Annotated in this window: 28 protein-coding genes and 1 pseudogene; 16 read left to right on the forward strand and 13 right to left on the reverse strand. The window is 64.5% G+C overall.

Annotated elements, in window-relative coordinates; all coding sequences use genetic code 11:
- Window positions 1-164: 164 nt before the first annotated feature.
- From LOC60_RS15815 to LOC60_RS15830, 4 genes are all read right to left on the reverse strand, one after another.
- A complete protein-coding gene (locus LOC60_RS15815) occupies window positions 165-782 on the reverse strand; it encodes a hypothetical protein (protein ID WP_230026649.1) in 618 nt (205 codons plus the stop codon).
- A gap of 163 nt (window positions 783-945) precedes the next feature.
- Complete coding sequence (locus tag LOC60_RS15820; protein WP_230026650.1) at window positions 946-1,947, reverse strand: sugar phosphate isomerase/epimerase family protein; 1,002 nt, start codon at window positions 1,945-1,947, stop codon at window positions 946-948.
- Between the two features lie 31 nt (window positions 1,948-1,978).
- The gene (locus LOC60_RS15825; protein ID WP_230026651.1) at window positions 1,979-3,172 is read right to left on the reverse strand and encodes a Gfo/Idh/MocA family protein; all 1,194 of its coding nucleotides are present in this window, start codon (window positions 3,170-3,172) and stop codon (window positions 1,979-1,981) included.
- A gap of 81 nt (window positions 3,173-3,253) precedes the next feature.
- Window positions 3,254-4,294 (reverse strand): substrate-binding domain-containing protein, encoded by a 1,041-nt coding sequence (locus LOC60_RS15830; RefSeq protein ID WP_230026652.1) that lies wholly within the window; start codon window positions 4,292-4,294, stop codon window positions 3,254-3,256.
- 159 nt (window positions 4,295-4,453) lie between these two features.
- Between LOC60_RS15830 and LOC60_RS15835 the strand changes: the two genes are divergently transcribed.
- The 3 genes from LOC60_RS15835 (at window position 4,454) to LOC60_RS15845 (ending at window position 8,299) form a co-directional block, all read left to right on the forward strand.
- Window positions 4,454-5,986 (forward strand): sugar ABC transporter ATP-binding protein, encoded by a 1,533-nt coding sequence (locus LOC60_RS15835; protein WP_230026654.1) that lies wholly within the window; start codon window positions 4,454-4,456, stop codon window positions 5,984-5,986.
- Window positions 5,983-7,038, forward strand: coding sequence for an ABC transporter permease (locus LOC60_RS15840; RefSeq protein WP_442860428.1), 1,056 nt, complete (start codon window positions 5,983-5,985; stop codon window positions 7,036-7,038). Before LOC60_RS15835 ends, LOC60_RS15840 begins: the two co-directional genes overlap by 4 nt.
- Window positions 7,039-7,114: 76 nt before the next feature.
- Window positions 7,115-8,299, forward strand: coding sequence for an ROK family transcriptional regulator (locus tag LOC60_RS15845; protein WP_230026686.1), 1,185 nt, complete (start codon window positions 7,115-7,117; stop codon window positions 8,297-8,299).
- Here LOC60_RS15845 and LOC60_RS15850 read toward each other — a convergent pair.
- Complete coding sequence (locus LOC60_RS15850) at window positions 8,296-9,207, reverse strand: LysR family transcriptional regulator (protein WP_230026655.1); 912 nt, start codon at window positions 9,205-9,207, stop codon at window positions 8,296-8,298. The genes LOC60_RS15845 and LOC60_RS15850 overlap by 4 nt on opposite strands.
- 149 nt (window positions 9,208-9,356) lie before the next feature.
- On the opposite strand from LOC60_RS15850, the gene LOC60_RS15855 reads away from it, so the two are divergent.
- The 8 genes from LOC60_RS15855 (at window position 9,357) to LOC60_RS15890 (ending at window position 17,127) form a co-directional block, all read left to right on the forward strand.
- Window positions 9,357-10,616, forward strand: a complete 1,260-nt coding sequence (locus tag LOC60_RS15855) for an FAD-dependent oxidoreductase (RefSeq protein ID WP_230026656.1) — start codon at window positions 9,357-9,359, stop codon at window positions 10,614-10,616.
- On the forward strand, window positions 10,613-11,458 hold the full coding sequence (locus LOC60_RS15860; RefSeq protein ID WP_230026657.1) for an NAD-dependent epimerase/dehydratase family protein: 846 nt from the start codon (window positions 10,613-10,615) through the stop codon (window positions 11,456-11,458). Before LOC60_RS15855 ends, LOC60_RS15860 begins: the two co-directional genes overlap by 4 nt.
- A gap of 14 nt (window positions 11,459-11,472) precedes the next feature.
- Window positions 11,473-12,267 carry an ABC transporter ATP-binding protein gene (locus LOC60_RS15865; protein ID WP_230026658.1) on the forward strand — a complete coding sequence of 265 codons (795 nt, stop codon included), beginning with the start codon at window positions 11,473-11,475 and terminating at the stop codon, window positions 12,265-12,267.
- The gene (locus LOC60_RS15870) at window positions 12,267-13,133 is read left to right on the forward strand and encodes an ABC transporter permease (RefSeq protein ID WP_230026659.1); all 867 of its coding nucleotides are present in this window, start codon (window positions 12,267-12,269) and stop codon (window positions 13,131-13,133) included. The genes LOC60_RS15865 and LOC60_RS15870 overlap by 1 nt, the downstream gene beginning before the upstream one ends.
- The gene (locus tag LOC60_RS15875; RefSeq protein WP_230026661.1) at window positions 13,130-14,146 is read left to right on the forward strand and encodes an ABC transporter substrate-binding protein; all 1,017 of its coding nucleotides are present in this window, start codon (window positions 13,130-13,132) and stop codon (window positions 14,144-14,146) included. Before LOC60_RS15870 ends, LOC60_RS15875 begins: the two co-directional genes overlap by 4 nt.
- A 123-nt stretch (window positions 14,147-14,269) precedes the next feature.
- A complete protein-coding gene (locus LOC60_RS15880; RefSeq protein ID WP_230026662.1) occupies window positions 14,270-15,418 on the forward strand; it encodes a GDSL-type esterase/lipase family protein in 1,149 nt (382 codons plus the stop codon).
- 222 nt (window positions 15,419-15,640) lie between these two features.
- Window positions 15,641-16,792 (forward strand): ATP/GTP-binding protein, encoded by a 1,152-nt coding sequence (locus LOC60_RS15885; RefSeq protein WP_230026663.1) that lies wholly within the window; start codon window positions 15,641-15,643, stop codon window positions 16,790-16,792.
- Entirely contained in the window at window positions 16,789-17,127 is a 339-nt protein-coding gene (locus tag LOC60_RS15890; protein WP_230026664.1) for a hypothetical protein, read from the forward strand. The genes LOC60_RS15885 and LOC60_RS15890 overlap by 4 nt, the downstream gene beginning before the upstream one ends.
- A gap of 30 nt (window positions 17,128-17,157) precedes the next feature.
- Here the strand turns inward: LOC60_RS15890 and LOC60_RS15895 are convergent, their stop codons facing one another.
- From LOC60_RS15895 to LOC60_RS15905, 3 genes are all read right to left on the reverse strand, one after another.
- Entirely contained in the window at window positions 17,158-18,717 is a 1,560-nt protein-coding gene (locus tag LOC60_RS15895) for an SIR2 family NAD-dependent protein deacylase (RefSeq protein WP_230026665.1), read from the reverse strand.
- A gap of 68 nt (window positions 18,718-18,785) precedes the next feature.
- Window positions 18,786-20,270, reverse strand: a complete 1,485-nt coding sequence (locus LOC60_RS15900) for an ADP-ribosylglycohydrolase family protein (RefSeq protein ID WP_230026666.1) — start codon at window positions 20,268-20,270, stop codon at window positions 18,786-18,788.
- The gene (locus LOC60_RS15905; protein ID WP_230026668.1) at window positions 20,267-21,211 is read right to left on the reverse strand and encodes an ARPP-1 family domain-containing protein; all 945 of its coding nucleotides are present in this window, start codon (window positions 21,209-21,211) and stop codon (window positions 20,267-20,269) included. The genes LOC60_RS15900 and LOC60_RS15905 overlap by 4 nt, the downstream gene beginning before the upstream one ends.
- Window positions 21,212-21,303: 92 nt before the next feature.
- On the opposite strand from LOC60_RS15905, the gene LOC60_RS15910 reads away from it, so the two are divergent.
- Window positions 21,304-21,966 carry an NUDIX hydrolase gene (locus LOC60_RS15910; protein ID WP_230026669.1) on the forward strand — a complete coding sequence of 221 codons (663 nt, stop codon included), beginning with the start codon at window positions 21,304-21,306 and terminating at the stop codon, window positions 21,964-21,966.
- A gap of 14 nt (window positions 21,967-21,980) precedes the next feature.
- On the opposite strand, the gene LOC60_RS15915 is transcribed toward LOC60_RS15910, so the two are convergent.
- The 5 genes from LOC60_RS15915 to LOC60_RS15935 all read right to left on the reverse strand — a co-directional run bounded on the left by LOC60_RS15915 (window position 21,981) and on the right by LOC60_RS15935 (window position 32,088).
- Window positions 21,981-23,678: an NERD domain-containing protein gene (locus LOC60_RS15915; protein WP_230026670.1), complete on the reverse strand. Its 1,698-nt coding sequence runs from the start codon at window positions 23,676-23,678 to the stop codon at window positions 21,981-21,983.
- Window positions 23,679-23,833: 155 nt separating this feature from the next.
- Window positions 23,834-27,145, reverse strand: a complete 3,312-nt coding sequence (locus tag LOC60_RS15920) for a UvrD-helicase domain-containing protein (protein WP_230026671.1) — start codon at window positions 27,143-27,145, stop codon at window positions 23,834-23,836.
- Window positions 27,142-30,009, reverse strand: coding sequence for a PD-(D/E)XK nuclease family protein (locus LOC60_RS15925; RefSeq protein ID WP_230026672.1), 2,868 nt, complete (start codon window positions 30,007-30,009; stop codon window positions 27,142-27,144). The genes LOC60_RS15920 and LOC60_RS15925 overlap by 4 nt, the downstream gene beginning before the upstream one ends.
- Window positions 30,010-30,188: 179 nt before the next feature.
- On the reverse strand, window positions 30,189-31,352 hold the full coding sequence (locus LOC60_RS15930; RefSeq protein ID WP_230026673.1) for a sigma factor-like helix-turn-helix DNA-binding protein: 1,164 nt from the start codon (window positions 31,350-31,352) through the stop codon (window positions 30,189-30,191).
- 37 nt (window positions 31,353-31,389) lie between these two features.
- Window positions 31,390-32,088 carry a ribonuclease HI gene (locus LOC60_RS15935; protein ID WP_230026676.1) on the reverse strand — a complete coding sequence of 233 codons (699 nt, stop codon included), beginning with the start codon at window positions 32,086-32,088 and terminating at the stop codon, window positions 31,390-31,392.
- A 515-nt stretch (window positions 32,089-32,603) separates the two neighbouring features.
- Here LOC60_RS15935 and LOC60_RS15940 point away from each other — a divergent pair.
- The 4 genes and pseudogenes from LOC60_RS15940 to LOC60_RS15955 all read left to right on the forward strand — a co-directional run.
- Complete coding sequence (locus tag LOC60_RS15940) at window positions 32,604-34,952, forward strand: HelD family protein (RefSeq protein WP_230026678.1); 2,349 nt, start codon at window positions 32,604-32,606, stop codon at window positions 34,950-34,952.
- A 26-nt stretch (window positions 34,953-34,978) separates the two neighbouring features.
- Complete coding sequence (locus LOC60_RS15945; protein WP_269440228.1) at window positions 34,979-38,092, forward strand: DUF3427 domain-containing protein; 3,114 nt, start codon at window positions 34,979-34,981, stop codon at window positions 38,090-38,092.
- Window positions 38,093-38,615: 523 nt separating this feature from the next.
- Window positions 38,616-38,801, forward strand: a pseudogene (locus LOC60_RS15950) (helicase-related protein); the annotation flags it as partial.
- A gap of 63 nt (window positions 38,802-38,864) precedes the next feature.
- Window positions 38,865-40,589 (forward strand): site-specific DNA-methyltransferase (locus LOC60_RS15955; protein WP_230026682.1); only part of this gene is annotated, 1,725 nt, incomplete at its 3' end.

Here is a 40,589-nt window from a genome sequence, read left to right on the forward strand (position 1 = left end):
CCCCCCCCCCCCCCCCCCCCCCCCCCCCCCCCCCCCGCCCCCCCCCCCCCCCCCCCCCCCCCCAACGAAAAACGGAGCCGCCTGGGTTTATCCCGGTGGCTCCGTTATTTCACTAAGTTCCTAGGTGACCATGCCCGCCACTTACTCGGGCAGTCGGTTGGTCATTACTTGGCGTCGTATTCCCATTCCCACCCCGTGCCGCCACCCTGCGTGTGAACCAATGTACCGGAGACATCCGGAACATCGAGGACCACCTTGCCGGCGACCTTTTCGGCTGCTCCCATCGAGGACGGAATGCGCTCCGCCGATCCCAGGCATGAGAATGACGCCGTCGACATCACGTTGTTGACCGTCGTTCCGTTGGAGGCGATGGCCTTCCACCCACCGAAGTGGACTCCGCCGAGCACCTCGGAGAACTCCGGTTCAGCCACGGTTGCTGCTTCCAGGCTAACCACTACGAAATGCCCGTTCTCGGCAGGCACGGCTTGCGGTGAGGTGCACCCCGGATCCACCTGAATATCCGTAACCGTGAAGTTCAGGGCCCAGTCTTTGCTGCCTTCTTCGATGAGGACGAGCGCGGGCTCACCAACCTTCTTGATGAGATTTCCCCGCGGACTGCGGGGAGCCGGGGTGGCAGTAGCGGCGGCCGGGCTGCTGCTGCTTGCGGTTGCCGGATCAACAGGCGCCCCGGTGAGCTTGGGTTCATCAGGGGAATTACCGCATCCGCTTGTTGCAATGACTGTAGTGATAACGGCAGCAGTGATCAGTATGTTCTTTTTCAAGGTGGTCTTTCGAGATGCGGCTAAATCGGCCGGGGTAATTCTGGGGAATCACCAGATTATCGGTTTTGCGGGGCCCGATGAACGCCGTCCGCGCAGGATCAGAAATACCGGTTGGCCTGGAGGCGTATCCACCACCCAGCAGCACTAGGCAACCAGCCGCGGCCTACCGCGAGGAAAACGCGGCGTCGAACGCGGCGTCGGGGGGATCCATCGCCAGCGAACGGACGAACCCCAGCGCCTCCGGTGCCCCGACCAGCCGGTCCATTCCGGCGTCCTCCCACTCCACCGAAATGGGGCCGTCATAGCCGATGCTGTTGAGCATCCGGAAGGCGTCCTCCCAGGGAACGTCGCCGTGCCCGGTGGACACAAAGTCCCAGCCGCGGCGCGGATCGGCCCAGGGCAGGTGCGAGCCCAGCCGGCCGTTGCGGCCGTTGCTCATCCGCTTCTTCGTGTCCTTGCAGTCCACGTGGTAGATCCGGTCCTGAAAATCCCAGAGGAACGCAACCGGATCCAGATCCTGCCAGACAAAATGGCTCGGGTCCCAGTTCAGGCCGAAGGCAGGCCGGTTTCCGACGGCTTCCATGGCCCGGACGGTGGTCCAGTAGTCGTACGCAATCTCGCTGGGATGGACCTCGTGGGCGAACCGCACGCCGACCTCATCGAAGACGTCCAGGATGGGATTCCACCGGTCGGCAAAGTCCTGGTAGCCGGCGTCGATGGCCTCCGCGGAGACCGGCGGGAACATGGCCACGTATTTCCAGATGGACGAGCCGGTAAAGCCGATCACGGTATTCACCCCGAGGGCTGCCGCGAGCCGGGCGGTGTGCTTCATTTCCTCTGCGGCGCGGCGCCGGACCCCCTCCGGATCGCCGTCGCCCCAGACCTGGTCGGAAACCATGTCGCGGTGCCGCTGGTCTATCGGGTCGTCGCAGACCGCCTGCCCCTTGAGATGGTTGGAAATGGCGAACACCTTCAGGCGGTACTTCTCCAGGATGTCGCGGCGGCTCTGCACGTACTCCTCGTCATCCCACCGCCAGGGATCCAGATGGTCGCCCCAGCAGGCGATTTCCAGCCCGTCATACCCCCAGCCGGAGGCAAGCCGGGCCACTTCTTCGAGGGGCAGATCCGCCCACTGGCCGGTAAACAACGTGACTGGTCGGGACATGGCAGGCTCCTTTGCCTAGGTGTTGCGGGGGTCAGCGCACGGGCAACCATACGCTGGACTTGGCGGCGCTGCGGGACACGGCAGCGAGTACTTCCTGGACCTGCAGGCCGTCAGCGAACGACGGTGCGGGGGCGGTTCCGGCGGCGATGGCCTCCACGAAGTCCTTCGCCTGGTGCACGAAGCCGTGTTCATAGCCGAGCGAATGGCCGGCCGGCCACCACGCGGACAGATAGGGATGCTCCGGTTCGGTCACCATGATGCGGGTGAAGCCCTGCCGGTCCGGCGGAAGCGTGTAATCCATAAAGCCCAGGAAATTCAGGTCCTCCAGGTCGAAGCTGATGGCCCCGAGGCTGCCGGAGATTTCCAGCCGAAACGCATTCTTGCGGCCGGTGGCCATCCGGCTGGCTTCGAAGGAGCCGAGCACGCCGTCCTCGAAGCGGCCCAGGAACAGCGCGACGTCGTCGACGGTCACCGGACCGCGGGTGCCGGACGCTCCCGTGCCCGATCCGCCGCCGCCGCCCAGACCCGTGCTCCGCCGGTCCGCTTCGGGTACCGGCCGGGTCGGGACCAAGGTGGCCAGGGTGCCGCTGACCTCGGCCAGCTGCACCCCGGTAATGTACTGGGCCAGGTCGATGGCGTGTGCGCCCAGGTCGCCGAGGGCACCGGACCCGGCTTCGTCCTGCTGAAGCCGCCAGGTCAGCGGGGAGTCCTTGTCCACCAGCCAGTCCTGCAGGTACACGGCCCGCACCTGCCGCACTTCGCCGATCGCCCCGGCGGCCACGAGGTTCCGGGCATGCGTGGTGGCGGGAAGCCGCCGGTAGGTGAAGCCCACCATCGCCTGGACGCCCCGGGCCGCGGCGCGGGCGGCGGCGTCGGCCATCGCCTGCGCCTCCTCCACCGTGTTGGCGAGGGGCTTTTCGCAGAGCACGTGCTTGCCGGCGTCGAGCGCTGCAATGGCAATCTCGGCATGGGAGGCGCCGGGCGTCACGATGTCCACGACGTCGATGTCCTCCCGGGCGACCGCCTCCCGCCAGTCGGTGGCGGACCCGGCCCAGCCCCATTTCCGGGCGGCGGCGGCGGCCCGCTCCGCATCCCGGCCCACCAGCAGGTCCATCCGCGGCTGCAGGGGCAGATCGAAGAACCGGGGAGCCACCCGCCAGGCCTGCGAGTGGGCCGCCCCCATAAAGCCGTGGCCCACCAGTGCCACCCTCAGCGGCTTATCCATGTTTTCTCCTTAGTGCTGTGCTGCTGTTTCAGGCAGCCGTGCTGCGGGAAGACCGGCCGCTCTGGCTGGAAGATCCGCCCGTCAGGATTCGAAGGCGGTGGGCAGGTATTCCCCGACGTTCTCGCTGGTGACCACCGGGGCGTTGAGCACCACGCGGTTGGGCACCTCAATTTCGACCAGGTCGCTCATCGCCTTGTCCTGAGCCAGCAGCCGGGCCAGCCGGATTCCGTCCGCGGCCTGGGTGTGCGGGTAAATGATGGTGGCCTGCAGGACGCTGTCCCCGGACTCGATTTCCCGCATGGCGTTCGCCGAGCCGGCACCGCCCACCATAATGAACTCGTCCCGGCCGGCGGCGTCGATGGCGGCCAGCACGCCGATGCCCTGATCATCGTCGTGGTTCCAGAGCGCATCGATTTCCGGTGCCGCGGAGAGCAGCTGCCCGGCAGCCGCTTCGCCGCCCTGGACGGTGAAGTCCGCCGCCACCCGGTTGGTGACCTCGAGCCCGCACGCCTCCAGGGCGTCCTTGAAGCCTTCGCTGCGGTCCTGGGTGAGCGGCAGGGCGTCGACGCCGGCGATCTCGGCCACGACGGCGTCGGGCTGGTCGCCCACCTGCTCGCAGATGTAGGTGCCGGCGCTGACGCCCATGCCGTAGTTGTCCCCGAGCACAGTGGCGCGGGCAGCGAACGGGCTGGAGAACTCCCGGTCCACGTTGATCACGGGGACGCCGGCTTCCATGGCGCGGATGGCGACGTCGGTGAGTGCGGCGCCGTCGGTGGGCAGCAGCACAATGGCATCCACCTGGTCGTTGATGAACTGCTCCACCTGGCTGATCTGCAGGTTCGCGTCATTGGTACCCTCGGCCACCCGCAGGTCGATGTCCGGGTATTTCTCGGCCTCGGCGAGGGCGGCGTCGTTGATGGCCTTCAGCCAGCCGTGGTCCGCGGCGGGGCCGGAGAAGCCGATGACCACGGTCTCACCCTCGGACTGGTTGCCCTCAACGGAGTTGTTGGTTGGTTCGGCATTGGTGTCCTCGCCTGCGGTGCAGCCGGTGAGGGCAAGCCCGCCGACGGCGAACAACGCCCCGGCGGTGATGATCTTCCCGCGCATGCGTAGTGCGTGCATGGTTCTCTCCTCTGTAAGTGGCGGCGCTGAGGCCATCCCGCACCCCATCGGAATTCAGCGCTCTGCACGTCGTCGTGACATGCGTCACAGTAACAGAAGTCCGGCGATAAAGCGCCAACATACTACTGGTGATCGACATAAGTGTGTAAGCTCCGTGCCATGACCGCATCGGGAGCCACCGCCGCCCCTCCGCCGCCGCTGCTGGAGGTCCGGAATCTGAGCAAGAGTTTCGCCGGTGTCCGCGCCCTGCGCGGCGTCGACCTGGAAGTCCTTCCCGGCGAAGTGCACTGCGTCCTGGGCCAGAACGGCGCGGGCAAGTCCACCCTGATCAAGGCACTCTCCGGGGTGTACGCACCCGACGGCGGGGAGATCCGCTGGAACGGGGAGCCGGTGCAGCTGGCCCGGCCGGCCGACGCCCTGGGCCTGGGGATTGCCACCATGTACCAGGAACTGGATGTGGTGGACGGGCTGAGCGTCGCCGAGAACATCTTCCTGGGCCATGAGGACGCCCGCGGGGGAGTGCTCCGGGTCCGGGACGCGCGCCGTCGGGCCCGGGCGCTGCTGGGCCGGCTGGGCCACGAGGACCTGTCCGCCGCCGCGGAAGTGGGCAGCCTGTCCGCCGCCGGCAAGCAGATTGTCAGCATGGCCCGCGCCCTGTCCCGCAATGCCCGGCTGCTCATTATGGACGAACCCAGTGCCATCCTCGACTCCGGCGAGGTCGCCAACCTGTTCCGGGTGATCCGGGAGCTGACCGGCCAGGGCATCGCGATTGTCTACATCTCCCACCGGCTGGAGGAGATCCGGCAGATCGGCAACCGGATCACCGTGCTCAAGGACGGCCACAGCACGGCGTCCTCGCTGCCGGTCGCGGAGACTCCCCGCGCGGAGCTGGTCCGGCTGATGACCGGCCGGGAGGTGGCGAACGTGTTCCCGCCGCGGAAGCCGCCGTCGTCGGACGCCCCGGTGGCGCTGCAGGTAGAGGAACTCGCGCTCGCCGGCACGTTCCGGGACGTCAGCTTCGAGGTCCGGGCCGGGGAAATCTTCGGCCTGGCCGGCCTGGTGGGCTCCGGCCGCTCGGAAATCCTGGAGACCATTTACGGTGCCCGCCGGGCGACGTCGGGCACCGTCACTGTGGAGGGCAGGACGCTGCGGCCCGGCTCGGTGCGGGCGGCGGTCAACGCCGGGCTCGGCCTGTCCCCGGAGGAGCGCAAGAGCCAGGGGCTGCTGCTGGAGGAACCCATCTACCGCAACATCACCCTGTCCACCTTCACGCGGTTCGCCCGGCACGGATGGCTGAACGAACGCGCCGAGAAGGCCGCCGCCCGCAAGCAGGCCGAAGCGCTGCAGCTGAATCCGCCCGATCCGGACCGGCAGGCCCGCACCCTCTCCGGCGGCAACCAGCAGAAGGTGCTGCTGGCCCGCTGGCTGATCCACGGCACCCGGGTGCTGCTGCTGGACGAGCCGACCCGCGGCGTCGACGTCGGCGCCAAGACCGAGATTTACGCGCTGATCCGCAGCCTCGCGGCTCAAGGCGTGGCGATTGTGGTGGTGTCCAGCGAGATCGAGGAAGTCCTCGGCCTTGCGGACCGGATCCTGGTGCTCGATGCCGGGCGCGTCCTGGCTACCGGCAACGCAGACGAGATGGACGAGCACGCCGTGCTTGACCTGGTGCTGAAAGGAAGTGCGCAGTGAGCGAATCAACGACGGCGGCGCTGCAGCCGCCTCCCAGTGGAGGGACGGCTGCGGTGCCCCGCGCCAATCCGCTGGGGAAATTCCTGGGTGGCTCCGTTGGGCGAAGCATCGGGTTGGTGGTGGCGCTGGCGCTGCTGTTTATTGTCGGGGCGGTGACCAGCGGGGAGCGGTTCCTGAACCTGGACAACATGCTGACCATCCTGCGGTACGCCTCCATTGTCGGGGTGATCAGCATCGGCGCGACGTTTGTGATCACCGCCGGCGGCATTGACCTCTCGGTCGGGTCCGTGATGGGGCTGAGCACGGTGCTGGCCAGCCTCACCGCAGTGCAGCTGGCCGCCACGAACAGCAGCTGGCTGCTGATGGTGGTGGTGGCGCTGGCGGTCGCGGTGGGGGCGGGACTGATCAACGGAATGATCATCGCGTACGGGAACGTGGTGGCGTTTATTGCCACCCTCGCCATGCTGGTGGGTGCGCGCGGCGTCGCGGAGCTGATCTCGGGCCGCAGCACGCAGATTGTCACCAACCGGGATTTCCTCTCCGTGATGCGCTCGAATTTCCTGGGCGTGCCGCTGCTGATCTGGATCTTCCTCCTGGTGGCCGCCGCGGGCTGGTTCCTGCTCAACCGCACCACCTTCGGCCGCCGGACCGTGGCGATTGGCGGGAACCTGGAGGCCGCGCGGCTGGCGGGCATCAAGGTGAAGCGGCACATCGTCTGGCTGTATGTGCTCTCCGGAGTCACCGCCGGCATCGCCGGGATCATGATGATGGGCCGCACCACCGCCGGTACCTCAACGCACGGGCTGCTGTACGAGCTGGACGTGATTGCCGCCGTCGTCGTCGGTGGAACGCTGCTGATCGGCGGGCGCGGCACCATTGTCGGCACCGTGCTGGGCGTGCTGCTGTTCAGCACGCTCACCAACGTTTTCACGCAGAACAACCTGGACACCTCGGTGCAGGCCGTGGCCCGTGGCGCGATCATCGTGGTGGCCGTGCTGCTGCAGCAGCGGTTCGCCGTGCGGGGGACCGGGCGAAGGAAGGGGGCGTTATGAGGTTCTTCGCCTGCGTCTCTTCCCGGGGCCGACGCCGTAGCGTCGATCACTATGCTTCAATTGCCCAGTGGTCGATATAAGGAATAACCCCACCGCTCCCGGGGCCAGCGAACTTTTCCAGCTCCTGCGGGACGGACAGCCCCGCACCCGCAGCGAGCTGGCCGATCTGGTGGGGGTGGCCCGCTCCACGATTGCGCTGCGGCTCGAGCTGCTGATGGACCTCGGGCTGGTGGCACCCATCGAAGATGCGGTCTCCACCGGCGGGCGGCCGTCCTCCCGGTTCGCGCTGCAGACCGGTGCGCGCGTGGTGCTGGGGGTCGACGTCGGCGCCAGCCACCTGCGCGTGGGCCTCACCGACCTGGCCGGCACCGCCCTGGCCGATGCCACCCGAGACCTGCTGGTCAGCGAAGGGCCGTTTGCCGTGCTGGACACCGTGGTCGAGCTCGGCTCGCTCCTGCTGGAAGAGACCGGCAGGTCCGCCGCCGAGCTGCTCGCTGTCGGCGTCGGTCTGCCCGGGCCCGTGGAGCACCGCTCCGGCCGGCCGATCAATCCGCCCATCATGCCCGGGTGGCACGGCTTCGATGTGCCCGGCTACCTGCAGGAATCTTTCCACGTGCCGGTGCTGGTGGATAACGACGTCAATGTGATGTCCATGGGGGAGCGCGAAGCCGCGTGGCCCGACGTCGAGAACCTGGTGTTCGTGAAGGTTGCCACCGGCATCGGCGCCGGGATCATCTGCAACGGCAGCCTGCTGCGCGGTGCCGACGGGGTGGCCGGGGACATCGGGCACATCCGCGTCCCGTCCGGCGAGGACCTGCTCTGCCGGTGCGGGAACCGCGGCTGCCTGGAGGCGCTGGCTTCCGGGCCGGCGGTGGCCGCCCGGCTGCGGGACGCGGGGCTGGAAGCGGAGGACGGGCGCGACGTCGTCGCCCTGGTCCACTCCGGCAACCACGAGGCCGTGCATGCAGTGCGGCAGGCCGGCCGCGAGGTGGGCGAGGTGCTCTCCGCCTGCCTGAGCATGCTCAACCCCGAGGTCATTGTGTTCGGCGGCTCGATGGCGCTGACCGGCGAGCACTTCATTGCCGGGGTGCGCGAAGTGGTCTACTCCCGGACCATGCCGCTGGCCACCCAGCACCTGCGGATTGTGCAGTCCGCGTCCGGGCTCGACGCCGGGATGCTCGGCGCGTCCCAGCTGGCCATCCAGCATGCGCTGTCCGCGGAGAGTGTGGAGCGGATGCTCGCGGGGCGGGTGGGGGTCTAAGGTTCCGGCCCGTCCAGGACCCGCACCGGCGTCGACCGGAACAGGTCGGCGACTTTCCGGACCTCCGGTGACGCCGCAGCGTTCCACGCCGCCCACGTCTCGACCTGCAGCGAGTGCCCGCCCGCATCCCGTGCAGCCAGCGGCACCCACTTCCACCCGGGAAAGTTGAGCCCCGCGGAGGCCTCGGTGGTGAGCGCCGCATCGGCGTCGGCCAGGTCGGCAATCAGCAGGCTGTGGTGGCTGAACCGCCGGAACACCCAGTGCGTACGCACGCCCTCGGCCTCGGCGGCGCTGCGCAGCTTGACCTCCTGGATGCGGATTTCTCCGGCAGCGTGTGCCATCACGGTGAGGCCGTCCAGGTCAAAGAGGCCCAGGACCTTCCGGGTGCTGAGCGGCGACGTCGGCCGGACGGCTGCCCCGAGCGGCTGGGTGAGCAGGTGCTGCCGGTTGATGCCCTCCGGGGGTTCCGTATGCAGGAGGGCCAGGTCGATCTGGCCGGCCCGCAGCAAACGGCTTTGTTCATCACTGCTGGCCTCGTAGAGCGAAAAGCGCACCGTCAGGCCGGCGGATTCCACGTTCTGCACAGCCGAGCGGAACCAGTCATGCGGCAATCCCGGAGGGGCACCGAGCCGGATCAGTGAGCGGCCGCCCGCCGCCAGCCGGACCAGCTCCGGGGTGCGGTCCACCTGGGCGAGGATGGTGTCCGCGTGGGTTTTGATGACGTGCCCCAGGGCCGTCAGCGTCACGCCGCGCGGGTTCCGCTGCAGCAGGGCACCCCCGAGTTCCTTCTCCAGTTCGGCGAGTTGCCGGCTCAGCGCCGGCTGCGTCATATGCAGTTCGACGGCGGCCCCGCTGATGCTGCCGGTCTCCGCCGTGCGGACAAAGTATTTCAACTGCCGGATTTCCATGTTCCCGCCCCCTGCGACCTGAAATACCCGAAAGGCATACCCACAGGCACTTTTAGGCATTTGATTTATACGTACAAGTGGACCATGGTTCTTATGTGCTTGGTGTGACTCAGTTCACGCCGTGATTCACCTGCAATCTAAGGATCTTGATGACTTCCCTTTCCACCACCGCAACCTACGACGTCGTCGTTGTGGGTGGCGGGGCCGCCGGTGTGGCGGCAGCTGTCAGCGCTGCCCGCACCGGAGCCAGCGTCTGCCTCATTGAGCAATACGGATTCCTCGGGGGAGCGGCAACCAACAGCTCGGTCCTGGCCTACTGCGGCTTCTTTGACCAGACCAGGGAACAGGTGGTGCGCGGCATCGGGCAGGATTTCCTGGACGAGCTGGAACGCCAGGAACTCCTGCACTTCGAGACCTCGCCCGCCACCGGAAACACCATCGTGGTCCTCGATCTGGAAACCACTAAGTCGGTGCTGGACCAACTGGTCCGCGCCGCCGGCGTCGACGTCCTGTTCCACAGCACCCTCATAGCCGCGGATACCGACGCCGGCGGAATCAGTGCCGTGCACGCGGTGCACCGCGGCGGCAACCTGCATCTTTCCGGCAGTGCCTTTGTGGACTGCAGCGGCGACGGCGCGCTGCTGCAGGCCGCCGGCGCCGAGTTCCAGCTTTCGCCGACCGAACGCCGCCAGGCCAGCACCCTGGTGATGCGGGTCGGCGGCGTCGGCGAAGACGCGGACCTGTCCACCGCGGCCATGGATGACGCCTTCGCCGCCTACGGCAAAACCACCGGGGAAATCCTCACCCGGAGCAACGGCACCTGCGTACGGATGCCCCGTTCACGCGAGCTGATGCTCCTGCTCGCGGACGAATACGTGGACGTCCTGGACGTGCACGAAATCTCCCGCGCCGAACAGGACGGCAGAGCCAAGGCCCGGCACTACCTCGAGGCGCTGAAGGCGGGCATGCGCGGCTGGTCCGGCGCGTACCTGGCCTCCACCGGTCCGCAGATCGGCATCCGCGAAGCCCGTCGGATGCAGGGCCGCGAAAGCGTAACCGCCGAGGACGTCCTGACCGCCCGGCGTCGTCCGACCGACGGGATTGCGCGGTGCGGCTGGCCGATGGAGGACCATGCAACTCCCGGCGCCACCACCTACAGCGCCATCAAGGACCGCAAGTGGTACGACATCCCTTACGGGGCCGTGACCAGCGCCAATATCCCCAACCTCTGGGGCGCCGGCCGGCTCACCAGCAGTGACAGCCGCTCGTTTGCCTCGCTGCGGGTGATGGGCACCTCGTTCGCCACCGGGCATGCGGCCGGCCTGGCTGCATCACTCCATAGTTCCACCGGCAGCGTGGACGTTTCCAAGCTGCGCGGACTGCTTCAAGACCAGGGGGCCCTGCTGTGAGTATCAATTCGGACACCAAACGGATCGCCGTCACCGGTGCCGCCGGCAGCCTGGCCCGGGACATCATTCCCCGGCTGGCCGACGCCGGCTACTCCATGGTCTGCGTGGACCGGGTACCGCCGGCCGAATCCTTCGGACAGGACTGGGTGCTCACCGAGGTGGCCGACACCGGGACGCTCGTGGAGGCGTTCCGCGGATGCGGCGCCGTCATCCATCTGGCGGGGATTCCGCTGGAAGATGACTGGGACCGGATCCTGGCCGCGAATATCGACGGCACCCATTCCGTTCTGGAGGCCGCCCACATGGCCGGGGTGCCGCGGGTGATCCTCGCCAGCTCCATCCATGCCGCCGGGTTCACCCCGGTGCCTCCGGCCGGGGACTTCGTTCCGGACGACACCCCGGTGCGGCCGAACACTCTGTACGGCGTCTCGAAGGCGGCGGTGGAAGCGCTGGGCAGCTACTATTCCGACCGCTTCGGCATGGACGTAGTCTGCCTGCGCATCGCGTCCCGGTTTGACCGGCCGAAGGACGTCCGGATGTTGAGCACCTGGCTGTCGCCCGACGACGCCGCCCGCCTCTTTGCCGCAGCCCTGACGGATTCAGGGAAAGGATTCCGGATTGTGTGGGGGGTTTCAGCCAACACGCGAAGCTATCTTTCGCCGGACGCCGGGGCCGCCCTCGGTTACGTCCCCCAGGACGACGCGGAACGTTACGCCGGGGACCTGACCGGCCCGGCTGCACCGGCTTCCGCCGCAGAGTCCGACTGGGACCGTCAGTTCATCGGCGGCGTCTTCTGCTCGCCGCGTCCTCCCCGCCAGCCCAGCATGCATCCCTCCACCTGATGAGGAATTTCGAAATGACACAAGCTCCCCCCGAGGTCCGCTACGCGTTCGAGGTCGACTCGGTCCACAAGGTCTTCACCGGATCGCAGAACGTGCACGCCCTTGATGACATCAACCTCCAGCTGAAAGAGGGCTCCTTCACCTGCATCGTCGGCCCGTCCGGCTGCGGGAAGTCCACCCTGCTCCGGATCCTGGGGGAACTGGAAACGGCTACCACCGGAACGGTCACCCGGAACGTGTCCGCGGAGAAGGTGCCGGCGTCGGCCTTCGTCTTCCAGGAACACGGGGTATTCCCGTGGTTCAACGTCCTGCAGAACGTGGCCTTCGGCGAGCACATGGCCGGCGTCGGCAAGCGTGAACGCCTCGAACACGCCCGGCACTGGATTGCGGAAGCCGGCCTCACCGGTTTCGAGGAAAGCTATCCGCACCAGCTCTCGGGCGGCATGCGCCAGCGCATCGCCATTGCCCGGGCCTTTGCCACCGGATCCCCGGCACTGCTCATGGACGAGCCGCTCGGAGCCCTGGACGCGCAGACCCGCATGCTGATGCAGGAACAACTGGTCCGGCTGTGGGAACTGGAACGCAAGACCGTTGTCCTGGTGACGCACTCCATCGACGAGGCCCTCCTGCTCGGCGACCAGATTGTGATGATGTCCGCCCGCCCGGGCCGCGTCAAGGAGATCATCGACGTGCCCTTCGGACGTCCCCGCAGCATGGAAATCGAGGGCACCAGCGAATTCGGCTCCATGAAGCAGGACATCTGGGACTCCCTCCGCGACGAGGTACAAGCATCTTTGAGGTTCTCCTAATGACTAACACTGCAACTGCCCCCAAGACCACGGACTCCTCCGAGCTCGACAGTGCCATCCGCCATGAGTACAAGCAGGTCGTCCGCCTGCGCTACCGCGACATCCTGCTGTCCATCCTGACCCCGGTGCTGCTCCTGGCTCTGTGGGAGGTGGCCGCCCGGAACGGCGCCCTGGACGCCAGGCTCTTCACCCCGCCGAGCCTCATCGCCGAGCAGGCCTGGAAGATGACCCTGAGCGGCGAGCTGTGGCTGCACACCTCGGCCACGATGGTCCGGCTGCTGCTGGGCTTCGTGCTGGGCGCCGTCGCCGGCATCCTGGCGGGCCTGCTGATGGGAGTCTGGCGGCCGGTGCGCGCCGCATTGGGGCCGACGTTCACCGCCCTGTATGCCTTGCCGAAAATCGCCATTGTTCCGCTGCTGCTGCTGATCTTCGGGCTGACGGAGACCCCGAAGGTGCTTTCCGTTGCCATTTCCGTGTTCTTCGTAATGCAGATCAACACCCTGGCCGGAATTGTCCAGATCGACAGCCGGGTCCTGGAAGCGGCCCGGGCGTATAAGGCCGGCGGGCTGAAGCTCTTCCGCTACGTGCTGCTTCCCGGCGCAACTCCTGCGATTATGACGGGCCTCCGCGTGGCCGCGGGAATGTCCGTTATCGTGATCACCGCCGTCGAGTTTGTCGCCTCCAACAACGGCCTGGGCTATCTCATCTGGAACTCCTGGCAGCTGTTCCAGCCCAGCAAAATGTACGTCGGCCTCATTGTGGTGTCCCTGGTGGGCGCAGCGGTGACGGCGCTCATCATCCTTCTTGAACGGGCTGCCCTGCCCTGGAAATACTCATCCGGATCAAAGAAGAAAGATCAAAAATGAAAAAACACCTCAAGGTCCTGGCAGCAACGGTGCTGGCCGGACTGACCCTCTCCGCCTGCGGCGCGGACTCGGGCTCCTCTTCCTCCGACGAGGGGGCGACGGAAACCGCAACGGTGAAGGTTGGCATTGTCCAGCTGCCGATTTTCGCGCCGATTTACGTCGCTGAAGCGAAGGGCTACTTCGACGAAGCGGGCCTGGACGTCCAGCTCGAAACCGTGAAGTCCGGCCAGGACGCGGTGCCGCTGGCATCCAGCGGAAAGCTCGACGTCGTTGCCGCGGGCTTCTCGGCCGGTATGTTCAGTGCCATTGCAACCGGCCTGGACATCAAGGTTGTGGCGTCCATGGGTGTCAGCGACGGCGACACCGAAAAGAGCCCGACTGACCTGGTGGTTTCCAAGGCCAAGGTGGATTCCGGTGACATCACCAGCATCGCTGACCTGAAGGGCAAGAAGATCGGTGCTGCCGGCGGTGCGGGCGGCACGGGTGCCTTCCTGCTCAGCCTGGCCCTCGAAGAGGAAGGCCTGACCATCAACGACGTCGAGATTGTGAACCTCGGCAACCCGGACATGCCGACGGCGCTGGCCAACGGCAGCCTCGACGCCGGCCTGATTTCGGCTCCCTTCTCCACCATGGCCATCGAAGACGGCACCGGCGTTTCCATGGCAGTCCCGCCGGCCGGAACGTCCGGCACCGGCATGCTGTACGGCGGCCAGTTCGCCGACACCGAGAACGCACAGAAGTTCTTTGATGCTGTAGCCCGTGCTGCGAAGGACCTGCAGGGCGAGGACCGCTACTCGGACGAGAACCTGAAGATCATTGCCGAGGCGACGGGACAGACGGTCGAGGAACTGACATCCGTTCCGCTCTACACCTGGATGCCGAATCTGGAGCCGCTGCCTGAGCAGCTGGAGGGCATGGAAGCTGTCTGGATGGAATCCGGTGCCATTGAGTACGAGGAAGCCATCAAGCAGGACACCTATATCGATTCATCCTTCTCCGAGAAGACGTCCTAACTACATCCGTTTGGCAATCACAGCGGCATTCCGGGAAACCGGGGTGCCGCTGTCTTGTCTGGCAGCCGCATAAACTGTGGGTGCCTAATCCTTGATGTGGACAACCGAGAGAAGACCCTGAGCATGATCACCACTCCTATTACGCCCTCCCTTGTTCGTGGTGCGGCGGAACTGGAAACGACTCCCCGCGGTTTGCGTCCGCACCGGCTGCCGGCCTCAGTGCGTGACCGGTTCCCCGATCCGCAGCTGCTGATGGCGGAAAGCCAGCCGTCCGGAGTCCGTCTGGTTTTCTCGACGGCGGCGGAGGTCCTGGCGGTTGTGGTGCACCCGTCCCGGGTGGTTTACCGTGGCGCGGACCGGCCGCGGGGCAGCGTTGATCTGGTGGTCGACGGCGAGTTGCTCCAGAGCGACGAACTCAGCGGCGGTGACTATGTCGAGATGGATATGTCGACCGGGGCGGCGACTCCTTGTGAGGGACCGTCGCATACCAGCCTGTTCCGTCTGCCTGCCGGCGAAAAGGTCGCGGAGATTTGGCTGCCGCACAACGAGGCCGTTGAGCTCGTGGAACTGCGTTCGGACGCTCCGGTCACGCCGTATTCCTCGGGCAAGCCCGTCTGGCTGCACCACGGCAGCTCCATCAGCCACGGTTCAAATGCCGCCACGCCAGCCCAGATCTGGCCTGTCGTGGCGGCCCAGCTCGGCGGCGTCGAACTCCACAATCTTGGCCTGGGCGGAAGCGCCCTCGTGGACCCGTTCACCGCGCAGGTGATGCGCGATACCCCTGCCGATCTGATCAGCGTGAAGCTGGGCATCAACGTGGTCAACATGGATTCCATGCGGCTGCGCGCCTTTGTGCCTGCGGTGCACGGCTTCCTCGACACCATCCGGGAGGGGCATCCGGAGACGCCCCTGGTGCTCATCTCGCCCATCTTCTGTGGAATCCATGAAGACACTCCGGGACCCGGTGCCTTCGACCCGGCGTCGTTCGGGACGGACCAGGTTCGATTCGTTGCCACCGGCTCGCCGGAGGGCGTAGCTGCGGGCCAGCTGACGCTGCGGGTGATCCGCGAGGCGCTGGAGTCCCTGGCGGAGCGCCGGGCAGATGATCCGAACCTGTACTTCCTGGACGGCCTGAGTCTTTACGGGGCCGAAGACGCTGAGGTGCACCCGTTGCCTGACGCGCTCCACCCGGACACCGCTACGCACCGGCTGATCGGGGAACGGTTCGCGGAGTATGCGTTCGAGGTAGAGGGGCCGTTCGGGCTGCGCTGAATAACCGTGTGGTTGTCCCGCACGGACCGGATAGGCATTATGCGCACCAAATGCTGCCAACGATATGGGGACGACGGATCCGAAAGCGGCTACGTATTCTCGGCCACGGTCAACTGGGACGAGGCCAGTTACAGCTGGCATCTGGGGCGATAACGTTCAGAGCTTCGAAATCACGTTGAGGTCAGAACTAAGTACGCCGTAGGGTCACGTATTGTTCACTACATGAAATTGAGCAGAGCGTTAGAGCAACAGATTGCAGTGTTTGGGGAGGCTGGCAGTGGAAAGACTGTGTTGCTCTCCTCTTTCTATGGCGCTACACAGGAACCCCAGTACCGGCAAGAGAACGTGTTCCATGTGGTGGCTGACGATATCGGCCAAGGCTCGCGGCTGCACCGCAATTACTTGGGAATGAGGGATTCATCCCGAGTGCCCGTGCCCACCAAATTCGCGGCAGAGTCCTATAGCTTTTCAGTGAAGTTGAAGGAAGGCGCCAAGGCGAAGGCGTTCAAGACTAAACCCTTTGATGCGCTGCGGCTCGTCTGGCACGATTATCCCGGAGAATGGTTTGAGCAGGGTGTAAGCGGGCCTACCGAAGCCCAGCATAGGGTCGACGCTTTCAGGTCCCTGCTCGGTTCCGATGTGGCCTTTTTGCTGGTAGATGCCCAACGCCTATTGGACAATGCTGGTGAGGAAGAGCGGTACCTGAAATCCTTGATGGCTAACTTCCATAATGGGCTCTTGTCGCTGAAAGATGACCTGCTCGAAGACGGCAAGCCGATCGTAGATTTTCCTCGCATATGGGTAATGGCACTATCCAAGGCCGACCTGCTGCCAGACATGGATGTTTTCAAATTCCGGGATCTTCTCATCGAGAAGGCTTGCGACGACATAGACGCGCTGCGCAAGGTGCTGGCTGAGCTCGTAGACGGGAGCGAGGCCCTATCGGTGGGTGAGGATTTCGTTCTTTTCTCATCCGCGAGGTTCAACGGAGGCGGAATTGAGGTCAACAAGCGCATCGGCATCGAACTGATCCAGCCGTTGGCGGCGATGCTCCCGTTTGAGCGGCATGCCAAGTGGGCCCAGGCCAAGCAGCTCCCCAGGAAGGTGGCCGAAAACCTCCTGGATGGGGTTGGAGTGCTGGCTGCTGCCTTGACTGGACGCAAGTTGGACATCCCTGGCCGGATCGGCCAACTGGTGAACCTTGTTGGGCCGAACGTGCTGAGTGGTGCGGTGAATCTAGCCGGGGACAAGGTCAGGGAAATGAACGCTGACGCGATGGCAAAACAGGAATACCTTTCCGCGACGCTAACGCGATTCAGGATGGACTTGGATCAAGCGGAAGAGGACGGCGTACTCCTGAGGAGTCGCAGATGAGCCTGATCTGGGCGACCCGTGGTCAGGCTTGGGGCTTCACATTCCTCCGTGACGGCGGCCTGACGGACCCGCTCCCCGCATATCAGGAGGCGTTCGCCGGCCTGGAAGATGAACCTGAGGTCTGCCGCCGGGTCGGCGCGAAAATCGCGCTCCGGTTCCTGGATCCGGAAGGACGGAAGGACAGAGCGGGAAGGCCTATTCCACACGATTTCGTCGTATCCGGGGCGTTGGTCGAAGAAATCAAGTCAGTCGCTGATGGGCGCAGGCTCGTTTGGCCCGAAGTTTCCGACGAATACGCACGGGGCTGGTCTAAGGCGCCGTCTCCTAGAGCCTGAAAACCGGTTGGTGCAAGACGCTTGACCGGATTATGAGCTGGGAGTCGGAGCTCCCAGCTCCGCCAGCATCTCCCGCAGTCGGACGCCACCGCTACTCTGAGCTTCGTCGTCGGTGAGCCGCTTAGTGAGATCCAGCAGGGTTTCCCGCAGGGACCGCTCGGATTCGGTCAATGCTCCTTCGTAGCCCTCGGCCAAAAGATACGAATGGCTGTCCGTCGACAGGGCGACGAGAAGATCCAGGAAGATTTCGAGGGTCCGTCCTGCCGCGGTACTGGATTCCTCATTCATCGGCACCAGGTTCAGCTGGGAAACCATCCGCCGGTCCAGGGGATCCGCGGCCAGCATCAGCGCCGTCGCGGATCCATCCTTGCCCCGGGGCTCCGGCGGAAGGGCACGCTTCACATCGTGCAGGATCTCGTGGAAGTGGTCATCGGCAAGGCCGAAGCCGACGAACAGGATGTGCTGCGTCATGAGGGTGGCTTTCACCAGGGCCGAGAGTGCATTCCGTGAGGCGTTGAAACCCAGATAATCGTCGCGGGTGAGGACGATCGAGTCAGGGTTCGTCACCGAACCATGAAGTTTCAGCAGCCAGTCGTCGTTCTCCCCGCCGCCGTCAGGAATGACCGACCGGGGGACGCCGGCGTCGGCCGAAGCGAATTCAAAGAGTTCGTCGTAATTGAGGGTGATCGCCTCCCGGCTGCCCAAACTGGCGAGGAGAGCCGGTGCCAAACCGTAGCGTTTCAGCTCCACCTGGTCGGCAATGGCCTGATTGAAACTCCGCCCGCCCGCTTCGGAGCGTTCCTCATAGATAGAGCGCAGAATGCCAGCTTGGTCCAGATGCCCGCGCTTTTTGAGCGACTCAGATTCATCGTCGGACAGCTGCGCGGCTGTTGCCAGACGGGCGAGGAGATCGTTCCAGCTCGGGGCGCCGGCGCTCATGCTGACGCCCGCGCCCATGAAGGGAACGAGCTTGCCGTCTCGGGCATGCGCGCCTAGTCGTGCAGCGTGATCCTGCAGCTCCCGATCGAGGGGCTTCCACCAGTCCGGCTGACGCTTCCGCAGTTCCTGGGCGAAGGCGAAGTCCTTTTCGTTCGTGAGGATAAGAGCGACGTCGACGCCGGACTCGGCCGCCGCACTGCGTGCCTCCTGGAGAAGCCGCTGAATCACGTCGCCGCGAACCAGTCCTGCTCCGCCGTCGCCAGTGCCGAAAAGCGGCATGGCGAGCAGGGGAACTGGACGGGACGGGGTGCCGCCCGCGGCCCGCCGTCGTCGTTCGCATTGCTCCGCAGCGACGCGAATGAATTCACGCAACGGTGGAAGCAGATCCTCGACCGAGGAAATGCCGTAATACGGAACAGCAGTGAGGACAGGCATGGGTTCCCCGGCAAGCCAAGCGTCGAGAGGCTGCGCGAGCTTAGCCCCGCTGGAGAAGTCGACATCCCTGCTGCTGGCTATCACTGCTTCCAGACCGGGGAGCGCCTCCCGCCAATACTCAGCAATGTTGTAGGTGCGATCGGTCGGAAGCAGCCATGCATCGCAAGCGAAGTTGGTCAGGCTGCCTCTGGTCACGAAGATGTGTGATTCCCCCATAAGGAATTCCTACCATGCCCGGCCCCTGGCCCACATATTGGTGGGTCCAGAGGCCGGTTCGACTCGAATTACGCGGAGGGTCGACCAGCGGCCTCGGCGGCCAGCATCTCCCGGAACGCCGGATTCGGGTGTGCGTTGGGGAGGACGCGGCGTACCCGTTCCAGCGCTTCCAGCGGAGTCACTCCTGCGGCCCGGGCGCCGTAGAGAGCGGCAACGGTAGGTGTCCGGGACTCGGCACGCACGCAGTGCAGGAGGACCTTCTTGCCTTCGGCTCGGAATCGCTCGACGGCGGCGGCAGCTTCCTGCAGCACGTACCCGGCGTAGGCATTGGAATCCGCGGCAGCCGAATCGACGAGCCAGAACGTCGCATGGTTCTCCGGTGCGATGCCGGGAACATCGGCCGTTCCCAGCCGGCACAGCGAAACCACGGCATCAATGCCCAGTTCGGCAGTCCTGGCCACTGCACCCACGCCGCCGAGCCAGACGCCGTCGTCGTCCGGGTGCTGGACCAGAACATCGGTCCTGCTCCACGAGCTGTAATCGTGGTGCTCGGCCCGCGGCCACTCCTGCGTACGTCGCCCCGCACCGGAGGCGAGTTCGACGCCGAGCGTCATCAGGTCGTGCGTCCGCAGACCCGGCCAGCCGTGCAGGTTGCGGCGCCATTCAAACGGAACGGCGGAGTAGCCGTAGGCGGCGCCCAGGAGGGAGCCGGCGATGGCGGCCACCGTGTCGGTGTCCCGGCCGCCGCGGACCGCCTCTTCCAGTCCCGCCCGGAGGTGGTCGGGGCCGGACGCGGTGCGTGTGGTGGAGATGGCGCTCCACGCGCCCTGGAGTGCTTCCACCACCCATCCGTTCTTCGTGAAGTCACGCGGCCGGGAGCGTTCGGCGGTTTCGATCCGCTCCCGCCACACTGCGGCGCGGTCGGGCGGCAGCAGGGGCAGTCCTGTCCGGATTTCCAGCTTTCCGGTCAGGACGGCGTCGCGGATGGCGACGCACCAGAGTCCGCAGGCTTCCTGGGCGTCGTCTTCCACGTGGGTCAGCGCACTGAGCACGCCGGCCGCCTCCATGAGTTCAGCCGGATCCCGGTCCAGATAGGCCAGGGCCAGGGGAGCGGTGCGCATCAGGGAGCCGTTGCCGGCACTGCGGCCTGCGCGGGTGTGGAACTCCTGGGCGGCACGGGCGAAGTCGTCGGCGGTCGGGTCGGTCCGGCCGTCGTCGCTGGCGATGCGGCGGGCGCGGGCGACGACGTTGCTGGTCTGCGCGCCGACGTCCTTGGCATCACTTGCCCAGACTGCCCAGGCGCGGACCACGGACGTGAGCGCCTCCCGTGTGGCTCCGGCGTCGAGGAATGCTTTGGCGATCGGGATGGCCATGGAGGTATCGTCGGTCCATTCGGCCGGGTCGAACCCGAAGGGGCCGCCGCCCTTCATCGTGACCTCGGCGTCGTCCGGCAGGGGAGCGCCGAACTCGTAGCCGGCGCCGAGGGCATCTCCGGCGGCCAAGGCGACGAGGACACCGGCGGCGCGGTGGTTCTGCTGTGAGTTCAGGTTCATAGGGCCTCCATAAGTGGATGTTTGGTGTTCCAGCAGGATAGGTGGGCGATATCGGGTTCCCTGTTGGGGAGCCGGACGGCCATGCCTTCTGCGATGACGGGGCCGTGGATCCCCAAGATGTTACGGCTGCGCATGGAGTCGTGGCGCCGGACGCCCTCGCTGTAGAACTCGCCGAAATCGATGGTTCCGGCGATGGCAGCAAAGTCACGGGCGAGCTGGCCGGGCATCGGTGCGGTGCTCTGGGTTGCTGCGGGCAACAGTGCCGCATCGAGCAGCGCAGCGTCCATGAGCTGCCGGTAATGGCGTCGGAACAAAGTAGCGGTGCCGAAAACTTCCAGCAGCAGGGGTTGTCCGCCGACGCCGATCACCACGCCGCGCTGGCCCTCCAGCGGCTCCGGTACGGAGCTCGCGAAGCGGTGCCTGTCACGGCTGCCGAACCTGTCCAAATGCTCGGGAAGGGAACTGGTGGCTGAGGGTCCGGTGGCGGCGTCGAAACGCCGGACCCGTTCCCAGATCTGCTCCTGCCGTCGACCTCCGGATTGGGTGGACCCGGCGCCAGCTAGCTCGGCGCGGACGTTTAGCGGTGCCCTCCGCGCCTGGCGGTGGTGTGTGTTCTGGCCGGCTTCCCACCGTCCTGCCTCGACGCAGAACGTGTCGATGTCTAAGGTTTCGCCCGCGTCGATGAGGACGTCGCGGGCGCAGGTGCGGTGCTGCTGGCCACCTTCCAGCAGCTCACCTTCGAGCAGCAGGGCCGCGCGTTTCCCGTTGTTCCGGACCGTCAGCTGGGCCACCTTGGCACCCGTGGCCAGCTCGGAGACGGCAAGGTCTGCGTGGAGTCCGGTGCTAATGCCGAGCCGCCCGGGTCCGGATGTCCAGACGGGAAAGATCGTAAGCGGGCCGGCGGCAGTGCCGGCGCCGACGTGGAGTTGTGGAATCTGCATATCGAACCTCCTCGCTTTAGCGCATATCTGAGCTAAGTAGTTCCAGTATGCACCGGTTGCATCTTTTGCGCAAGATTGAGATAAATAAGGGTATGAGTGAGTCTCGCACGCCTTTGTCCCTCTTGGCTTATCCGCGGCCTTCGGTGGCCGTGGACACCGCAGCGCTGACCGTGGCTGGGGACGAACTGATGGTCCTACTCGTACGCAGGCGTGAGGAACACCACGCGGGGGAGTGGGCGCTGCCTGGCACCTTCCTGCGGGAACGCGAAACCTTGGCGGCCGCCGTCCTGCGTTCGCTCCGGGACAAAGCCGGCATTGAGGGGCGGATTCCGCAGCAGCTTCACGTCTTTGACGATCCGGGCCGGGATGACCGGGGCTGGACCTTGTCCGTGGCGCACGTGGACGCGGTCCCGTTCCGGGATCTGGCGAAGCCGTTGCAGTCCGACGACGTCCGTCTGGCTTCGATCGCGGCGGAGGCGGACCTGATCGCTGCTCTGCCCTACGGCCACGCAGATATGGTGCTCCTAGCGGTTGAGCGGATGCGGCAGGACTATGCGCAGACCCCCGATCCGGCGGGCCTGCTGCCCGAGCCCTTCACGCTGAAGGAACTCAGGGAGCTGCACGAGGCGGTGGCGGGCCGGACGCTGATGCGTGACACTTTCCGCCGACAGATGGAACCGCAACTGGTCGGCACCGGGCAGATGTCGGACGGCACCCGCGGACGGCCGTCGCGGTTGTGGCGGCGCGTGAACTAGGTGTACTGGGACAGCTAGGGGACGCTGTTGCCGGGGACAGGATCTAACTGCGGTTGCCACTCCTGCATCCGGTCCACGGCACGCGCCAGATCATCTCCGCCGGCCTCGGCGATGAGGACGGGGTCGCCCACCACTACCAGCAGGCAACGTGCTCGGGACAGGCCCACATAGAGCAGTTCAGCAGCCCGACTCATGTCCTTGAACCCGTTCACGCAGAGAATGACCACTGAACGTTCCAGCCCCTTGAATCCCAGGACGTGCCCGTAGAACTCCTCCTCATCGTCGTGAAACGCCGTCCAATATCCGGCGGTGTCGTTCTCGAAACCCTTGTGGACGGGGTGCCTATTCTTGGTGGTCAGAAACGCGATCTGGTTATTGGCCCACCCTTCGGTGATCAGGGCATCGACGCAGTCCCCGGCCACGTCCAGAGCATCCTCTGTGGAGCACGGCACCAGGCGCACCGGCAGGCCTTCTCCCCCGCGCGGCGCGAAGTGTTTGCCGGCAAACCCGCGGAAGGTGTGGGCAATGCGTTTGGTGTTGCGAAGATTCTCGTCAATGTGCAGGGTGACCAGGCCGGCGGTGGGATCAAGCGAGGTCCCCGCCGACAGCGAATCCCAGCGGCCGTAAACATTCTGGCGCTCGTCCATAAACGCGTAGATCTCCCCGCGGGCGGGGTCCTTGAGGCAGGCGAGCAAACTCTCCCACCACAGGGGAGCGAAGTCCTGGGCTTCATCGATCACGATGGCGTCCAGCTTCTGGTCAGGCGGCAGATCGGCCGCGAGGTCCTTCATGAGGGCCGGCATTTCCTCGTCGAAGTAGGCCTGTCCAGAACCGTTGGGAACCCCGAGCGAGACGGCATACTCATGGAACTCGCCCACGAATACCGGTTTGGCCTGCCGCCAGCCGTCGGCCTGCCGACGCAAGTGCTCCGCAAGGCCCCTGTTGTAGCAAAACAGCCCTACCCGTTTCCCCTCCTTGGCCAGCCGCTTCGCTTTCTCGACCGCCAGCCAGGTCTTACCGCTGCCAGCCCCTCCCACAAACCGTGCCCGCGGGATGGACCGGCTGCAATCCAGCAGGACTTTCTGCCGTTCGGTGAGCTGTTCTTGATGATCTTCCAGCTCCAAGGCAGTCAGTGACGGTGCGGACGCGGGCTGGAGGTCGCCGGACAGCAGACGGGCAATCCGCTGGGCGTAGCTGGGTGCGAGCGGACTTCCGCCCTGCGCTTGGGTCTCGATGGCTGCCCGCAGGTGCTCACGGCAATCGCGCAGATCAGCGGAGTCCAGGATGAGCGGTCGCGGAACCCCGGCCATTTCCCAATCTTGGGGCACCGTGCTGTACGGGAACGCCGCCATGTAGGCGAATCTGCTGACCAGTGGTGCGCCGAGTTGGTCCTGCACCCACATCTTGAAGGCATGCTGCGCGCCTTGGGACTGCGCGATGGGGCTGCCGATTCTGTGTGGTCCCTGCCTGTCGGACTGGTACCACTGGCCCTGTTCGACGGAGATCCTGCCGCCCTTGACCTCGATCGCCGCCAACCCGACGCCCGGCCACAGCACCAGAATGTCGATTTCATGTTCGGCCCGCCCGTGGCGCACCTGGACTGAGTGTGCCAGGACGACGTCGTCCGGTAACTGGGCGCGCAGAGCCTCCCAGACCGCCTTCTCGGCGAGGCTGCCTTCGCCAAACATCGGCTCTTCAGGAATGCACTCCACCGTTCCCCCCCTCACGCGCTGGCGGTGTGCCACGCGTTGTAGGCAGGCTACCGTGCAGTAAGGCTGCTCAAAGGCACCGGCTGCCCGGGAGCCCACGTGTCACCATTCCCAGCCGCAGTCCGGCGCCGGAGCATATGATCCCTGACGGAGAACGGTCAACCACATGTCCTCCTCAGGACCTCGGCACCGCTGGCGCGGCAGAAAATCAACACCAGTTCACCGACCTCTTCGCCGGTAATCCGGCCGATCATCTTGGCGTAGGTGCCCAGCTGCCGCCAGTACGCGGCCAGCTGGTCCTCACTGACGCTGATATCGGTCTTGAAGTCAGCGACTACCAGACTGCCGTCCTCCTCCCGGTACATCAGGTCGATGATGCCCTCCACGGTGTGTCCGGTCTCCGGCACCATGATCGGCAGCTCCAGCCAGTGCTCGCGTTCGGCAGCGCGCCGGACAGGCGCACTCTCCAGAGCTGACCGGGCGGACGCCTCCAGATCGGCTGCGTTGCGCAGGCCGGCACTGGCGGCGACGTCGGCCGCCATAACGGGAAGCGACGGCGACAGCTCCAGATCCGTGAGTTCCAGCAGACGGTGCAGTGCGGTACCGAACACCGTCCCGTGTTCCTCCGGGCCGGCGAACCTGGGAAGCACGTCCTCAACCCCCGCCGGAGCGTAGAAGGCCTCAGCGGCCCCATAATCCGTCGTTACCCCTGCCCCTTTGCCCTTCGCGAGGGCGGTGACCGAAGTCCGGGACACCCGCGCCGATTCCGCGGCCCAGCCGGCGCTCGAAGCCAACCACGCCCCAAAATCTGGCACCGGATCAGCCGCGGTCCGGGCTTTGGGTAGAGGCAGGAGTTCCTCCGGCAGCTCCAGACTCGGTGCTCGCTCGACGTCGTTGACCGACTCCAGCAGACCGCTGAGGCTGCTCGACGACCCGTTGTAATGCGACACCACCAGATGGCTTTCGGCCCGGGTGCAGGCAACGTACAGCAGCCGGCGGCGCTCGGCCTCCGCAAACTCCTTCTCCACCGCGTCAACGTTGGCATAACCGTGCGTCTCTATGCCCTTGAGGAAACGGACAAAAACGTTGCCGGCGTCGTCCCACAACGCGGGCGCAGACGACGCCTTCGGCGCGGATCCGGCGCCCGCCAGAACCACCATCGGGAATTCCAGGCCCTTGGAGGCATGGATGGTCATGATCCGCACGGCCTGCATATCGGTCTCGGGGACCATGGCCTCCTTGACGCGGGCGTTCTCCTCCTGTTGAGAGGCCGCCCACACCAGGTAGTCCCGCAGCCCGCCGTGGGTTGCCTCGGACCAGGCACGCGCCTGATCAATGACAAACCGGATCCGCCGCCACACGTCGCGGTAGCGCGGCGTATCGGTTGCCGCCTCCAGCACCCGCCGGTCCGCAGAGATCCGCTCGATCAGCTCCGCAGGGGAGAGCAGCGGCAGTTTCCGGTGCAGGGCGGCCAGATAGCCCAGGGCTTTCCCGACGGGGGAGTCCTCCTGCCCCTCGGGAGCCGGTGCATACAGGTTCCACGCCCCGCCGGCCTGCTTCCACCGGAAGAGATCGTCGTCGCCGCAGGCGAACAGCGCCGAACGCAGCGCCAGCACCAAAGCCGCTTGGTCGGCGGTGTTCGCCAGCGTCCGCAGCGCCAGCAGCAGATCGGTCACCTCCTGCGTGGCGTAGACCAGCGAGGAGGCTTCGGCCCGGTATTCGATACCGGCGGCATCGAGGGCGTCCTCCAGATAGGGCAGTGCAGTGCGGGTGGGCAGAAGGATGCAGACGTCCTGCAGCTCGAGCGGCTGCCGGGCAAACCCTTCCTTGTTGCCGGCTTGATGCTGCCACGCCGGCACTCCGCCGGTGCCGGTGGCCCGCCGGATCGCGGCGGCGACGTCGGCCGCTTCCTGCCGATTCCGGTCCGCCGCACTCACCTTTCCGTTCTCGCCGGGAGTGGCGCCGTCGCGCCCGAGCACGACGACGGCGGGTCCGTCGTCGTCGTTCCATACCGGCCGGGCAGGGTCCGGCACCAAGTCGGCGTAGTCCGGCTGGACTGTCCCGCTGCCTTCGATCAGTTCGCCGAAGACAGCGTTGATCCAGTCAAGCAGCGCCGTTCCGGAACGGAAGTTGGTCTGCAGGGTAGCCACCTCGGACCCTGGATCCGCAACGGCGCGGCCCCGGGTGGAGAGGAACGTGGCGATATCGGCCCGCCGGAAGCGGTAGATGGACTGCTTCGGATCACCGACCATAAACAGGCGCCCCGGTGCCACTGGAAGGTCTTCCCAGCCGTTGGTGCCGCAGCTGATGTCCGCGGCCAACCGGACCGCGATCTCGGCCTGGACGGGGTCGGTGTCCTGGAATTCGTCGAGCATGAGGTGGCTGTAGCGCCCGTGCAGGGGCAGGCGCGCGGGGGCATCGGCTTCCGTCCCGCCCACCAGCAGATCGCGGGCGTGGACGAGCAGGTCGTGGTACTCGAGCTCACCACCGCGTTGCCGCACCTCGGCCGCAGCGAGGAGGACCTCGGCCAGGACCGCGCTGACCGTGTTGACGGCCGGGGAAACCTGTCCGGCGATAAGCGCATCCCGTTCTTCGACCAAAGCGAGGAACTGCTGCTGGACGCCTTTGACATCGCCGCCCCAGTTGCCCTGTTTGCCAACGGAATAGCCTTTGGCCGGCAGGCTCTTCAGCACGTCGATGATGCGGCCCAGATCCCCGGACCCGCGGACCTCCTGCAGTCGGGCCCGCCACTCCTCCACGACGGGGAAGCGGCCCATGAGCTTGTCCGCGGGGTCGGTGCAGTCCGTCTTCCGTTCGAGCACCAGTTCGGCGGCGCGCTGGAGCGGGCCGACGTCGAGCACCGGAACGCTCTGCCGCTGCGGCGGGTGGGTCCGCAGCCGGTCCCAGTTGCCGTCCAGAGCCGCGGCGACCTTCCGCAGCTGGTCCAGGGTGACGCCGACGGCGAGCAGCACGCGTAGTGCGGTGTCGGCCGCCGGATCGGTGAACAGTGCCTGCTGGGCGTCTTCCCACCGGCGTTCGAAGGCGATCTGGGAGCGGAGCTCGTCCACCACGGTGATCAGCGGCGGCACCCCGGCCTCGATGGGATATTCGCTGATCAGCCGGGCGGCGAAGGAGTGGATAGTGCCGATGGGTGCGGCGTCCAGCCGGTCCAGCGCCGTGTTCCGCCGCTCGGTCCGGACCTCGTCCATTCCGTAGGTGTTGGCCAGTTCGCGGCGCAGCCGGTCCCGGAGTTCGCCAGCCGCCTTTTCGGTGAAGGTGATGGCAGCAATCCCGCCGATGTCGACGCCGCCGTCTACGAGCGCGGCGATGCGTCCGACCAGGGCATGGGTCTTGCCGCTGCCGGCGCCGGCCTCGACGAAGACGGTGGTGTCCAGGGCGGTGCCGATGAGGTGCCGGTCGTCGTCGTCCATAAGCGCCGGTTTGGCGGGGGAGGTCTTCGGCTGGCTCATTTTTCCTCCTGGAAGAAGCGGGAATAGTCACTGAGGGCGGGGTCATCCTTGAGCCGCTCCCAGGTGTGCCGCACTCCGGCGGCGCCCGTCAAGGTGGTGTGGTTGGTGTACCGGTCCGATTCGGGCCGCGGCGGGAAGACCCCGGCCTGCAGCGCCGCCATGACCAGCCCGGCATCCTCGCGGAGCCGGGTTTCGACGTCGGGGCCCACGTCGTAGCCGACCCGTTCGTACTTCCCGTCGGCGGTGATGAAGCGGTATTCGGCCCGGACCTCCGCCCCGGGGTCCGCGGAGAAGCGCCGGGCGAACAGGCCGTAGACCGGCAGCTGGAACCGGGTTCCGCCGGCGGTGGGATCCTCGCGGGTCAGCTTCTTATACTTGTCCGCCTTGCCGGTCTTGTAGTCAATGACGAGCACCTGACCGGTGGAATCCCGGTCCACCCGGTCCACCTTGCCGCGGAACCGGACGGTGCTGCCGTTGGGCAGGTCCAGTTCCACCGGCGGCTCCCCGGCCTCGGCGCCGAACTCGGCTTCCACCGCGAGGTGCTGCCAACCGTCGTCGCGCGCCTGCTGGTCCGAATCATGGACCTTCTGCAGGTCGGTGCGGATTCTGGATTTGTCCCGGTCCCAGGTGTGCAGCAGCCAGGCCGGATTGGTCGTGGCCTCGAACGCGGCTTCGGCGATTTCCAGCAGCCGCTCGGAAGAGACCGTCTGGCTGCCGTCGGTCAGGCCGCGGACGTAGTCCTCCAGCACCTGGTGCATCAGGTTGCCGCGCTGCAGGTTGCTGATCTGGACCTCGAGGGTGACGTCCTCAAACAGTTCGGCCTTCAGGACACGGCGCAGGAAGTAGGCCAGCGGGCTGATGACCCAGTCCTCCAGGTTGGTGGGGGAGATGGGTTTCTGCGGATCGATGATGGAACCGGACACTCCGGTGAGGTTGCCGTTGAAGCGGGAGAAAATCCCGTTCCGGCGGTCGGCCCGGACCGCGGATACGTTGTCCAGCACGGCGTCTCCGGCCAGGGAGCCGGTGCCGAGCAGGTGGCGGACGCGCCATTCCTGCCCTGTGGCGGCAACGCCCGTGGGGGAGCCGTGCATCAGGCCGTGAGCGAAGGAGGGCAGATGCCGGACCTCTGTCCCGACCAGCCAGCGTGAGGGCTGCAGGGTTCCGCCGGCGCGCAGGTTGCCGCGGGGAAACAGGATGGTGCGTTCGACCCCGGTGGCGAGCAGCCGTAGGAACTGGTCCTTCCGTGCGGCGGCACGCTCGTGGATGGTCGGCAGCTTAACCGCGAGCAGGTGTCCGGCGCTGTCGGGAAGCAGCGGGTTTTCCCGGACGCGGGCGGGGGCGAGCCCGTCCGCCGCCCCGGTGATGAAGACGACGTCGAGGTCCCGGCCCACGCCGTCGTCGTACGAGCCCAGGACCACGCCGGTCCCGCTGCTGCCGGTCCAGAATCGACGGGCCTCGATACCGCGGGCGACGGCGGCGCGTACCGCAGCGGCGGTGGGCGCCGGGGCGATCCCGTGCAGCAGTTCCAGATCGCGGATCACGTCGCGGACCGATTTTCGGGCCTTGCCGAGCTCGGGGCGTTCTGTCGCGGCCCGGGGCCCGAGGAATTCCGTGACGAAGTCCGCCAGAGTGTCCGCAACCTCCGTCCAGGTCCGGGCGGTGAAGACCTCGGCCAGGCGTTCGCCCAGGACCGCGATGAACGCGGTGAACTGGGCATAGTCCTGCTGCCGCTTCTGCTCTGCTTCCGTCGGTTCGCGGTCCTCGTCCGCGTCCTCCTGATCAGCCGGGGGAGAGGCGTGCAGGCGCTCGCAGACGGCGCTGCTGGGCAGGCTCCCCTCCTGCCAGTGCAGGACACCCTGCGCCATGACATCCAGGAGGACTCGGATATCGGGGTTCGCCGGGTCGAGGCTGAGGAGATTCACCAGCCCACGGGCCAGGCCGGTGTCGGCCAGGCCGTGGGCGGACGGCCCGACGAAGGTGACGCCGGCTTCGCCGAGGCGTTGGGCCAGCAGGGCGCGGTACGGCTCGGCGGCGGAATAGAAGACGCCGATGCGGTGGCCGGGAGTGCCTGCTGCCAGCTTTTCGATGACGAGGCGGACGACGGCGCGGGCTTCGTCGTCGGCGTCGGAGGCACTGAGGACCTGCTCGGCCGGGGCGGGGGAGGATGCTGCGGTGAGGTAGGCGGTGCCCGCGTGCTGTTCGAGGGCGGCGCGGAAGGCTGCGGCGGACGGGTCCTGCTCGTCGGAGAGCTGGAAACCGATCACCGGGCCGAGGCGCCTGCGGATCTGCGGCGTCTGCAGGGCGGCGGCGGCAGCGGAGTAGAGGTCATGGCTGGTGTACCAGCCGTCCCCAAGGATCCCGGCGGCGGCACGATGGACGCGGGCGACTTCGCCCACCAGCGGCGACAGGCCGGTCACGTCGTCAGGGCAGGCTGCATCCAGTGCTGCGGAGGTCGCGGCGATCGCGCGTGCGGTGGCCGGCTGGTCGGAGACTTCGGCAAACAGCCCGGGCGCTTCGGCCAGGACTGCGGTAACGGCGCCTTCCCGGACCATGGCCGGGAGCGGGGCGCGGCCGGACAGACGACCAGCTGCGGCCGCGAGTTCCTCGGCCAGATCAGGCAGTGTCGTGGTGCGGACGGCGGCGCTGCCGCGGCCGTCATTGAGGACCCGGCCCAGGTAGTGGGAGAGGTCCAGGGCGGAGGCGCGGCTGGGTGCGATGACCGTGACCGGCTGCAGCGGCAGGCCCTGCTGGGCCTGGGCAACGGCGTCGGCTAAGGCCTGCAGTGCTTTTGGCGTGCTGGTGTACGACCGCGGCCGAGCCTCTGTGCCCGGTGCTGAATCAGCACCGGATGGATCTGTACTCAATGAACTCCCCCTTGTTATTAAGTGTCTTCAAGCTAGCAGTAGGTGCTGACTGCTCGGCGGCGGCTTGCGTGGGACTGGAGAATTACCATTCCCAACCGCAGCCGCTGTTCATGCAGTGCCAAGTTTCCTGCTCTTCCGAAGTGATGACGCAGCCTGCCGGCCACACCTTGGGCTCGGGGTTATCTGCCGGCGGACGGACACCACAGGCCGCGGACTATAGGCCAGGCCTCATGGGAACAAATAGGACACGTCGCGGTGCGATCTTCCGTTTCTGCAGAAGCAGTGGGCTGGTCTTGTTCCGCGGCGGAGAGGGAGCCTGTCTCGCCTTGGGCAAACCGAAGTGCGGCGGTCCAGTTACGGAAGTAGTTGCGAATGCTCGATGAAGAAGGATACTCATTGCCAGCCGCGTTCATGGCCGCGCACCACTCCGTGTACTTGTCATGACTGGGATACAGACCTGCCATGTCCATGTCACTGACGAAATCGCAGATAGCCTTCTGGTACAGGGCTTCAGTGAATTTGACCAGCCCCGGCGGCCGCCCCGTTTTGGAAGCTGCCAGCCCCATGGATTCCAAAGCAGCGTTCCAATACGTGTACTTCCCCATGACGGTTTGCCGGGTCGGCGGCCAAGGTGACGCGCCCTGGCGGGATTCCCAACCGAGAGCCGGGACAAGTTCATCGCGTAGTTCGTCATAGCGCGAACCGGTAATCGTCGTTTCGGGATGCTCGGCGATGTGGCGTTTGGCAGCGCCAATGATTCCGAGAATCGTTGAGATGTCTTCTTCCGTTGCCGTTCCTTGCTGGAGGACAGCGACCAGTTCTGTCATCATGTCGAGGTCCAGATTGGCTGCTGCAAAGTGTGGGTCCGGAGCCAGACCCAGCTCGGCCCCCACAAGGTAATACAGGCCCGCTTCAACAACGGCTTTGGAGAATATGTCCTGAGCCCGGGTATCAAACCGGATACTGGAATCCCGAAGGGTCGACTCTGCCAAGTCCTTGTCCATCTCCGGAAAAAGGATTGCCAGCCTCAGGACCGTTTCCGAGCGGGTCGATCCGCTCGCAGCGGCAGTCCGGGCCACGGCTCCGTACGATGCCATGAAGGCTTGGGAGGCGGCTTTGGTTTCCGCTTCCCGTTTTTCCAGCCGGCGTTTGCGAGATTCGGCCGCCATGCTGCCACCTACCTTGCTGACGATTTGCCGAACTCGCTCCCGAGTAACCCCGTAGTCGCCGCCGATGGCTTCGAGGGTTTCCCCCTCGATGTACCTCTGCACCATGGCCGAGTCTCGTTCCTGGGCGGTAGGGCGCGAGGGACTGGGTGCAGTTGTCTGTAATGTCTGGGTCATGGGATCCCCTAATGCTTGACGTTGATGAGAAATGTGGTCAGGCCGCCAGTGCCATGCGGGAGCGCCGGATGTCGTTCAAGACGTCTTGGTGCGCCAACGCTGTGAGGCGCTGTACCTCATCGAAGCTGAGATCGGCCTCGCGGGACCTTCGGGCAAGCACGGCCAAGCGGTCGGCCGCCATGTTGTGCGGGTCGCCGCTGTGGCCTTTGACCCACAGGAAGCGCACCTGGGCATCGCGTGTGTATCCAAGGATGCGAGCTACTTCCTCGCGGCAAAAGCGGCTTGCCGACGGCGGTGCGAAACCTGGTTCCGTGAGCATGCGGAGGGCCAGCTGGCTGTCCGACCGAACAGTGATGGCGGTGCCGCCCTGCAAAGCCGATGAATAGACACCCCGGGCAGCCTGCAAGCCGAATCTGATTGACCGTAGCTCGCCTTCGAGGATGCTGTCTCCTTCGGAGACCTTCTGCCCCGGCTTCACCCGTGCTTCCCCGCCGATGTCCAGTACCCAGCCGTGCCCGAGCCAGGGAGAGCACTTTCCGCGCGACGAATCGGTGGTGATAGTCAGTTGTGCGAACCGGCCGTTGATTTCCACGGCAACTGCCTCGTCCAGGGCAGTGATGGCGACGGCTGGAGGGTACTGGAAGCTGGCGGACACCCCCAGGGTCTGGAGGCCGGTCGCAGTGTTTTCGTCGTCGCAGTAGATCTCCTGGGGGCCAGCTTGGAGCTGGTAGTTCACTGCCTGGCGCACAGTGCCGTAAAGACTCGGCTGTCCGTCGGGACATGAAGGATTCCAAATCCCGGACTGAACTGCTGAAACCTGGCTGCCCTGCGTTCTGACAACAGCCCAGACCAGCAACCCGTGCTTCGGTGATACACGCACAGAGATACCGCTTCGGGCCGCAACGGTATCGGCGGCGGAAATGAAGGGCCGAGCCGGTGCTACGGGTACGGGAAAACTCATAACTGCCTCCTGATGCTGGGACGGAATTGCTGCGACACGGATCACAGTAGGTCCCGGCACTGACATTTTCTGAACGGAGGTAGCTGAAAACTTTTTGTAACTTCGAAAACTTTTTTTAACTTGACACGTTTTGTTTAAAAGAACAAGAATCCTGGCTTGAGCAGGCCTGCGAGTAGCGATTGGATTCATCAGCTACCGCGCGGCTGCCAAAAACTGTCACCCCCTACCGATAACCTGAGCCGTGAGAGGCAGTCCTCACAGGTGAGGACCGCATATTGGTTGGGGAAGCTATGTCAATAGAGTCGTTGGATCCGCGCCTGAAAACGGCAGATGAGATCGTCATGGAACAGGACTATTTCGATCTCGCCGCAGCATATCGGGAGGAATCGGTAGCAGGTCGCGGGGTCAGAGACTGGTCCGCAGGAACGGCCGCCGAACGTCGGGCGTTTGCCCGTTCCTTCGCGAACCAGACGGACATCGACCTGGGTGAGAACGTCGCTTTCGGCCGGATGGATTGTGAAGACGGCGAGGTGTATTACATCGGTAAGCATCCCATCTTTGATTCCGACAAGAACCTTTTGGTGATTAACTGGCAATCTCCGGCAGCGGCCGCGTACAACCAGGCGACGGCGCATGACTCGCAAGGACTGCTACGTAAACGTTCCTTTGATGCGGAGCGAAACAGGATCAAGACGTTTCAGGACACAGTTTTCAAAGAGCTTGCCCAGGCGGTTGCCGAACTTGAGCACTGGCAGGCTCCCGATGACAACCTATTGAACGCCGCCCTGTCCGAGAAACGTAATGGCCAGATGGCGGATATCGTCCGTACCATTCAGGCGGCGCAGGACAAGATTGTCCGGATGGACAAAGACCGCCTTTTGATCGTTCAGGGCGGCCCTGGCACGGGAAAGACGGCTGTTGCGTTGCATCGTGTCTCGTGGTTGCTCTTCAACTATCAGGACGATCTAAGGCCGGGTGACGTGCTGGTAATCGGTCCCAACCCCACCTTCACTCGGTATATTAGGCGAGTCCTGCCGGACCTGGGCGATAACGACGTCGTGCAGCAGGCCCTTCCCGAGATGCTCGCTCCCGGGACCGAGGTCCGAGCGACAGAAAGCCCCAATGTCGCGGCGTTGAAGGGCTCTGCTCTCATGGCGGATATCATTGCCACCGGTTTGGTCGACCGAATCCGGGAACCGAAGGCGCCGGTGCGGATTCAGCAACGCTCCAGCGGACGGTTCATCTCTGTCCCTCCGGAAGAAGTTGTTGACCATATCCGGGCCCTTAAGGGTGAGATATATCTGGAAGGCCGCGCGAAGTTTAAGTCGTCGCTGATAGAGCTGGCACAGGCGGAACATTTACGGCATGCATTCGCGCCTTTCAGGGATCCCAATCTTCTTGACCCTAAGAGTTTGGACTCTGCGGTCAATCAGATCTGGCCGCAGCTCAACCCCCAACAGTTCGTCCGTGAGCTCCTCGGGTCCAAGGAACGCTTGTTGCGAGCTTCAACCGGCACCGACCTGCGTGCCTCAGACATCGAGCTGCTGTACCGTCCAATGGCCTCGAATATTGCCGATGAGCCCTGGACAGTCGCAGATCTGGCCCTCATCGATGAAGCGGCAGAGGGCCTCAGAGGGGAACCCGACCTATTTGGCCACATCGTAGTCGACGAGGCACAGGATCTCTCGGAGATGGAACTTATGGCGATCCGCCGCCGGTCCCGACACGGGTCGATGACCGTCGTCGGCGACATCGCCCAATCCACCGGCCCAAGCGCAATGGAGAACTGGGACCGGGTCAAAGAAATGCTTGTTTCGAGCCTGCCCTGCAGCCTCGAGAAGTTGGAACACGGCTACCGAGTTCCCCGAGAGGTCTTTGCACTTGCCACGCCAGTCCTCGCCGTGGCGGCACCGCATGTCACGCCTCCTGTGGTGACCAGGTCCGCCAATGCGAAGCCGAAGTTCTTGGAAGTCGACGAGGACGATCTCGCAAGCGAGGTGGCCGACATCGTGGTTCACCACAGTGGACGCGGCCGGTTTGTCGGTGTCATCGCCGTCTCCGAGCTCTGGGACGACATCCGGGCTGCGTTCCGATCCGAAGAGATTCAATGGAGCGAATCGACGTCCGGCGGGTTGAGCAATGCCATCAACCTGGTGACACCGGAAGCATCCAAGGGACTGGAGTTCGACGCCGTCATTGTGGTGGACCCGCAGCGGATTGTGGACCAGCCCCACGGAGAACGCCTACTCTATATAGCTCTGACGAGAACGACCACCCGTTTGGACGTCGTGTACCCTCTCGGGGCACTTCCTTCGATTCTTGGTGGAGGCTCCCCCAACCCTGCGGATACAAACCAAGGCACGACGGATTCAGGCGATGACGGCGCGGCTTCACCCGCTTCTCTTGAGCTGGCTTCGTCGGCAGATGAACCGGGTCGCTCGTCAGAACTACAAAGGCCTGCCGCCCCTGTAGCGTCGATGCCTTCAAATGCCATGCATGATTCTCTCGACGACTTCGATCGTCAAATGGTTGACGTCGTCGTACAGAACATAATCAGCAAGATGCTGTCCAAGGTTGCGGAACCGCTCCAGCGGGCCGTTGTCCAGGAGCTCGAACGGTTGGTACGGGAACAGAAATGATGCAGTCCCTCAATCCCGGCGAACGCATGCCGGAAGGGCTCTATGAGCTCCTCAGCACGAGTGACCTCCGACAGGCATTGGCTGGACAGGCCGGGTTGAAAGCTGTCCTCGAGCCCGTCCCGGACTCACTGTCGTCGGAAGCGTTGTCCGCTCACATCGCACGCAGGGTGCGGCAGGCGCTGGACCAAACCAACCCCGAAGACCGGGTAGCGTTGGCCAACTCATTGCTAAGCCGCCTTAGCGCAGACGGGCTGGAGCCCGGGCCCCAACAGCTGACTTCTCTGTTCGCCGAAGAGGGGCTACGCCGTCGCCAGCTCCGCCGGCCCTCAACGCCGCTCAGCCAGCCTGCACTGTTGACGAACGGTAAGGATGACCCCAACCTTGCCGCTGAGATCCGCACGGAAATGGGGTCCGCTGACACGGTGGATATGCTATGCGCGTTCATCCGCTGGACCGGGCTTCGGCTGCTCGAGCCGGCCCTGGCCGAGCTGCGGGACCGTGGCGTGAAGCTGAGGGTCCTCACCAGCACCTACATGGGTGCCACGGAACGCCGGGCCATTGATGAACTCGCGGTGAAGTACGGGGCTGAGATCAAGATCAATTACGAAACGCATGCCACCAGGCTGCATGCCAAGGCATGGCTCTTCCGGCGGAACACGGGTTTTGATACAGCCTATGTGGGCAGCTCGAACCTCAGCGCCCCGGCCATGCTCGACGGACTGGAATGGAACGTCCGGCTCTCAGCGGTCGGCACACCAGAGTTGTTGCAAAAATTTGAGCTCACTTTCGATAGCTACTGGGAGCAGTCGGCTTTTCAGACTTACGACCCTGTGCGGGACGGCGATAAACTCGACGCCGCTCTGGCCCGAAACGGCGGTAAATCCACGTCACGCCCGGCTGCAGCTACCGGCTTGGAACTTCAGCCGTTCGTCCACCAGCAGGAGATGCTGGAAGAGCTGGACGCCGCTCGGGAAGTCCATGGATACCACCGCAACCTCCTTGTGGCAGCAACAGGCACCGGGAAAACGGTTATCGCCGCACTCGATTACAAGCGGCTCTGCGAGGCAGCAGGGAGGCCTTTGTCGCTTCTTTTCGTGGCGCATCGGAAAGAGATCCTGGAACAGTCGCTGCATACCTACCGTGACGTGATGCAGAGCGGATCCTTTGGTGAATTGTTCGTCGGTGATCACCGCCCAACGGTGTGGAAGCAGGTGTTCGCCAGCGTCCAGTCCCTCGCTGCCTACGGCATCAATAAGCTCGTCCCGGACGCGTTCGACGTCGTCGTGATTGACGAGTTTCATCATGCCCAGGCGCCGACGTATAGGCGACTGATCGACCACCTACGTCCTCAGGAGCTGCTCGGCCTGACTGCTACTCCGGAGCGAGGGGACGGCGTCAACGTTGCCGAGCAGTTCTTTGGCGGCCGCATCGCCAGTGAACTGCGACTGTGGGATGCGCTGGACGCCGACCTGCTCGTGCCCTTCCACTACTTTGGGGTCGCTGATGATGTGGATCTTTCGCAGATTGAATGGAAACGCGGCAACTACGACGTCGGCCAGCTGAGTAGTCTCTATACGGGCAACGATGTGCGTGCTGCGAAAGTCATCAAGGAACTGCGGGACAAGGTCACTTCCACAGAGCTGATGCGTGCACTGGGCTTCTGCGTTTCGGTGCAACATGCGGAATACATGGCTGCGGTCTTCAACCGAGCCGGGATTGCTTCCATCGCCGTCTCAGGGAACACCCCGGAGTATGAACGGGCAGATGCGCTGAGACGGCTCCGTACACGAGAACTGAATTGCATCTTTGCGGTCGACCTCTTCAACGAGGGACTGGACCTGCCTGAAGTCGACACCATCATGCTGCTTCGTCCGACGCAGAGTTCAACCGTTTTCCTTCAGCAGCTCGGCCGCGGCTTGCGCCGGGCAAAGGACAAAGCGGTCCTCACCGTGCTGGACTACATCGGGCAACAGCATCGCGAGTTCCGTTTTGAGACGAAACTCCGGGCACTTACCGGGTTGGGACGCAAAACGCTCGCAAAGGCTGTCGAGGATGAATTTCCCTATCTTCCGTCCGGCTCGCAGATTGTGCTGGACAGGGTGGCGCAGAAGATCATCCTCGACAACATTCGTACCCAGCTCCGATTCAACAGGCGCCAGCTCGTCGCAGATGTGCAGTCCCATGGAGAGCTTAGACTCGAGGACTTCCTGCGTGAATCGGGGCTCAGCCTGGAAGATATCTACCGGAAGACCGGCGAATCATGGACGGCGCTGCTCCGGGACGCGGGTCTCATCGACCTGGTCTATGGCCCGGATGCCGTCATTGCGGGAAAACCCGCCCTGTCCGTGGCAGAGGAGGCTATTCTCCTTCGGCGCATGACGACGTTCCTATGCGTTGACGATCTAGAACGGGCCGAAACCTATGCCCGTCTCGTTTCCGATGACACTCCACGTTGTGACCAGTTGAGCAACCGGGAGCAGACGCTGGCCCGGATGCTGTTTTTCGCCCTGTGGCCGGAAGGCGGCGGTTTCTCGGATTATGACGCCGGACTGGATTACGTGCGCGCACTTCCACCCGTTGTTTCGGAAATTCAACAGCTCATGGATCTGGGTATCCAGCGGTCCCGCTACGCGCCCAAAGGCTTGGGCCGTGGCCTCCAGCACGTGCCGCTGTACTCCCACGCAACCTACCGGCGCGAGGAAGTCCTCGCTGCTTTGGGTTACCTTTCGTTGGAAGGACGCCGGGCGCGACACCGGGAGGGTGTTGCTTGGTGTGAGGACACAAAGACTGACGCCTTCTTCGTCACGCTCGAAAAGGATGCCAAGGACAGGGCGGCGTCGATCATGTATAAGGACTATGCGATGAGTCCTGAGGTGTTCCACTGGGAATCCCAGAACGCGACGGCTCCCGGAAGTCCAACGGGTCGGCGGTATCTGGACCACAAGAAGGCAGGCAGCCAGGTGCTGTTGTTCACCCGCCCTCGTGAAAACGACGACTCGGGTTTGACCATGGCCTACACCTGCCTGGGGCAAATGGACTACATGTCGCACACGGGGTCGAAACCTATCGCTATCACGTGGAAGCTGCACCGGCCGATGCCTGGCGACGTCTACGTCGCCGCTAGTGCTGTTGCACTTTGAACCGGGGTGACCGAGCCGCTTACCCGCGCCGCCAGCAGAGCATCATGCGTCGGGTACACAACGCAGCCAGCGTGATTCTCGCGGCCGGCGAGCGATAAAATGGCGAGGATGGGTGCCACCGTCCGGCGGAATCCAATGGCCGTGAGCATCCCGTCGCGGCGCGGCGTCCCAGCAGTGTCAGAGGGCGTCGGTAGCCTTGGGTGCGACCCGGTCTACCTGCATTGCGCAGGAAATAGTGCCCGCCGTGGGGATGGAGGAGCAACACCAGAATGTCAATGTCGAATCGTTCCTGTGTACGAGTGTTCTCGGTAGGTTGTTGGGCGCCGACGGTTCACGGCAAGGTTGCCAGATGATTTCGGTCATCGGCGATTATCAGGCAAGTAGTATGCCCACGAGCTGCAGCGGAGTGACGCGAATGACCACGTTGGCAAGCTGGCCGGACTGCTGTTCGACGCTCAGGTAGAACAGAAACCACATCAAATAGATGCAGCATTGTTTGCGCTGCAGACGCCTGCTTGGTGTCCTCGTGGAGTATTTCCGTGAGCAGGGCGAGATCAAGACCGCCACTGAAGCTGGAGCCGAGGGCATCAATCTGCAGATTGGCTCGATGCTCGTGAACTATGACCTGCTTTGGAACCCGCAGCGCGTGGAGCAGCGCATCGGCCGAGTGCACCGTTTCGGGCAGAAGCACAACGTCGTGGTCGTCAACGCCTGACCCCAACCCTGCATAAGAGCGACAAGATTTGCATAACCCAGGAAAGAAAGTAATCACATGACGGACAACGTCCACGAAACACCTTTGACGACACCTAATTTTCAGACCGAGCTTGCGGAGCAGCTCGCCGATCTGGTCCCGGAGGTCATTGCCGACGGGAAGGTAGACGTCGAAAAGCTTAAGGAACTGCTCGACGGCGATGCCGCCGGCAGCAATGAGCGTTTCGGTCTGTTCTGGCCTGGTAAGAAGCGTGCCTTGCGGGCGGCGCAGGAGCCGACGACCGCGACGCTGCGGCCTGACTTCGAGAACTCGAAGGACTGGGATACGACCAAGAACGTCTTTATAGAGGGCGATAACCTCGAAGTCCTCAAAATTCTCCAGAAGCACTATCACGCGAAGATCAAGATGATCTATATCGATCCTCCGTACAACACGGGTAAGGACTTCGTCTACCCGGACAACTTCAAGGAGGGCCTCGACACTTACCTGGAGTGGACCCGCCAGGTCAACGAAGAAGGTAAGAAGCTCTCCACGAACGCCGAGACAGAAGGTCGTTACCATTCCAACTGGCTCAACATGATGTACCCACGTCTGAAATTGGCCCGTAATCTGCTTAGCGACGACGGTATCGTTCTGATTTCAATTGACGACAACGAGATGGCGCACCTAAGGAAGATGTGCGACGAGGTTTTTGGTGAGCAGAACTTCATCGCGGCCGTCGTTTGGCAAGGAGGTCGCAAAAATGACTCCCGCTACGTCTCTGTGGGTCACGACTATCTGCTGATCTATGTCCGAAACGAACTGCGCCTTCGTGATGTAGGTACTCGGTGGCGAGAACGCAAAACGGGTGTTGACGCGGCCCTGGAGGCGGCACGAACGATCTGGCAGGACAGCGGGCACGATCCTACTGAAGCCACGAGGCTTTTTCGTATCTGGCTTTCTGCACAGACAAATCTCACCCCCTCGGTAAGCAGGTTCAAGAATATCGATGGGAGCGGACGCGTTTACAATGCAGACAGAGACCTTGGTTGGCCAGGAGGAGGCGGCCCAAAATTCGCAGTCCTACATCCGGTAACGGGCAAACCTGTTTCCAACCCCAGTACCGGATGGAGGTTCACTGAAGAGAGGCTTCGTGAACAGATTGAGTCTGGAATGGTTGAGTTCGGCCCTGATGAAACGAAAATTCCTCGCGGGAAAACTTTTCTGGAGGAGCTTGACGACCAAGTAGCTGAATCTGTCTTCACACAGATTCGCACGACTGCTGCACAACGACTTTCTCGTCTTATGGGTTCGGGGGTCTTTGACTTTCCTAAAGATGAACGAGTGCTGGCGCGATGGATCAAACTCGTTACGGATCCGGACAAGGACGGCCTAGTCCTGGACTTCTTCGCAGGGTCGGGAACGACCGCGCACGCAGTGATGGCGCTTAACGCGGAGGACGGTGGAAGCCGCCGCTGTATTTCGGTGCAGCTTCCCGAGCCGACCCCAGAAAAGTCGTCTGCGAGGAACGAGGGCTTCAGAACGATTGCAGAGATTTCACGAGAGCGTATTCGCCGCGCCGGAATCAAAGTCAGCCAGGACAACGCCACAGAGATCGCCAGGCGCGATATAGAGCTAGATACGGGTTTCAGATCGTACAAGCTCGCTGATACGAGTTTTTCGAAGTGGCGGTTGTCTAGTGATGTTGAGCCGGGTGCTTTTGAGCAGCGTTTGTTGGATTTGCGTGAGAGCAGCAGTGCGGATGGGGCGTCGGCGGATGATTTGCTGACGGAGCTTTTGTTG

Origin of the sequence: Arthrobacter sp. zg-Y769, assembly GCF_020907405.1 — a bacterium.
Taxonomy (GTDB): Bacteria; Actinomycetota; Actinomycetes; order Actinomycetales; family Micrococcaceae; genus Arthrobacter_B.

What these genes read in the sequence shown, in the direction of transcription:
- LOC60_RS15820 (WP_230026650.1), bottom strand. Translation starts at nt 1,947, where the DNA reads ATGTCCCGACCAGTCACGTTGTTTACCGGCCAGTGGGCGGATCTGCCC.
- LOC60_RS15825 (WP_230026651.1), bottom strand. Translation starts at nt 3,172, where the DNA reads ATGGATAAGCCGCTGAGGGTGGCACTGGTGGGCCACGGCTTTATGGGG.
- LOC60_RS15830 (WP_230026652.1), bottom strand. Translation starts at nt 4,294, where the DNA reads ATGCACGCACTACGCATGCGCGGGAAGATCATCACCGCCGGGGCGTTG.
- LOC60_RS15835 (WP_230026654.1), top strand. Translation starts at nt 4,454, where the DNA reads ATGACCGCATCGGGAGCCACCGCCGCCCCTCCGCCGCCGCTGCTGGAG.
- LOC60_RS15850 (WP_230026655.1), bottom strand. Translation starts at nt 9,207, where the DNA reads ATGGAAATCCGGCAGTTGAAATACTTTGTCCGCACGGCGGAGACCGGC.
- LOC60_RS15855 (WP_230026656.1), top strand. Translation starts at nt 9,357, where the DNA reads ATGACTTCCCTTTCCACCACCGCAACCTACGACGTCGTCGTTGTGGGT.
- LOC60_RS15865 (WP_230026658.1), top strand. Translation starts at nt 11,473, where the DNA reads ATGACACAAGCTCCCCCCGAGGTCCGCTACGCGTTCGAGGTCGACTCG.
- LOC60_RS15870 (WP_230026659.1), top strand. Translation starts at nt 12,267, where the DNA reads ATGACTAACACTGCAACTGCCCCCAAGACCACGGACTCCTCCGAGCTC.
- LOC60_RS15875 (WP_230026661.1), top strand. Translation starts at nt 13,130, where the DNA reads ATGAAAAAACACCTCAAGGTCCTGGCAGCAACGGTGCTGGCCGGACTG.
- LOC60_RS15880 (WP_230026662.1), top strand. Translation starts at nt 14,270, where the DNA reads ATGATCACCACTCCTATTACGCCCTCCCTTGTTCGTGGTGCGGCGGAA.
- LOC60_RS15885 (WP_230026663.1), top strand. Translation starts at nt 15,641, where the DNA reads ATGAAATTGAGCAGAGCGTTAGAGCAACAGATTGCAGTGTTTGGGGAG.
- LOC60_RS15890 (WP_230026664.1), top strand. Translation starts at nt 16,789, where the DNA reads ATGAGCCTGATCTGGGCGACCCGTGGTCAGGCTTGGGGCTTCACATTC.
- LOC60_RS15895 (WP_230026665.1), bottom strand. Translation starts at nt 18,717, where the DNA reads ATGGGGGAATCACACATCTTCGTGACCAGAGGCAGCCTGACCAACTTC.
- LOC60_RS15900 (WP_230026666.1), bottom strand. Translation starts at nt 20,270, where the DNA reads ATGAACCTGAACTCACAGCAGAACCACCGCGCCGCCGGTGTCCTCGTC.
- LOC60_RS15905 (WP_230026668.1), bottom strand. Translation starts at nt 21,211, where the DNA reads ATGCAGATTCCACAACTCCACGTCGGCGCCGGCACTGCCGCCGGCCCG.
- LOC60_RS15910 (WP_230026669.1), top strand. Translation starts at nt 21,304, where the DNA reads ATGAGTGAGTCTCGCACGCCTTTGTCCCTCTTGGCTTATCCGCGGCCT.
- LOC60_RS15920 (WP_230026671.1), bottom strand. Translation starts at nt 27,145, where the DNA reads ATGAGCCAGCCGAAGACCTCCCCCGCCAAACCGGCGCTTATGGACGAC.
- LOC60_RS15930 (WP_230026673.1), bottom strand. Translation starts at nt 31,352, where the DNA reads ATGACCCAGACATTACAGACAACTGCACCCAGTCCCTCGCGCCCTACC.
- LOC60_RS15940 (WP_230026678.1), top strand. Translation starts at nt 32,604, where the DNA reads ATGTCAATAGAGTCGTTGGATCCGCGCCTGAAAACGGCAGATGAGATC.
- LOC60_RS15945 (WP_269440228.1), top strand. Translation starts at nt 34,979, where the DNA reads ATGCCGGAAGGGCTCTATGAGCTCCTCAGCACGAGTGACCTCCGACAG.